This window comes from Cysteiniphilum litorale, from assembly GCF_003428165.1.
GTDB classification, from domain to species: Bacteria; Pseudomonadota; Gammaproteobacteria; order Francisellales; family Francisellaceae; genus Caedibacter; species Caedibacter litoralis.
This window is the reverse complement of the sequence record NZ_QLIQ01000004.1, coordinates 57,672-115,342: the sequence shown is the minus strand read 5'-3', so window position 1 is coordinate 115,342 and position 57,671 is coordinate 57,672. Positions and strand designations below refer to the sequence as shown.

General features: G+C 33.0%; 59 protein-coding genes (2 of these 59 cut by a window edge). 29 read left to right on the top strand and 30 right to left on the bottom strand.

Features of this window, described 5'->3' with window-relative positions; all coding sequences use genetic code 11:
• The 4 genes from DNJ75_RS03370 to ltrA form a co-directional block, all read right to left on the bottom strand.
• Positions 1–557: the 5' end (the start) of an RHS repeat domain-containing protein gene (locus tag DNJ75_RS03370; RefSeq protein WP_170137184.1), read on the bottom strand. Its footprint begins 2,644 nt before the window's first position; 557 of the gene's 3,201 nt are visible here — the first part of the coding sequence; its start codon is at positions 555–557; the stop codon falls past the left edge of the window.
• Positions 558–1,226: 669 nt separating this feature from the next.
• Complete coding sequence (gene cas12c / locus DNJ75_RS03365; RefSeq protein WP_117001771.1) at positions 1,227–4,931, bottom strand: type V CRISPR-associated protein Cas12c; 3,705 nt, start codon at positions 4,929–4,931, stop codon at positions 1,227–1,229.
• A 9-nt stretch (positions 4,932–4,940) separates the two neighbouring features.
• Positions 4,941–5,951: a CRISPR-associated endonuclease Cas1 gene (locus DNJ75_RS03360; RefSeq protein WP_117001770.1), complete on the bottom strand. Its 1,011-nt coding sequence runs from the start codon at positions 5,949–5,951 to the stop codon at positions 4,941–4,943.
• A gap of 418 nt (positions 5,952–6,369) precedes the next feature.
• On the bottom strand, positions 6,370–7,614 hold the full coding sequence (gene ltrA, locus DNJ75_RS03355) for a group II intron reverse transcriptase/maturase (protein WP_117001774.1): 1,245 nt from the start codon (positions 7,612–7,614) through the stop codon (positions 6,370–6,372).
• 760 nt (positions 7,615–8,374) lie between these two features.
• On the opposite strand from ltrA, the gene DNJ75_RS03350 reads away from it, so the two are divergent.
• Together DNJ75_RS03350 and DNJ75_RS03345 are read left to right on the top strand one after the other, a co-directional pair.
• Positions 8,375–8,695 (top strand): addiction module toxin RelE, encoded by a 321-nt coding sequence (locus DNJ75_RS03350; RefSeq protein WP_206609086.1) that lies wholly within the window; start codon positions 8,375–8,377, stop codon positions 8,693–8,695.
• On the top strand, positions 8,695–8,985 hold the full coding sequence (locus tag DNJ75_RS03345; RefSeq protein WP_117001769.1) for a helix-turn-helix domain-containing protein: 291 nt from the start codon (positions 8,695–8,697) through the stop codon (positions 8,983–8,985). The genes DNJ75_RS03350 and DNJ75_RS03345 overlap by 1 nt, the downstream gene beginning before the upstream one ends.
• 287 nt (positions 8,986–9,272) lie before the next feature.
• On the opposite strand, the gene DNJ75_RS03340 is transcribed toward DNJ75_RS03345, so the two are convergent.
• A complete protein-coding gene (locus DNJ75_RS03340; protein WP_117001768.1) occupies positions 9,273–9,995 on the bottom strand; it encodes an RES family NAD+ phosphorylase in 723 nt (240 codons plus the stop codon).
• A complete protein-coding gene (locus tag DNJ75_RS03335) occupies positions 9,992–10,420 on the bottom strand; it encodes an MbcA/ParS/Xre antitoxin family protein (protein ID WP_224742231.1) in 429 nt (142 codons plus the stop codon). The genes DNJ75_RS03340 and DNJ75_RS03335 overlap by 4 nt, the downstream gene beginning before the upstream one ends.
• Positions 10,421–10,528: 108 nt before the next feature.
• Between DNJ75_RS03335 and DNJ75_RS03330 the strand changes: the two genes are divergently transcribed.
• Positions 10,529–10,837, top strand: a complete 309-nt coding sequence (locus DNJ75_RS03330; RefSeq protein WP_117001766.1) for a hypothetical protein — start codon at positions 10,529–10,531, stop codon at positions 10,835–10,837.
• A 5-nt stretch (positions 10,838–10,842) separates the two neighbouring features.
• Here DNJ75_RS03330 and DNJ75_RS03325 read toward each other — a convergent pair whose 3' ends face one another.
• The 3 genes from DNJ75_RS03325 to DNJ75_RS03315 form a co-directional block, all read right to left on the bottom strand.
• On the bottom strand, positions 10,843–15,045 hold the full coding sequence (locus DNJ75_RS03325; protein ID WP_117001765.1) for a DUF7146 domain-containing protein: 4,203 nt from the start codon (positions 15,043–15,045) through the stop codon (positions 10,843–10,845).
• Positions 15,046–15,060: 15 nt separating this feature from the next.
• Positions 15,061–16,431 carry a hypothetical protein gene (locus DNJ75_RS03320; RefSeq protein ID WP_117001764.1) on the bottom strand — a complete coding sequence of 457 codons (1,371 nt, stop codon included), beginning with the start codon at positions 16,429–16,431 and terminating at the stop codon, positions 15,061–15,063.
• A gap of 505 nt (positions 16,432–16,936) precedes the next feature.
• Complete coding sequence (locus DNJ75_RS03315) at positions 16,937–18,727, bottom strand: ATP-dependent DNA helicase (RefSeq protein ID WP_170137183.1); 1,791 nt, start codon at positions 18,725–18,727, stop codon at positions 16,937–16,939.
• Between the two features lie 131 nt (positions 18,728–18,858).
• On the opposite strand from DNJ75_RS03315, the gene DNJ75_RS03310 reads away from it, so the two are divergent.
• From DNJ75_RS03310 to DNJ75_RS03295, 4 genes are all read left to right on the top strand, one after another.
• Positions 18,859–19,545, top strand: coding sequence for an outer membrane protein (locus DNJ75_RS03310; RefSeq protein ID WP_117001762.1), 687 nt, complete (start codon positions 18,859–18,861; stop codon positions 19,543–19,545).
• A 38-nt stretch (positions 19,546–19,583) separates the two neighbouring features.
• Positions 19,584–20,057 (top strand): type II toxin-antitoxin system HicB family antitoxin, encoded by a 474-nt coding sequence (locus tag DNJ75_RS03305; RefSeq protein WP_117001761.1) that lies wholly within the window; start codon positions 19,584–19,586, stop codon positions 20,055–20,057.
• A gap of 450 nt (positions 20,058–20,507) precedes the next feature.
• Positions 20,508–20,753, top strand: coding sequence for a hypothetical protein (locus DNJ75_RS03300; protein WP_117001760.1), 246 nt, complete (start codon positions 20,508–20,510; stop codon positions 20,751–20,753).
• Complete coding sequence (locus DNJ75_RS03295; protein WP_117001759.1) at positions 20,746–21,090, top strand: hypothetical protein; 345 nt, start codon at positions 20,746–20,748, stop codon at positions 21,088–21,090. The genes DNJ75_RS03300 and DNJ75_RS03295 overlap by 8 nt, the downstream gene beginning before the upstream one ends.
• On the opposite strand, the gene DNJ75_RS03290 is transcribed toward DNJ75_RS03295, so the two are convergent.
• Positions 21,091–21,429 carry a hypothetical protein gene (locus DNJ75_RS03290; protein WP_150468862.1) on the bottom strand — a complete coding sequence of 113 codons (339 nt, stop codon included), beginning with the start codon at positions 21,427–21,429 and terminating at the stop codon, positions 21,091–21,093.
• 390 nt (positions 21,430–21,819) lie between these two features.
• Between DNJ75_RS03290 and DNJ75_RS03280 the strand changes: the two genes are divergently transcribed.
• From DNJ75_RS03280 to DNJ75_RS03250, 6 genes are all read left to right on the top strand, one after another.
• On the top strand, positions 21,820–22,395 hold the full coding sequence (locus DNJ75_RS03280) for a helix-turn-helix domain-containing protein (protein ID WP_117001756.1): 576 nt from the start codon (positions 21,820–21,822) through the stop codon (positions 22,393–22,395).
• 492 nt (positions 22,396–22,887) lie between these two features.
• Positions 22,888–23,568 carry a VUT family protein gene (locus DNJ75_RS03270; protein WP_117001754.1) on the top strand — a complete coding sequence of 227 codons (681 nt, stop codon included), beginning with the start codon at positions 22,888–22,890 and terminating at the stop codon, positions 23,566–23,568.
• Positions 23,569–23,584: 16 nt separating this feature from the next.
• Positions 23,585–24,403, top strand: a complete 819-nt coding sequence (locus tag DNJ75_RS03265; protein ID WP_117001753.1) for an amidohydrolase family protein — start codon at positions 23,585–23,587, stop codon at positions 24,401–24,403.
• Positions 24,404–24,845: 442 nt separating this feature from the next.
• Positions 24,846–25,136 (top strand): hypothetical protein, encoded by a 291-nt coding sequence (locus DNJ75_RS03260; protein ID WP_117001752.1) that lies wholly within the window; start codon positions 24,846–24,848, stop codon positions 25,134–25,136.
• On the top strand, positions 25,133–25,375 hold the full coding sequence (locus DNJ75_RS03255; protein WP_117001751.1) for a hypothetical protein: 243 nt from the start codon (positions 25,133–25,135) through the stop codon (positions 25,373–25,375). The genes DNJ75_RS03260 and DNJ75_RS03255 overlap by 4 nt, the downstream gene beginning before the upstream one ends.
• A 63-nt stretch (positions 25,376–25,438) precedes the next feature.
• Positions 25,439–27,103, top strand: coding sequence for a DUF4942 domain-containing protein (locus tag DNJ75_RS03250; protein ID WP_117001750.1), 1,665 nt, complete (start codon positions 25,439–25,441; stop codon positions 27,101–27,103).
• A gap of 7 nt (positions 27,104–27,110) precedes the next feature.
• On the opposite strand, the gene DNJ75_RS03245 is transcribed toward DNJ75_RS03250, so the two are convergent.
• The gene (locus DNJ75_RS03245; protein WP_117001749.1) at positions 27,111–27,419 is read right to left on the bottom strand and encodes an XRE family transcriptional regulator; all 309 of its coding nucleotides are present in this window, start codon (positions 27,417–27,419) and stop codon (positions 27,111–27,113) included.
• 2 nt (positions 27,420–27,421) lie between these two features.
• The gene (locus tag DNJ75_RS03240; RefSeq protein WP_224742232.1) at positions 27,422–27,724 is read right to left on the bottom strand and encodes a type II toxin-antitoxin system RelE/ParE family toxin; all 303 of its coding nucleotides are present in this window, start codon (positions 27,722–27,724) and stop codon (positions 27,422–27,424) included.
• A gap of 414 nt (positions 27,725–28,138) precedes the next feature.
• Here DNJ75_RS03240 and DNJ75_RS03235 point away from each other — a divergent pair, with 414 nt between their 5' ends.
• From DNJ75_RS03235 to DNJ75_RS03170, 12 genes are all read left to right on the top strand, one after another.
• The gene (locus tag DNJ75_RS03235; protein ID WP_117001748.1) at positions 28,139–29,080 is read left to right on the top strand and encodes an ArdC family protein; all 942 of its coding nucleotides are present in this window, start codon (positions 28,139–28,141) and stop codon (positions 29,078–29,080) included.
• 412 nt (positions 29,081–29,492) lie between these two features.
• On the top strand, positions 29,493–30,134 hold the full coding sequence (locus DNJ75_RS03230) for a hypothetical protein (RefSeq protein WP_117001747.1): 642 nt from the start codon (positions 29,493–29,495) through the stop codon (positions 30,132–30,134).
• A gap of 228 nt (positions 30,135–30,362) precedes the next feature.
• Positions 30,363–30,815, top strand: coding sequence for a hypothetical protein (locus tag DNJ75_RS03225; protein ID WP_117001746.1), 453 nt, complete (start codon positions 30,363–30,365; stop codon positions 30,813–30,815).
• Positions 30,816–31,135: 320 nt separating this feature from the next.
• The gene (locus DNJ75_RS03220) at positions 31,136–31,402 is read left to right on the top strand and encodes a hypothetical protein (RefSeq protein WP_117001745.1); all 267 of its coding nucleotides are present in this window, start codon (positions 31,136–31,138) and stop codon (positions 31,400–31,402) included.
• A gap of 318 nt (positions 31,403–31,720) precedes the next feature.
• Positions 31,721–32,467: a DUF4942 domain-containing protein gene (locus DNJ75_RS03215; protein WP_157968180.1), complete on the top strand. Its 747-nt coding sequence runs from the start codon at positions 31,721–31,723 to the stop codon at positions 32,465–32,467.
• Positions 32,464–33,036, top strand: a complete 573-nt coding sequence (locus tag DNJ75_RS03210; protein ID WP_117001743.1) for a hypothetical protein — start codon at positions 32,464–32,466, stop codon at positions 33,034–33,036. The genes DNJ75_RS03215 and DNJ75_RS03210 overlap by 4 nt, the downstream gene beginning before the upstream one ends.
• A gap of 537 nt (positions 33,037–33,573) precedes the next feature.
• Positions 33,574–33,795 carry a hypothetical protein gene (locus tag DNJ75_RS03200; protein WP_117001741.1) on the top strand — a complete coding sequence of 74 codons (222 nt, stop codon included), beginning with the start codon at positions 33,574–33,576 and terminating at the stop codon, positions 33,793–33,795.
• Complete coding sequence (locus tag DNJ75_RS03195) at positions 33,792–34,679, top strand: DUF3560 domain-containing protein (protein WP_117001740.1); 888 nt, start codon at positions 33,792–33,794, stop codon at positions 34,677–34,679. Before DNJ75_RS03200 ends, DNJ75_RS03195 begins: the two co-directional genes overlap by 4 nt.
• 681 nt (positions 34,680–35,360) lie before the next feature.
• A complete protein-coding gene (locus tag DNJ75_RS03185; protein WP_117001738.1) occupies positions 35,361–35,942 on the top strand; it encodes a hypothetical protein in 582 nt (193 codons plus the stop codon).
• A gap of 189 nt (positions 35,943–36,131) precedes the next feature.
• The gene (locus DNJ75_RS03180) at positions 36,132–36,380 is read left to right on the top strand and encodes a hypothetical protein (RefSeq protein ID WP_117001737.1); all 249 of its coding nucleotides are present in this window, start codon (positions 36,132–36,134) and stop codon (positions 36,378–36,380) included.
• A gap of 130 nt (positions 36,381–36,510) precedes the next feature.
• Entirely contained in the window at positions 36,511–36,933 is a 423-nt protein-coding gene (locus DNJ75_RS03175; protein ID WP_117001736.1) for a DUF7659 family protein, read from the top strand.
• Between the two features lie 159 nt (positions 36,934–37,092).
• The gene (locus DNJ75_RS03170; RefSeq protein ID WP_117001735.1) at positions 37,093–38,409 is read left to right on the top strand and encodes a relaxase/mobilization nuclease domain-containing protein; all 1,317 of its coding nucleotides are present in this window, start codon (positions 37,093–37,095) and stop codon (positions 38,407–38,409) included.
• On the opposite strand, the gene DNJ75_RS03165 is transcribed toward DNJ75_RS03170, so the two are convergent.
• Positions 38,395–39,318: a hypothetical protein gene (locus DNJ75_RS03165; protein ID WP_117001734.1), complete on the bottom strand. Its 924-nt coding sequence runs from the start codon at positions 39,316–39,318 to the stop codon at positions 38,395–38,397. The two genes, DNJ75_RS03170 and DNJ75_RS03165, sit on opposite strands and share 15 nt — an antisense overlap.
• A gap of 603 nt (positions 39,319–39,921) precedes the next feature.
• Here DNJ75_RS03165 and DNJ75_RS03155 point away from each other — a divergent pair.
• The 3 genes from DNJ75_RS03155 to DNJ75_RS03145 are packed head-to-tail and all read left to right on the top strand — an operon-like array spanning position 39,922 to position 41,171.
• Positions 39,922–40,596 (top strand): hypothetical protein, encoded by a 675-nt coding sequence (locus DNJ75_RS03155; RefSeq protein WP_117001732.1) that lies wholly within the window; start codon positions 39,922–39,924, stop codon positions 40,594–40,596.
• Positions 40,571–40,816: a hypothetical protein gene (locus DNJ75_RS03150; protein WP_117001731.1), complete on the top strand. Its 246-nt coding sequence runs from the start codon at positions 40,571–40,573 to the stop codon at positions 40,814–40,816. Before DNJ75_RS03155 ends, DNJ75_RS03150 begins: the two co-directional genes overlap by 26 nt.
• Before the next feature lie 31 nt (positions 40,817–40,847).
• Positions 40,848–41,171 carry a hypothetical protein gene (locus DNJ75_RS03145; protein ID WP_117001730.1) on the top strand — a complete coding sequence of 108 codons (324 nt, stop codon included), beginning with the start codon at positions 40,848–40,850 and terminating at the stop codon, positions 41,169–41,171.
• 117 nt (positions 41,172–41,288) lie between these two features.
• Here the strand turns inward: DNJ75_RS03145 and DNJ75_RS03140 are convergent, their stop codons facing one another.
• The 8 genes from DNJ75_RS03140 to DNJ75_RS03100 all read right to left on the bottom strand — a co-directional run bounded on the left by DNJ75_RS03140 (position 41,289) and on the right by DNJ75_RS03100 (position 49,716).
• Positions 41,289–44,474 carry a hypothetical protein gene (locus tag DNJ75_RS03140; protein ID WP_117001729.1) on the bottom strand — a complete coding sequence of 1,062 codons (3,186 nt, stop codon included), beginning with the start codon at positions 44,472–44,474 and terminating at the stop codon, positions 41,289–41,291.
• A gap of 449 nt (positions 44,475–44,923) precedes the next feature.
• Positions 44,924–45,304 (bottom strand): hypothetical protein, encoded by a 381-nt coding sequence (locus DNJ75_RS03130; RefSeq protein ID WP_117001727.1) that lies wholly within the window; start codon positions 45,302–45,304, stop codon positions 44,924–44,926.
• Positions 45,304–46,071 carry a hypothetical protein gene (locus DNJ75_RS03125; protein WP_117001726.1) on the bottom strand — a complete coding sequence of 256 codons (768 nt, stop codon included), beginning with the start codon at positions 46,069–46,071 and terminating at the stop codon, positions 45,304–45,306. The genes DNJ75_RS03130 and DNJ75_RS03125 overlap by 1 nt, the downstream gene beginning before the upstream one ends.
• Positions 46,068–46,619, bottom strand: a complete 552-nt coding sequence (locus DNJ75_RS15295; RefSeq protein ID WP_150468863.1) for a hypothetical protein — start codon at positions 46,617–46,619, stop codon at positions 46,068–46,070. Before DNJ75_RS15295 ends, DNJ75_RS03125 begins: the two co-directional genes overlap by 4 nt.
• Positions 46,620–46,624: 5 nt before the next feature.
• Positions 46,625–47,827 (bottom strand): ATPase, T2SS/T4P/T4SS family, encoded by a 1,203-nt coding sequence (locus tag DNJ75_RS03115; RefSeq protein WP_157968179.1) that lies wholly within the window; start codon positions 47,825–47,827, stop codon positions 46,625–46,627.
• Positions 47,820–48,635, bottom strand: coding sequence for a type IV secretory system conjugative DNA transfer family protein (locus tag DNJ75_RS03110; RefSeq protein ID WP_157968178.1), 816 nt, complete (start codon positions 48,633–48,635; stop codon positions 47,820–47,822). Before DNJ75_RS03110 ends, DNJ75_RS03115 begins: the two co-directional genes overlap by 8 nt.
• Before the next feature lie 45 nt (positions 48,636–48,680).
• Entirely contained in the window at positions 48,681–49,148 is a 468-nt protein-coding gene (locus DNJ75_RS03105) for a DotD/TraH family lipoprotein (RefSeq protein WP_117001722.1), read from the bottom strand.
• Complete coding sequence (locus DNJ75_RS03100) at positions 49,132–49,716, bottom strand: hypothetical protein (RefSeq protein ID WP_117001721.1); 585 nt, start codon at positions 49,714–49,716, stop codon at positions 49,132–49,134. Before DNJ75_RS03100 ends, DNJ75_RS03105 begins: the two co-directional genes overlap by 17 nt.
• A gap of 164 nt (positions 49,717–49,880) precedes the next feature.
• Between DNJ75_RS03100 and DNJ75_RS03095 the strand changes: the two genes are divergently transcribed.
• Positions 49,881–50,828 (top strand): hypothetical protein, encoded by a 948-nt coding sequence (locus tag DNJ75_RS03095; RefSeq protein WP_117001720.1) that lies wholly within the window; start codon positions 49,881–49,883, stop codon positions 50,826–50,828.
• Between the two features lie 125 nt (positions 50,829–50,953).
• Here DNJ75_RS03095 and DNJ75_RS03090 read toward each other — a convergent pair whose 3' ends face one another.
• From DNJ75_RS03090 to DNJ75_RS03045, 9 genes are all read right to left on the bottom strand, one after another.
• Positions 50,954–51,226 carry a hypothetical protein gene (locus DNJ75_RS03090; RefSeq protein ID WP_117001719.1) on the bottom strand — a complete coding sequence of 91 codons (273 nt, stop codon included), beginning with the start codon at positions 51,224–51,226 and terminating at the stop codon, positions 50,954–50,956.
• A gap of 18 nt (positions 51,227–51,244) precedes the next feature.
• Positions 51,245–51,910: a hypothetical protein gene (locus tag DNJ75_RS03085; RefSeq protein ID WP_170137181.1), complete on the bottom strand. Its 666-nt coding sequence runs from the start codon at positions 51,908–51,910 to the stop codon at positions 51,245–51,247.
• Between the two features lie 28 nt (positions 51,911–51,938).
• The gene (locus DNJ75_RS03080; protein ID WP_117001717.1) at positions 51,939–52,241 is read right to left on the bottom strand and encodes an HU family DNA-binding protein; all 303 of its coding nucleotides are present in this window, start codon (positions 52,239–52,241) and stop codon (positions 51,939–51,941) included.
• Between the two features lie 83 nt (positions 52,242–52,324).
• Positions 52,325–52,987 carry a hypothetical protein gene (locus DNJ75_RS03075; protein WP_117001716.1) on the bottom strand — a complete coding sequence of 221 codons (663 nt, stop codon included), beginning with the start codon at positions 52,985–52,987 and terminating at the stop codon, positions 52,325–52,327.
• Between the two features lie 10 nt (positions 52,988–52,997).
• Entirely contained in the window at positions 52,998–53,471 is a 474-nt protein-coding gene (locus tag DNJ75_RS03070; RefSeq protein WP_157968177.1) for a hypothetical protein, read from the bottom strand.
• A gap of 163 nt (positions 53,472–53,634) precedes the next feature.
• A complete protein-coding gene (locus DNJ75_RS03065) occupies positions 53,635–54,795 on the bottom strand; it encodes an SPASM domain-containing protein (RefSeq protein WP_117001714.1) in 1,161 nt (386 codons plus the stop codon).
• Positions 54,788–55,645 carry a hypothetical protein gene (locus DNJ75_RS03060; RefSeq protein WP_150468865.1) on the bottom strand — a complete coding sequence of 286 codons (858 nt, stop codon included), beginning with the start codon at positions 55,643–55,645 and terminating at the stop codon, positions 54,788–54,790. The genes DNJ75_RS03065 and DNJ75_RS03060 overlap by 8 nt, the downstream gene beginning before the upstream one ends.
• A complete protein-coding gene (locus DNJ75_RS03055; protein WP_117001712.1) occupies positions 55,618–56,742 on the bottom strand; it encodes a radical SAM/SPASM domain-containing protein in 1,125 nt (374 codons plus the stop codon). Before DNJ75_RS03055 ends, DNJ75_RS03060 begins: the two co-directional genes overlap by 28 nt.
• A 920-nt stretch (positions 56,743–57,662) precedes the next feature.
• Positions 57,663–57,671 carry the end of a hypothetical protein gene (locus DNJ75_RS03045; protein WP_117001710.1) on the bottom strand. It continues 222 nt past the right edge of the window, so only the last 9 of its 231 coding nucleotides appear in the window; its start codon lies beyond the right edge, outside the window; it ends in the stop codon at positions 57,663–57,665.

The window sequence follows — 57,671 nt, the reverse complement described above, 5'->3', positions numbered from 1 at the left end:
TCACTAAAGGGAGATTGTGCCGTTAGGACAAGCGCATGATCATCATAAGTATATTGCCATACTTGTCGTATATGCCCATCAGTTGTTGTAATCGTTAACGGTCGTTGGCGTGTGTTATAACTAAACACCGTGTCTAAACCATTACTGCTACTGATGGTAAGCGGTAATCGACGGTCACTCCAGGTGTAGTGTGTTGTCAGGCTTAATGGGGTATGTGCAAAGGCGGTTTTGGCTGCCAGTAGGCCATCTGCTGAGTAGTTGGTTTCAGTTATGCTGCCATTGGCAAAGATCACTTTTTGCGGATAACCCGCTGCATCATATACATACTGTGTTGTTTTCTTATGTTTACCATCTGGCGTACTTTGTTCTACCTTATCAATCAGTTTCCTACCATGAAACGAATGATAGTAAACGGTCTTTTGTTCACCCAGTGGTAGTGTGATGTTGGTATGGTCTGTAGCGTAAGAGAAGTCATAACTTGAGGTGGTTGCATTGGCACAGGAAAGAAAGAAACCTAGGCAAGCCATCAAACCTAAGATGCTTTTGTTATAATACATTGGAATCATCTAAATTATGAAGTTAGCGCATGTTAGCAACTTTAATTTATAAACAAAAGTCATATGAATATCATCTCATTAATTTGTATCATAATTGAATGTGTTTGATCATTGGACAAAGACAAGGTTTATAGATAGCACAAATTCTAAAGCAAATCGCCCAATACATCTGTTTTGGATAGCATAAATTCTAAAGTATAAAGGCATGTTCATCGTTTTGGATAGCATAAATTCTAAAGGGCGTATTTATGAGCTGGGTTTTGGATAGCATAAATTCTAAAGGGATGGTAGCGTGTATTAAGCTATATATCAAGTATTTGATTGACCATTATGTCATTCGTTTATATATTATATCTCCCTGAATTAAGCCACCATTTTTAAATAATCTTTATTTTATGGAAATAGAAAAGAAAAACCAAGAGGACTCTATATGGAATTGGAAGAATGCAACCTTAGGTAAAGCTAAAAAAATGAAAATTTTCATATCTCGTAAAGATTGAAAACTCTAAAACTGTGTGCGAGCATTCACATTGAAATTACCACTAATTATTGCTCTAGCCAGTGGTCAACTAGGTGACTAGGTAAACTGGACGATTGTGTTAACAAACATCAAACCATAATCACATCCAGCTGAGATTATATTTTAACTTTTGCATTATCACAAGATGTTTACTCATTGAATTCATCAATTTTTATTAAAAATTTTCTTCCTTGATTAATGGCTGCATTTTCTTCGCTATGAATTTCAAAACCACAATTCTCATATGCACAATAATAGCGCGATTTAGAGCTATCTTTTATTTGCACACTATCATTAGCTCTAGATATTTGCTTTTTAATATAATCTATCACTTGTGTCTGGGAATACTCACCGTCTTTTACAAAATAATTAAACGGTAAGCGTCTATTTTTTTGAGCATGTAAGCGTGCTTGTTGCGAAATTTGCTTGTCATTCCATAATGAATTGATATTAGTAACAAGCTTTAACTTAGTCCCATTCGGCAGCATAACAAATCCATTTTCTACTTTCACTTTATCTCCTTTATTAAAATGATCATATATATCAGATACTGGATTCCTTTCGCATGAAGAGCAAATTTGAGAAGTTGCATAATTAGAGGATTGGCGTGCGGGATATAAAACCAAGTCTTTTCCTTCCACAGTATAACCTTCAATTCTCCATTCATTAGCACCATAAAAATGATTCTTCTTTTTATTTTTATGTGCTTCTATAGGAGAAAAACCATACATATCGCCTAATTGTGAAATAATTTTTGAGATCTCTCCATTTGAGCCTGCCATTTCAGACTCAATAATTGGAAACGCTTTATATTTAGATGATAAAGAGTCGATAATACTAGCAACTGTCTTAACCGCATTATTACGCGCATTTTCAACAATATTCTGTGTTTTCTGACTGTATTTTTGTTTTGGCTGTATATAACCTCTATATTTATCCGCCTTATGGACCGCTATATTTCCAACACTTGTAGGAACTCTTCCCGATTCAAGCAAGCTTTTATCTCTAATATTAAATACCGCATAACCTAAATTGTACTCACCGATATCAAATGCAATAATTTTATCCTCATAGGGAACAGGTAATTTTGACTTCTCATAATATTGTTTATAAGGAATAGCCAACTCAAGCCACGAATCAATATGTTCATAGCTAGCTTTTAGCTGACCATTTTTAAGTACGCTATTCATTTTGTATTTAGAAACATAATGCATGCCGTACGAACCTAATTCGTAAGTTTTATCAATAGCTCCAAGAAGAATGTCTTTATATGCTCTTGGTATAACAAGATCATTTAGAACTTCTTTCGATATTTTCACAAAGCTCTTTTCTTTTGAAACATTGTAAACTGGAACACCATCATATTCTTTGTTTTTGTCTATATCTGATTGAGACAGACAAAATTTATGTGGAATACACTCTATTATCTTTTTAAGGTGTGGTGACTGCAAATAAGCTTTTGGCGTGTTTTTTAACATATTAATTGCATCGGAGCATTGATATGTTTTAACGTCATCAAAACCAATAATCTGAAATAATGAAAATGCTTCTTTATTTTGATCTCCAGACAAAAAACCTTTTTTAAATTTGAACGTCCCAGTTTTACCTCTGATTACTAGATGATTTCTTCCATCTTCAGAAAATGGATATCTTTTCGTAAACTCCTTCCTAAATAGAGTATTAGAAACACCTCTCATATAAGCACTATAATATCCAAACATAGAAATAATAGTGGCGCCATCAACATAAGGTAAACTTGTGGCTTTTTTTATCCTGTAATCCACAGATATATATTCTAAAACTTTATCGTCTAACCAACATAACTCGGGAGGAACCTGGTCACAATTTTTTATAGGCTCAATTTTTAACATATAAATCATTGATATAAGCATAAGCTTTGCATACTCATCTATCTGCTGGCAGGGTTGGTAATCATGTAATTTGCTTTCAAGCAAATCAACAAAATCGAAAACATTATGCTTTGAGCTGACCAAATATTCAGTGCCTGACTTCCCTTTATCATAACCATATTTGAATATAGGTTTAGAAATGCGACTTAGAAAAATCTTATTTGCTTTCCGTTTATGGAAAAAACCACATTGTACAGATGCTTCAGATATTATTTTGCAAACATCATTGCTTTGCGTTCTTTTAGCATAACGCATAAATTTTTCCAGAACATACCGTGCTACAAGCTCTTTCTTATCAAATTTTTCTAATGATGGATGTTTTAATGGCTTTAGTTTATAAAACTCATGATATAAATCTTTTTTGCCTATCTCTGATAAGAAATTTGTAATTTTCAAGTAATGTGCCTTCTGACGTTCCAGGGCAAAGTTAAATCCATCTGCAAGCTGATTAATATCCTTATCAAAATCAACACACCCTGACGAAAAGCGATTCAACTTATCAAATTTTAACCATGATGGCTCCTTAATTGATAAGTTTTCAAACTTCCTAATTTCCGCTGGATCTTTAATGTTTTCAATAACTTGCTTTACCTTATGGTTAATCTCAGAGATCATCCCAGATAATCGACCTAATCCTACTTGCATATTGTTGAAATTAATCAGATCTTGACGTGTCGGCAATTCGTTTGCAAGACCTGATAATCTATTAATAGATTCATGAGCAGCTTTAACGTCACTAATAACAAAAGACTGCAGATCATTTAACTGCATTGCATTCGTTTTACAAAAAGACAGTATTTTAGATGCGTATATATTGTTTTCATCAAAGTAGTCATCAGGAAACTCAATGACATCAATGGTTGATATTGTAGATTCTATCTCTAACAACCGTTTAACATATTGAGTTACCCAGCTATTAATCACCATCCCTATACTTGTTCTATACTTATTATAACTAGGGATATCAAACATTTCTGACGACTTTATTGATCGCGCTGCATCACGAATCTTATTTGCAATAACTTCACCACATTCCAAATCTTCTGCAATTGTACTAACTTTTTCTGATTGGAAATATTTAAGCCCTGTCCCCAATACCCAGCTAATTGCATTTGAGTTTTGAGTTGTAATTAAGTCTTCTATGGTATTAGCAGTTGGCTTTTCTCCAGATAACCTTATTTTTCGCATTTTTTGAGATACAACCTGATAAATAGCTACATCTTCATCATATCCATCAATAATAGAGAGCATATCAGTATCATATACAATGCTTGAGCTAATTGGCTTAACTACCTTCATTTTATCGCGAACATTTTTCAGCGATGGAACGCCTGCCTTTACGAAAATCTTATCAAATAACTCCACGCCTTCATCAGAGCAAAAGTTATTCCAATTATCGTATATATCTACAGCTTCTTTAGAGAATTGCACTATTAAATCATAAATTCTACCTGAATCTATGGCAATCTTTTTCCCAGAGTTAAGAAATTGACACGTCCTATTAATAATATTATCTGTCGTGAAATTTGTATTACGAGGTGATGAAGAAAATAAGGCTAATAATTTAGACAGATCAAACGTGAACAACTCAAAGCTTTGCGCATCAATATTATTAAACCTATCAATAAAATCACTTTCAGATTCCCGTATGTGTTTCAGATTTCTAGCAATGTTTGATTGCTCATACGATGAATAAAAATTAAATCCAAGCAAATGCAAATTGATTACATAATATAAAAGCCCACCTTCTTTCATTGAGAAGATACGATTATGCTCATTATGTACAAGTTTATGGTCAATGTTAGTTGTTTTTACTGGCAGTTTTATTGACTTCATATATTTCCCATCAGATTTAGATGCACTTTCTGCCAGTGCTTTTCTATATTTCGATGGGCTGTGTTGCGCTTTCAATTCATGATGTTTTAAGATTTGGTTTTGCTGCATGATAATTCCTTATTTTATACTTGGTAATTTGTAAGCTAACTTTAATGGACGACCACCACTTTTGACGCCTTGTGTTGGTGGAACAAATTTCTTACTATCCCCCACGAGATGACTTCTTAAGGCTAGAACAACACCATGTAAAAATGCTTTGTTTTTTACATATTGGTTAGTCGTAGAGCAATATACTTTTTCCTCAAGCTTTCTTTTTAAATTTTCTATTGACCTCCCTGTTAGTGAATCTTCCTTGCCAGAGATATAAGATTCTTTTACAGATTCATCAATAAAATACCTATAAGGTTCAATCAGATCATATACAAGTGACGCATAGTTTATCCCTTCATGTAAAAAGCCATGAAAAATACTCAATTTATGGTAAATACACCAACGCATAATAATTGAAGAAAGGAAAAAACAACATGCATTAATAGCATCATTAATAACGTGATCATCTCTTCTATTAATCTCTGGTTGTCCAATAGATAAAAAATAAGCGCTCCAGTATCTTCTTGAGTAATCAGCCTCGATTGCTCTTAAATCTGAAAGTTTATTGCATTTAGGCAATGAGGCATATGTTTCCTTGCTAATAAAAATATACGACTCTATATATTTAAACTTATATCTAATAAGTGTTCTTGCATAGAGCAATCGTTTCTTATCATAGCTACGTGCTATGATTTGTTTTGATAGATTATCAGTATTAGTTATCTTTGTATTACCACCTGTCATTATGTAAGGAAGCTTTAAGTTTCTACGATAGAACATAAGTGTTATATCGTTACTTAAGCATAAATTAATGACGTCGAATGGCAAGTCTGCATCTGTCTTACCGTAAAACATAATCATATCTACTTTGCTAAAATCAAGATGGACACTTCCACCATTAAAGTGAATCCACCATTTACTTTTAGAATATTCAAACTTTATAAGATATGGAATCCACAAACTTGTCTTTGCTTTACCTGAGGTTGTTTTCTTCCAAGTCCATATAGAGTCCTCTTGGTTTTTCTTTTCTATTTCCATAAAATAAAGATTATTTAAAAATGGTGGCTTAATTCAGAAATATAATATATAAACGAATAACATAATAGTCAATCAAATACTTGATATATGGCTTAATACACGCTACTATCCTTTAGAGTTTATGCTATCCAAAACCTGTAAGGAAAACTTTGGCTTTAGAGTTTATGCTATCCAAAACAAAATGGTATGAACGCAACTTTAGAATTTATGCTATCCAAAACCACCATGATGTATTGCTTGCTTTAGAATTTATGCTATCCATAACAACTCACATTTTATTTTATAGCGACATTGTATTTGGGAGTCACTCTCACTTCGCCCATACTGGAAGCGCTCCATAATTGGTCGAGTAAGCCAGAGGAACTTCCCCTCTAGCTTCTCACGGAACCGTACGTGACAGTCTCCTGTCATACGGCTCTTATTGTACAACCTTTTGTTGGCTCAATTGCCAGTGTGTATAAAGATTGGGCTGCCTCGCTCTTACTCCTGCCAACCACTCTCTGGCTTTAGCCTGACTTGTTTTGAGCTTTTTAAATTTCCTTTTTGCCCATCTAACTAAAGCATAATCAAGTTGATTAGCTATTTTATACGTTGAGGATTTTTGATACTTTCCATAGTAGTTTATCCACCCTCTCGTTTTAGGATTGATAAGTTCAGCAATACTTTCCAGAGATTGATTTGTCCAAAGCTGCATTTTCCAGCCCTTTATCTGATCACTGATTTTTCCTTGAGCTTTCTTGCTCATTGCTGGATTAAAACCAACAAAGAAATTCCCTCTCTTTGCTTTGACCAATCGAGGTCGGAAAGTATATCCCAGAAAATCAAACTGCTGATTCACATAGCTTCCGCTACGTTTACCATCTTTGCAGTATACAATTTTTGATTTTTCAGGATGCAGTTTCAGCTTACATTCTTCAAGTCTGGCTTCAAGCGCCTTCTTAAGCTGCTCCGCTTCTAATTGATATCTACAGTGGTAGATAACATCATCTGCATATCGCTCAAATTTGACCATTGGAAAGCTCTTTTTCACCCATCTGTCTAGAGCATAATGAAGAAATAGATTGGCAAGTATTGGACTAATCACACCACCTTGCGGTGTTCCTGACAAGTTCTGTACACATTTACCATCAATTTCAACAGGCGCTTTAAGCCAACGCTGTATATAGAGAATAATCCACTTACACTTGATATGCTTACATACTGCCTTCATTAACAAATCATGATCAATGTTGTCAAAAAATCCTTGGATGTCTATATCAACAACCCAATTATATTGCCAACATCGTTGTCTTGCCAATCCAACTGCATCAAGCGCTGATTTCCCAGGTCTATAACCATAAGAATCATTATCAAAGTGAACCTCAAACTCAGGTTCAATCATGATTTTAACAACCATCTGAGCTATTCTGTCTGATACAGTAGGAATTCCTAGAGGTCTGGTTTTTCCATCACCCTTGGGAATTTCTACACGTTTGACCGCAGGCGGAAAGTAGCTTCCAGAAGACATCCTATTCCAAATTTTGAATAGATTACCTGCTAGATTCTTATCAAACTCGCTCAGAAATTGACCATCCACTCCTGCTGCACCTTTGTTTGCTTTGACTTTCTTATACGCTTCCCAAACAGTATGTTTGGGAATGTCAAAAGGTTTTGTTGCTGTCAAATTCATTCCTCCCATGTTATGGTTGATTCATTTTCACAACGGTACAATGTAACCCCTTCGCTCCATTCCCATTACACGAACTTCAACACTACTACGAGTTACTCCGCCCCTGTGCTCTGCTTTGGTACTTTCACCTTGATGGGGCTACCACTTCAAGTTTTTCCCTTGTCATCAGAACGACAGGTTACCAAGTTCCTGCTAAAAGCCTAAGATAAGCTCATGCCACCTCAATACCGGATGCCGCCCAGTCAGTAAACAGCTAACTTCTGAGCTTATCCCAATGCGCCGCTACCCATTGGTTTTGACATCATCATAAAAGCTTACGATACGTCATAAGTGGTTCACTTTCGTTCATCTTCTTATCTCATACCTGACATATATTTATGCCTTTTCCTCAACGCTCACTACCATAATTCTTTATTACAGCAGCTTGAGGTGGTTTGAAGCCCGTAGCTATATACCGACTTCGGGAGACCTACTCCCATCTTTTAACAAGCATGGTGTTCACACACCTTCTTGGCACACTAGCGGCTCGCTTTTATAATTACCCCGACCCGCTTTTATCGCTCAAAGTGGAACCACATTAATTGACTCTATAAATATTTTTCGACCCACATTAAATGACTTTATAAATTTATCGACCCACATTATTTGCATCTGGGACCACATTAAATGATTTTATATGATAAATATTTAGTGCGCCATTGACTTACTCTTAAGCGTGATATAAACTCAATAACAAGTGGATAATGCTAGGTGTATGAAGTTGATCTTTATTGAAACGGATATTTTTACTGAAGATGTAAAGGCATTACTTAGTGATGATGAATATGCGGAATTTCAGTCCTATTTGGCTGAAAACCCTTTGATTGGTGATGTGATACAACAAACTGGTGGATTAAGAAAAATCAGGTGGTCAGCAAAAGGCAAAGGTAAACGAGGTGGTGTGAGAGTTATATACTATTACGTATTACCTGATTCACAGATAAGACTTTTATTGATTTATCAAAAAGGCAAACAAGATGACTTGACACCAGAACAAAAGAAAATATTAAGGCAGTTAAACGAAAGGTGGCAGTGATGGAAAATAAACTTTTTAATCGCTTGGTTGAAAGCATGCAACAAATGAATGAAATCATAGATGGGGAGCGTTCCCCATCGCGTGAATTCACAATAAATGCTATGAAAGTAAAAGAGATTCGCAATAAAACTGGGTTATCTCAGGCAAAATTCTCCAAACTGATTGATGTAAAGTTACCAACCCTAAGAAATTGGGAGCAAGGGCGTAGAGAGCCTACTGGACCTGCTAAAGCTTTGCTAAAAGCAATATCAAAAGATCCAAAGCATGTTTTGCTTGCGCTATCCAAATAAGAAAAGATATTAAGATATAAACAACCTTATGTAGATTTTCTCAATGAGTAATCTCGCATTGAATGATTAGGTTTTATGAATTTATTGAGTCACAAGAAAAACGAGGGTTTTTCTGACACTTTAGGCGCATTGGATAAAATCATTTAATGTGGTCCCAGATGCAAATAATGTGGGTCGAGGAATTTATAAAGTCATTTAATGTGGGTCGAAAAATATTTATAGAGTCAATTAATGTGGTCCCACTTTGAGCGATAAAAGCGGGTCGGAGTGATTATGAAAGCGAGCCGCTACACATAATCGTCAAAAAAATCTTTAATATGAAACTCGTAACTTTCTTTTGTTCTTATATTTTTGAACTGAACTACCTCTTTTGATACTTCTGAATACCACTCATGTGTGCTTATTGGCTTATCTTCTTTCAAAGGTGATGGATTGTACAAAGCAATATTCAGTCCATGAGAAGGGTCTCTTGCAGACGTATATATCACACAATCAAACCCTTTATTTCTCAAATCACTACCTAATCGTTGAGTAAATGAATAATCAGATTTATGTATTAGCTTTCCAGTATACTTTGAAAACACTTGATCTGTTAGATCGATGGCCTTAGATGTTTGGAAGCTTGCCGTAAAAAGTGTATGCTGACTTTTAAGGGTCTTTGGCGGCTGCTTGGTCATGCTATAGTAGAAATTCAATCTGTAAAAGGCACATTCTGCAATACAGGTTGATTCTTTTATTGATGCATACAATAAACTTGGTTCATGCACCGCTCCAAATCTGCTCCCATAATTCAGAGGAGGGTATCGAAATGGCGTCGAAAGCAAATAATGGTAGCTATCCATTTTATAAGGATTGGTAGGTTTAGATGACTCAATCATATTTTCTAATAACTCATGCTCATCCAGTGTATCAACGAGCTGCCGTGTTGCATTGATTTCTTGAGCCTCAACTATACGATAAAAAATTCCATCTATATTAATAGGCAGATATTCATTCAGTTCATCTATCATGCTCGACCACGTATTGCATCAAGAAACTGAACAAGACACACCAACCCGCCAATTGTATATATTTGTTCCTGAGGCACTCCTTTTGTCACTTGATTTCTTGTTCGCATGAAATGTTTAATATTAGCATCATCTCCACCCATTAACGCATGCAGTGAACGATAACAGCGAATTAATAGCAAACTAAGCTCACCCTCTTTGCTTTTAGGGTTTATTCCTGATCTATTGATTGATGATCTGTTTCTCCCAATGATACTCTCGAGTTGCTGCTGAGATATACCAAGTTTTGCTGAAGCACTTAAAGTTGCCTTTCCTAGCACTTCATTTTCATTTACTTCTGGAATTTTTTCAGCACTCATTTCATATCCTTCAATAATACCTATGTTGCATATACTAATTATAAACAGCAATTGTTGTATTTGCAACATTTGGTGACTTATTGGCTTATTTTAAATAGATTAAGTCGCTTACACTGTTGATTTATATATATTTTATATGTTATAAACAATTAAATTGGTATTTACCAATAGATTAACATGAAGTATAAAAAAAATACCAGCTTTGCTAGCTGTTTCGAAAAGGAAAGCGGTTACCCGCTCTCGGAATATTTAGCCCAGGAACTGCCGCATGCAACTTATGAAGAAATTGGCATAAAATTAGGTATTTCAAAGCATACCGTAAGAAAAAGAGCTCAAGAATATGGGCTTACAAAAAATCCTAACAAATCAAATGATAACGAAATCAATTCTTTCGAACCTGATATACTATCTAAAGAATGGTTAGCAAGAGAATTTCTAATTGAATTGCTTGATGAACTTGCTGCATTACGAGAAGGTGAAAAATAAATATTTCATATTATTTTAATTGCCTGATCAACATTTTTTTTACTTACGTGATCATTCTCAATATCAACTCCACCAGGATAATCGTTAAATTTAAATCCGCCTGCCTCAAGATTATTAACACTATCAGAGTTATTTGGTGATGATTGCATTGATTTATATAATTTATCCAACTCATTAAACAATGCATTATAATTGATAGAGTGTATCTCTATACCACAAATGTCTTTAGTATCGACAAAGGACTTCATCACATCATAATACTTCCTATCAAATTGCTTGTTTGCATATTTCTCAAAAAAGTCATCCATCCTTATAAAGTTAACTAACTGATTAATTTCCGTATTTACAATCATGTCGGAATTTGACTTTAATTTTGAAGACAGGGCGGAAGCAATATTTTCTGCGCTATTACTAGTGTCGATATTATTTAATATATCAATATTTTTCACTTGGAAACTAAGCTCTTTAAGCAGTTTTATTTGCTGATCTATGTCAGGCAGCTTGTCGCTTGAAACACTATTGTCACTTGCCATATGTCGCGCGTAGTGCTTGAAGCAATTTAGTTTACTTGCCAACTGGCTTTTTAAATACTTTGGGTTTTCACTTCTGTCTATCGCCCCCATCACAACTTCGCATTCTTTTACTATTTCAAAATATCTAGCAGAAATCCGATTACTTAAAAACAAACTGTCTTGATTTTTCTCTTCATCTTTAGATGCTAAAACATACTGATACCATAGTTCATTTGCTGTTTCAGATATTATTGCCTCAATATTCTCATAATTATCATCATCCTTGGTGCCAACAATATTTATTTGTGGCCTTTTATTAACTCCATTTTCATCGTAACTAACATTGATAGTACAATTGTCTAATTTCTTATTTAATGCAATATCAAGCTCCTTTAGATAAAGGTGATATTTTGCATCTGAAGCATTAAAGTTATGCTTTTGCACTTCAATGTAGTTAACTTTGACATTATTTAGATTTTCGTCTTTCAAATTTACTGATAAAAACCTCATGTCACTTTGAATAGCTTCAATAATTGAATTTGAATTGTTGGACCACAGGCTTTGCGCTGGATCAATCTCACTTAAGACCTCTGACATTTTTTCTTCCATTTCATTGATAAATTTTACAAATTCAATATCAACCGACTTATCATTAGAAAAACTGCTCATAATGTCATTGATAGAAGATAGCTTTAGGCTTTGGTCATCCAATGACTCAAATAAATCATACATTGTATTCCAATAATAGTTGCTATCTAAAGACTGTACTAGACTCAATTGACGCTCAGATATATCACTATGATTTTTATGTTTATCTATAGCATCACCGATCAAATATACTCCAGTTTGATAAATTTGATTTGATGCTGCAAAAAGCATAATATTTAATTTAGATGATGAGTTATAGCTTTTATTTGGACTATATCTACTATATAAGCGATCTATAAATGTACTTAACCTATATTCATCATCGTTAACAATAGTATTTTTATTATTCTGAGTCTTATCAACGTTTTGATCATTGTTTTGGTTATTACTTTCCATTGCTGTTTGAGAATTGCCACCTTGATCAGTCATCAACTTATTTATAATTTTCCTGAGCTCTGCTGCTGCCTTATTCAATGTCATTGATTGTTGATTCGCGCCAAATTCATTATCTTTCTGAACAGAATTATTACTTTGACCATCCTCGAGCTTATTTTTAACAATCCAGTTCATTAATGTTTCTTGGTTTACAGCTAAAGGTTCATCTACATCCAAAAATGACTGAATATTTAAATTACATTTCTCATCAGCTAATGCATTTTTTAGTCCATCAAGCCCAAATTCTTGATGCACATCATTCCAATCTGTTTTTGGCTTTTTGGCTTTTTCCCCTTCAAGCAAATGTTGATTATGCTCATCTACTTTTTTAATGATACTTTCTAGCATTAATGGTTCAAGAATTTCTATGTTATAACCAGCCTGATGGTATGTATTAACAGCATTAGAAAATGCATTTGGTTTTTTTAAATCCTCACCATCATTGTCTTTTGCGAAAATGACATGATTGATAGTAGGTATGTTTTTAATAACATTAAGTAAATTCGACATATTATTAATACCCATACTCACCAACACGGTATCATTTGGAAAAGCATTAGCGAGTGAACCAGCAGTTTCATATCCCTCCCCTATAATAACTCTTTTTGATTCACCTTTTTGAAGTATATGAGCCGATCCATTCAAAACACCATCTGTTCTCTTCACAAGATATAAATTATTATTCTTTTTTCCATCTTTAGTTAAAAATGTTCTTTGTACAGCTGTGATATCGCCATTTTCATTTTTTGCAACTAGCATTAACGCCGGACCACGATTCGTTTGCTCTACCGCTTTAAAGCTCCCATCTTCCTGTTCTTCATAGTCATACCATTTTGCCCCTACATCTATAAATCTAACGTCATTATAACCAGCTGGATTTAACCCTCTATTATTGCTGTAGACATAGGCTAAGTTTTCTTTAGTCATATCAGTTGAGGCATTATACAAACTTTGAGCCTTCAGCATTAAATATTTTTTTTGCTCAAGATCTTCTTGCCTTCGTTTTTCTTCACGCTCTTTTCGCAATTTTTCTCTATGTTCCATATCCTTATTACTCATATCTGAGGATATAAACGCATCCTTTGACATGCCTAATATTTCAATTGCCCGCTCAATAGTCTCTTTATAACTCTTACTTCCTTCTTCATACTCTATTGCTTGTAATGGGCCCCCTCCTCGCTGCTCAGTATGACTAAACCAAGACCCTCTGTTTTTTCCATGCAAAGTCACAATAAGACCGCCATCATATCGAAGCTCCCTATTTAAACTAGCACCTTTATTTTTAGGCTCGCCTCGGTTGAAGAAAATTTCTCTGTATGTATCTTCAGAATTGTCAATTAGAGCTTTAACGATGCTATCTACATCATATTTTTCATTTTGGACAAGAGATGATGGCTCATAAGGTAAATCTTGTTTATAAAAATCAATTATTTGATCTAGGCTTTTTTCCTGCTCAGCAAACCTCTTTTTAAAATCTTGTTGTTTATAACTATATACATCATTCCAATCATTCCCATATCTTCTTAAGACGTTGTATCTTGGGTGTTGTTCTTCTAAATATGCAAAAAGGTTGGGTTGATGTATTTTTGTTTTTTTGATAATTTCATCTGGAAGTTGAGCTTTAAATTGCGCCAGTATATCTAACATTGTTTTAGGAATGCTGACTTTATCCTCTTGCTTAGATGGAAAACTCTGTCGTAATAAAATGATGGGCTCTACATCATAGCCTCTATCTGATAATGCTATAATGTGATCTATTGCATTCTTTAAGTTTGCTCTACCAAAACTACTTGTCACATATGGGTTTTCATAGTCGATCGATGTATGTACAGCTAATGCCGTTTTTAAATCTTCAGAACATATAAATTGGACTTTTTTATTATCATGATCAAAATCTTTTATAATTCCTAATGTATTATCTGATATAAAATCGCCATGCGTTTGTTTGTACAACCCTCTATCACTAGCTTTTCTTTTGTACGCAACACTCTGACCATCATCATCAAGATAATATGTATGAGTACCCAATAATTTATACTCAGTATTGTAGCAAGGAATAACGACTCCACCAGGTTTATTCTTAGTTTTACCGTCATTCTGGTATGAAGGTAAATCTCTCACTAATAACCCACTACTTTTATAATTGCCTTTATTTAGAAATTTAACAGTTTTTGATTCATGGTGATCATAATCAGACGTATAACTCCATATTCTATTGGCAATTTCCACCTTTTGTTTTACAGATAATCCTATATTTTCTAATGATAGTTCTTTAGCTGTTTTAATACGATCTTTAATTTGTTTATTGATCGGAACCTCATCACCAAGACCAGCATGATTCCATGCAACATCAAGGGCATCTTTATATCCTAACTTAGGGCCCCTGATATTTTTTGTCAAAAAGTGAACCGGATCAAATCCTTTCTCATTGTTTGCAAGATCTGCTGCCCTACCTTTATCTTTACCTGCAATATATACAGAAAAAGAACCCTTATCTCCCCACCTTGCTGTATTTCCATCTATATAGTACTTATCACCTAGATACTTTTTATAAAAGTCTATTGGGTTTTTACTTATTTCCAGGCATATTAACTTTCTATCTTTATATGACATGGTTTACCTCGTAACTTAAAGTGATTTTTCATTTAATTGAGATTGATTTCTATCTCTATCTACATAACTCGTTTTGGCTTTATTTTTATTATATTGATCATCCTGCTCAACGATTAACCTTATATCTTCTTTGATTGTTTCAGAGTTCTTTAATTTCAACTCTGCATGAATATCTGTTTTCCCTGATTTATCTATATTATCTAGTTTATACTCCTTCACAGAAAAAGGGATGTTGGCATTGCTCATAGCATAGTTACCATCAATTCCAATTTTTTGGAATCTATTATGGTCTTGCGTTAGCTCCGCGAATGATTTTTCCAAAGAATCTAATAACCTCACCCCCTCAGGAATATTTTTTCCAAAAGCAATCTGTTTAGTTTTATCTATGAATCCAGGAGCATTCTCTTTTATAACCTCTGATATTTTTGCAAAACCACCCCTGCTTTTTTCAATAGCCTTATTGAAAGTATTTTCTATAAACTTGAATGCTTTCTTTAATACATCAAGTAATATTTTAATAACATCAGATACAACTCTAGCGGCTTGGCTCATCGCTGAATTAGCAAACGCTGATTCTGATGTGTTCTGTGATTTTTCTACGTTCTCTAAAAGACTATTTTCCTCACCAGTGTCACTTAGACCTTGATCCATTTTTGAATCATTTGCGCTAAATTCTTCTTGAGCGTTTTCTAACATTTGACCCATTCCTCCAGATAACTCCTGATTTAATGTGTCAGAACCCAATACGTTTTTCTCAAACTCGGCAATTTTATCAAGTTTATCTTGGTTGTTTTCTATAAAGGTTTTTTTGATATCCTCTGTGATCGTATCATCATTTAAAATCCTCATTAAACCAGTAATTGAGTTATTATCATCACGCACAATACTCATTATTTCATTTGCTAATACCGCATGAGCCCTTGGATCTTCGCTTGACATAACCTCGTCAATATTTTTAACATTTAGTTTCTGCATTAATTTATCAAACGTACTTACAGTGTTATCTAAATTTTTTTGTGCCTCCGTATACCACGAGAGCTTCCCCATTTCCTGCATTTCTATAGCTTGATAGTTATGAGTTAAATTCTCATAATAACTTGCATCCTTAGCGGCTTCTTTAATATGTTTTAATGCACTAACTGGATCACTGTGGTTTAAAATAGTTACTTGATTGTTATTGTCAAAACTAAATGCCAAAGGCTGTCCATTTACATTCATGACTGCAATGTTGTCTTCTAGTAAGATAGGTGACATTATGACCTTCAACTCGGCAGCATTTAAAGCATCTACCACATTATTAAAATATTCGCTAACACTCTCATATGATGCTTCTCTTATATCTTCTGCATTAACTTTCTCATAAACTTTTTTAATTTCATCCGACATTTTATAATCTCCTTACTTAAAATAAACAATATCAATTATAACAAGTTGAAGTTGCAAACGAATGCGATATGAAATATTAAGTTAATGTAGAGCATTTAAAATAAAGATTATTGAATAATGATGTCGAAATTGGTTAATATAAGGTGTTTACGCAACACAACATAGCCAACTAAACACTTGATATATAGTCTAATATACACTACCATCTCTTTAGAATTTATGCTATCCAAAACAAAATATCAAATCATTTACTTTAGAATTTATGCTATCCAAAACGAATACTGGTTCACCTGGTCTTTAGAATTCATGCTATCCAAAACGTGGTCACAAATAAATAGCTTTAGAATTCATGCTATCCAAAACCTTAATGATGATCCTTCAGCTTTAGAATTTACGCTGTCCAAAACTTGTATTTAACGTCTTCCACTTTAGAATTTACGCTATCCAAAACAATGAACAATTTCATCAACTTTAGAATTTATGCTATCCAGAACTTACGTCTACACTAAAATTGTGAAAGCACATATTCAGGTATGGAAGCCAATAAATAGCTTGAATATTTTGCATTGATTAAACGATTATCTAATATAATCAGCCTACCATAATCCTTATCGCTTCTTAAAAGTCGACCGCACATTTGTTTTAATCTTATTGCGGCTTCAGGAAGTATCTTATCTGCAAACAAGTTTCGATTATTGTATTTTAATAATGCCCTGTTGATTGGGCTTTCATTACTCTCAAATGGTAATTTGTAAATTAAAACTTCATTTAAATATTTACCTGGAAGATCAACACCTTCAAAGAAGGTCTGTAAACCAAAAATAACTGACCTATTCCCTGAATCAATATTGTCTTTATGTTTTTGTATCATAAACTCCTTTGACTCTACGCCATCTTGAATGATGATATTTTTTTTATTGATATCATCAATATAGCTATACGCCTCTAACATATCTTTACGACTTGTGAATAAATATAATTTTGCATTATATTCTTCATCAAGAAGAAAATTATGAAGGCTATCGAATATTAATGCATTTGGACCACTGGATATCTTAGGTATTAATAACTTAACTGTTGAATAATCAAAGCTTGATTTATATCGTTTAGTATTTGATAGTGAAAAATTAGAAACCTGATGTTTAAAGTAGTTAAAGCTATTATTAACAGTTAATGTCGCTGAACACCATACTGATTTTCCTTTTAATATCGGACTAACATAAGTTGACATTATCCTTGTAGCAGTTAACTCCTGCGTGACAATATAATCTTTATCATGCCATATGCATTTTATTTCATTATTTAGCATTACATCTAGTGTCTCCAAGCTATCTTCTAACTTCTTCATCTGGCTAAGTACTAGATAATTAGTGCTTTCTACTGCTTTAATATAAAGTTGACTACTCTTCATTTCTTTAAGCTTGTTAGCTAACAACAAATGAATTTTATTCAGATTTGACTTTAGTGCAGTGTTTTCATCAATTGTAGTAATGTCTTTTAAAAGTATACTCATATTACTTCTTGTGTGAGTTATCACATCCTTTAACGCACACATTTTGTCTACGCCATTTATACTCTCCAGTCTTATAAGATTTCTAAGCAGTGCCTCTAGAGAAAGTTTGCATTGTGTCTTAGCTATTGCTTTTGAGCTAAAGGTATGAGCTTCATCAATAACATAAATATAATCATTGCTATTGCGAACAATAAATGATTTATCATTCATAAGTTCACACAGCAAAAGATCATGGTTAATAACAATTATATCTGCATTTTCCCCTAACTGATTTTTGCTTATTGCAGGACAATAGTCAGCATATTGACAAAAAGATCCTATGCAACACCCAAATGAATAGAATACATCATTTATGAATTTTTTGCTAAAGACCCCTTTTAAGTTATTACGTTCGAGATTCCATCCACTGTCTAATTCAGTATTTATTTTCTCTAGGTCTGTTTGATGCAAACTTGCGTTATGACTAAATTTTTGTAGGCACATATAGTGCTGCTTACCTTTTAATAAGGCAATGTTTACTCTACATTTACACAGTTGTTCTAATTTTGGAATGTCTTTTATTATTTGATCCTGGAGTAAATTTGTTGACGTGGAAACAATTAACTTCCTTTTTTGTTCTTTAGCTAAGATGAATCCAGCATACAAATAAGCAATTGTTTTTCCAGTACCCGTTGGAGCCTCAAAAGCAATATCTTCATTATTTCTTAAACTTTGATGGATGTCATCAATAATACTTAGTTGAGACGATCTTAGCTTTATCTCTTTATGTTGTGTTAAATTCATTGCAATCCTTATTGGTTTAACCATATTGTAAAAAAATCGAATGTCATGTTGACTTCTTCAAATATTATAATATACTATCAATCGTTGCTGGTCAACATTGAATAACTAGGTTAAACCAATAAGGAAAAATCATGAAAAAACTAATTACTACATTACTTGTATTTATAGGGGCATTCGCATTTACTAATTTATATGCCATGCAATTTGGTCAAGCGCGAACAGGTCTCAACTTTTCAATTCAAGGTGGGGCAGGAAAAATAAGTGCACCTGATAATAATCATGGCTATACCAACACGGTAGAAAGCAGTCAACGTAACTATTCTGTCGTTGGGGGTGCAACACTTGGTTTTGATTACGCCATTAAATCCTGGTGGTCTTTAGGTATTGAGTCTGGGTTCTTCTATTCACCTAAAAATGCAGACTATACCGCTAAATTCCCTGATAACACACCTGTTGAGTTATATACTGATTATTATAACATTCCCGTACTTTTGACTTCTAAATTTGTCACCCCCATTGGCTTTACATTCTTTGTTAAAGGCGGTATGACATACATGAATCAAAATATTAAATTCAGTAGCGCAACCATTACTGGTCAAGAGTTTGAGGAAAGTGTCTCAACTTCTAAATGGCTTCCTATGGCTGGAGTTGGGGTGGGGTATCAGATTTATGCCGCTGAAATCACGCTTCAATACAATCACATCTTTGGCAAAGGTTCTAACTATGATGCCTATCAAATGGCTACTAATAGTGAAAAACCTTCTCCTTGGGCTGCTGATCAAATCATGCTGGGCATTAACTTTACGATTCCTATGTAATTGTGCGCCGCATATAGATATATTATTAAGGAGAGAGCATGCTTTACACCAAATACCCTGCACAAATAACAAATATTAAGGGTGAGTATTATATCTCATTTAGAGATATACCTGACCTGCAGACTCTGCCAAAATCTTCCTATGAAGAATGTTTATTACACGCCAAAGACTCTCTATCAGATTACCTCAACAAGAATATTACTGAAAATACTGATGCATACAAAGGTCCAACTAAACAATTTTTTATTCCAATTCCATCCAAAGTGAGAGTTGGTGAGGTTCTAATCTCTCCTGACCTTAAAACCTCCATTTCTACCTTATTAAAACTGGTCAGAAAAGAGGAAAATATATCAGCTTTTGAAGCATCAAAATTGATAGGTGTAAAGCCTCATAATTACAGAAAAATTGAAAATGCTTTATCCAATAATATGCGCATTGAAAATGTTGAAAAATATTTTAATGCATTAGGCTATGAGATCGCATTCGAACTTAAACGCTTAACAGATGATTGACATACTTCTCACCGCTAACTGATCCTGTTTAGAGGGCATTTTCCGACAGGCACTATTGTTCATTCAGATAAGGGCAGCCAATATTGTTTTGAAGATAGTATGAAATCCGAAAACCAAAAGTGTCCCAAATTGACGGGGTAGATCATTATTATTATCATTAAGTTAAAATGACAAAATGGCAAATAACATGACAGAAGCACAAAAAAACAAGAAAACGAAAAACGGTTGCTAACTTAGAGCAAGATTTAGAAAAATTAATTGAAAATCGCAAAAAGATTAATCAAGAAATCAACGAGCTTAAACACAAGATCAGTGATAAAAAACGCGCTCAAATTGATAAAATGCTTGGAAATCTTAACGAAGAACAAATGCAGTTTTTAGTTGAATTAGCTGAAAAAGCTGATGCTGAGAAGATAAAGACGGTTAGGAAATTATTGGATTGAAATAAAAATGATTAATAAAATATTAAAGATACCTATACTTTTAGTTCTGGTGTATTTTTCAATAGATGGCTTACTATACACACCACTTTTTTTTATAGCTATGATAGGCAATGATTTTCTATCCTATTTAAAAATTTCTATAAAAACAGAGCCTTTAATATTTATATATCTTATTTTTGGTATTTTTTTATATAGTAAATTAATAATTTTTATAGTGAAGAAAGTTAAAAAAATGGTGGCAAAAAATGGCTAAAAAATATTTTATTTTAAGTTCTATTTTGATGATGTTCAGCACATCATTATTTGCAAGAGATTATATTGTAGCAGACGTTGTAACTATGAATGAGCAACATTTGAGAGATGCTCAGGAAGCTATGATAGTATTTGAGAATATTAACAAGGAAATGCTAAGGTTATCCAAAATGCCAAAACAAACACCAGTACAGCGACTAGAAGCTGAAATTGCGCAATTAGAAGAAAAGCGCAAAATGATCAACGCAAAAATCAAAGAAAAGAAAGAGTTACTTGCAAATAAGAAACGTGCTGTTTTAGATAAAACGCTTGGAAATCTTAACGAAGAACAAATATAGTTAACCCCATTTTTTTGATAATATATCGGGTTTAAAATAGGTAGGCTCATCGTTTTTCTTACCCCTGGTCGAGTTAGTTAAGTTATTTTTTTGAGCATATTTTCTGACTGTGTGCTGAGATGAATTATATGCCATACCTATTTCTTTGTAGGATTCCCCTCTGCCCAATCTTCTTTTTAAATCATCAACTAATTTTTCTTTATATTTTCGTTCATAGGCTAGTTCAAGACTATTATTTTTTTTAAGCTTCTCATCACCTACAGGACTATTATTTTTATTTTTATCCTTATCATCATCTTCAAGATTATTGTTTTTTTTATGCTTCTCATCATCAGACATAATGAATAATTCCTCTATTTTATACATCTAAGTAACACACCTAAGTATGGCTAAATTAAAATTAGCCATACAGGTGCCCCTCGCAGCAACAAAATATCTATGTGCCTTTGTTATATCATCTATTAATCTATTAAAGCCTTCGGGAAAGATTGCCAATGTCACTCCATTTACTTTTTTATCAAAAGTCAAAATCATTTTAGCTAATCCCTGCTTAAGTAGGCGATTCTCACAACAAAAGAATATTTTTATCATTATATATTGATATATTATCAACATTCAATTGATTTATTGAATTTTATTGACTTAATACTCTACTTCAGTAAATTTATTTGGTATTGCTAGTTATTTATGCTAATGAGATAATAAGGCAAAATAACTTCGCAAAAAAATATGAATACTTCACTAAAGTCATCTCTAGATCAAATACATGAAACGAGGATTCGCAAGCTTTCTGAGTTAATGCATGACAGAAATATCCCATCAATAAGGCAAATGTGCTCTTTAACGGGAATTCAGCCAGCTGCAATATCGCGCATGTTAGCAGATGGGAAGCTTGCCGAAAAACACGCTCGAGCAATAGAAGAATATTTTAATTTACCTCGATTGTGGCTAGATATAGATAATGATGATATAGAACGCGATACTTCAGTATATTTTTTTAATAATTTCAATGGCATAGACACCTCAATTCCAGATTTCACAATTAAAAAAGCTATTCCTGAAGACCAGTTCTACATCAAACTAAACAATAAAATTGGAGTGATCTCACAGGAATATTTTCTAAGATTTTCTCCAATAAGCAATATTCAGTCTGTCAAGTATGATGATATCTGCATAGTGCAAGTACGCATTTCGGAAATCTTCCGTATCACTCAATTTAAAGGAGATTGTTTTTATGTCGATGGAGTATCACATAGAATCTCTGATGTGAAAGTTATTGCAAAATGTATAGCCATTGAAATTTAATAAAGGATTTGAGGTATTCATGAGATCAAAAGTGTTTAATTTGTACAGTCACCTTATCAAGGTAGCTGCCTTCAAACTATCTAGAGAAAAAATAAAACCTAAACTCAATTTTAATATTGAAATCAAACAATATAAGGATTGCATACTATATATTATAAATTCTCCCATTGGGAATGAACACTTCACCCCCATTGAATTTATTAATTCTTACTATTACAATTATCTTGATGCGCATGCTCAAAAGCATTTCATAGAACAGTCTTTACGTGTTTATGACTCGATACCAAAAAGACAATTTCACGCAGAATGCGTTAAACCTAATATTTTCAGAATTGTGTGTTTACAAACTGAAGAGATCATTGCGATAGATAATGCTAGCGATCTCTTAAAAGATTTCGACATCATTCGCAATCTTGATCATGAAAGTTACCAAACACTTCTCGTCTCAACAAAAAAATCAAGACTTACACTCATTAGCTGAAGGAAGCCAACATGAAATTTAAAGAGAATAATTTACTAAAAAAAGACTTACACATAGCTTCACTTGCCTTAATCATGTTATACATGTCTGTTAAATTGACCTGTAATATTATATTTTTTAATCATATAGAATTTAATTTTATGGGGTTTAATTTTAATATGACGTATGCAGCTTTCTTATATCCTCTTGTATACGTTCTAATGGATAGAATGGTGGTATGTTTTGGCGCATTATGGACTGTATTTATTGTATTATTTGGCGTTCTTCTAGATGCTGCTTCATCTGGCATGATTGCATCTACTAGTTTTTTACCCATCCCAAGTAATCTATCATCTAGTGATTTAATCCACACCACAAGTATTCACAATATTTCATTAGGCGTTTGGAGTCTGTTTTGGCATGGCCTACTTGGTTCTATAGTGGCATATTTGGGTGAATTATTGTTGTTCAATGCGTTATATCAAAAAATATTTAAGAAAAATTTTTGGTTATCATCAATTGCATCTATTTGTACAACTATGGCTATACACAATGCGATATGTGATTATCAGATGTTCGCAGACTCAGTCAATAGGTGGCATTTAATAATCTCAAATTACTCTGTTAATTTGGTTGTCATTATTATATATACAACAATTCTTACCTTTATTGGTTGGGACAAACAAACGTTAGCAAATAAAATAAAACAATAAAATAAGGATATAAAACATGCAATTAATCGATTCTCATGTTCATTTTTGGGATTTATCTAAAAATATGAATAAATGGGTATTCAACGCGAGAGATGAGCTTAAAAATAATTTCTCACCAATGACATTACCAAACGCCAAATTTGTACATATAGAAGCTCACGACTCTGATATAGACACAGAGCATGAATCCACATGGCTTGATGAAAGCTTTCCTAATCATGATATGCGATATATTTCATGTATAGATTTTTTCTTGGGCTTGAAAGATTTTAATAGCATTGTATTAAGACTCAAATCAAATAAAAAAGTAGTAGGATTTAGACATATATTAGCTTACCACCCAACTGCAGAGTACTCACCTATGAAAAATGATTCTCTACCTGCAGACTTTCAAGATAAGTTAACCATCCTATATAAAAACAATATGGTTTTTGAATGTCAAATGTACCCAAGTCAAATTCTTCATTGTATAGATAGTATCACTGAGTCCAAGGTCACAACAGTTATTGAGCATATGGGATTACCATTATGTAACTCAGAGCAAGACTTCTTAGTTTGGAAACAAATGATAGAGAAAATAGGTCAGTGTGAGAATATAACTCTAAAATTATCAGGTTTTTTTATGCTCAACAATAATTTAGACCAACTTGAGGTTGCTATGGATTGGATACAGCAACATATTCCAACCGTCAGGCTATGCTATGGGTCTAATCATCCAGTATGTAATACTAATGATTATATGAAATGGCATAATACTTTATCAAAGTATATTCCTAATGAACATTATCATCAGGTTTTTGCTGAAACTGCAAATAAAGTATATTGGAGACTATAAAGCACAATTTTAATAACTTCATTTTAGTTACGTGCTTTCCTTCTTGAGCAGCAGCATTTTATTCTGTTGACATAGAAGTTATCAAATATTCAAAAATCCATTTGCAGAATAATTCTGGTTCTAAAATTCTATTTGCAAAATAATGTTGGTTGGTTTGCAAAATAATTCTGGCTGAGCCTAAAGTTTATGCTGTCGCTAACATATATCACCCAACTAAAGGAAAAAAGTTTTACAGCGAAGTTTTATAAAACGTGTAATACATTATTATCTATATTGAAAAATTAAATACTACGCCCCCAAAATATTGTTGATATGCACCTTATGTTTTGCCTAAATTATATAGGAATTTTTTAGTCACATCCTTGATTTTATGGTATATTATGATATACTATAAAGCAGTCGGAAAGACTACTAAAGGTTAAACCAATAAGGAGTAATAAATATGAGCACCCCACAATTCTTTACCGTTGAAAAAGCTATTGAGCTTTTAAATAAAATGCACAATCCTAGTGATAAAATAATCATTGACTGGATCACAGCTGAAGATATACGTGATGAGATTACCGACTATGGCGACAATGACAAAGTGATTAGTGATGAGCAAGCTTACAAGATTATGGAAATTTTAGATGATAATTTCGACTTTGGCATAGGCAATGTACATGCCAACAGCGATGCTTTGCATTATATGTTGCCAGAAATTGAGGACGAAATAGCAGAGATTTTAGCATGAGCAAATACACCTATGAAATCACCTTGCACTACAAAATTTTAAATCATGAAGCAAGAACCTACCTGATCACCACTAAAGAGCCACTTCAAGAAATCAGAAAGCGTTACAGCGATATGCAGAGCTTAGTGGAAGATTTGCATCAAGGCTGTTGTGATAACGATAGTTATAAACGCTATGACGAAGAATACCAAGGCGATGAATGTGCGAAAATTATTGAGCATAAGGAAATCAGCTTATAAGCACTCAATCTAATAACAACTTGCCATTTTTTAAAATTAACGGTTAAACCAATAAGGAAAAATATGATAAATAAAGACTTCTACCCAACACCGCTAGAATTAGCGCACAGAATGCTTGATAAAGTAAAGTTTAGTACTGTTACAACAATTCTCGAGCCTAGTGCTGGCAAAGGTGATTTAATTTCATCTATAGATAGCCATGAAATCAAAACTAGATTTGGACGTAATAATCTATTACGCACCAGCAATAACTCAACCAATCAATACAATATACATGCAATAGAAATAGAGCCTGAATTACAAGCGATACTAAAAGATAAAGATATTTCCGTTATTGACTCTGATTTTTTAAGTTACAGCGGAACATGGCACTATGATTTAATTATGGCAAACTTTCCATTCTCAGATGGAGATAGACACCTACACAAAGCAATTGATATTGTGTTTTGTGGTCAAATTGTTTGTTTATTAAATGCAGAAACAATTAAAAATCCATATACCAACAGCCGCAAAGACCTTATAAATAAGCTCAACAGATTAAATGCTAATATAGAATATATAGAAAATGCTTTCATTGATGCGGAGCGCAAGACTAACGTAGAAGTAGCATTGATTTATATCAATATTCAGCGAGATGTTGAGACTGAAATATTTGGCGACTTGACTGAAGAAGAACCGACAGATGTAGTAATCAACGTAGACCATGAATGCAATGAAGTTACTACCAAAAATAGATATGCGGGTTTAGTAGCGTCATTTAATGCAACTAAAGACTGTGTAACTACTCACCTGATTGATTTCTATCGCAATTATAGATATGTTTCCCATTATCTTACATTAGAAATTAATGACGATTATAATAGTAGTAGTAACAGCATAAATCCGTCCAACTCCACACATGGAAACTTAACAACTTTAATGAGATCCCAGCAGAATCTATTCATTAATAACCTTAAGATAGAATATTGGGAGAGGGTAACCAGATTACCAGAGGTGAAAAAATATTTAACGAGTGAACAACTTAAGCGTATGAATGCAAATATCAGAACTTTTTATTGCAAAGAGTTTACTGAAGGAAACATAAGGCAATTTGTTTTAAACATTGTTTGTAATTTTCCAAAACACATTAATAATGCTATTGAATCGCTTTTTGATAAAATGACCGATTACGCGTTGCGTGATGATCGATGGCGTGATTATTCAGAGTATAAAGACAATATCCATTATTTTAATGCGTGGAAGTCTAACAGCGGTTACAAGATTAATAAAAAAGTAATATTACCATTTTATTATGATTCATTTCTTGGGAGTTATTCAATAGATGAATTCAAGGGGAATTTCCTAAGAGATATGGAAAAAGTGATGAATTACTTTAAGCCAAATCAAAATGAAAACCCAGAGGATATTGTTGAAGTATGTAAAAGCGCAGTTAATAACGGGAAAAACCGTAAAATTGACACCGAATATTTTTATATCTCAATCTTTAAGAAAGGCACTATTCACCTTGAGTTTAAGGATATGGATTTGCTCAGACGTTTTAACATTGAAGCGTGTAAGCTTAAAAACTTTTTACCTATGGAGTATGCTAATAAACCATATAATGAACTAGATGAGACTAACAAACAATTAGTTAACGAGTTTGAAAGCAAAGAGGACTACCAACCAGTAGTTAATAATGTCCGTGTGCTACACAATCAAAATATAATGATGCTACAAAAATTAGCCTGAAACAAAGTTATATGTTCTGGAATTGATTTATTTTGACTTTACCCTCTGGAAAAATAGCATTAATCTCTAATGTCCCCCCCATCGCTTCAATATAATGCTTGATGGTGGATATATACATATCTGTATTTTTTTCTAGTCTAGAAATATTAGCTTGTTTCTTATTAAGAATTCTGGCTATAGTTTCCTGACTAAGTTGCTTTGCTGCCCTGAGCTCATTTAAGGGCATTTCAGCCATTAATTTTTGTGCCTGATCGGTTGCTTTTTTTTGTGCATCATCAGACATTTTATTTCTTAAGTTGTTGAATGTTTTCGCCATTTTTATTCCTCCAGTTTAATTTCTTGCAAATGCTCATCATACAGTCGGTCAGCAATTGGAATATGTTTTTCATACCAATCATTATCACCTGTTTTATCCCCACCAATTAAAAGAATGGCGTGTCTTTTAGGATCAAAAGCATATAAGATGCGGATTGGCTTACCTTTACTTTGCACTCTTAACTCACGCATATGTGAATGCTTTGACTCGTTTATTTTTGATGAGTGTGGAAACGAAAGATAAATTCCCATTTTTTCCAAGAGCTGGACACTTGCATCAATGTCAATCTGCATGGCTTCATTCAATGTATTCCACCAAAATTCAAACTCGTCTGTATATTCAACTTACCACATATTAAGCCTAACGCATCGCCAATATCATTAAGTATATATATCTTTTTAGATATGTCAATTTTGTTATTATATCAGTTGGTGTTGCCATCAATAAAGCTGATGAATATTCAGACATCCATCTGCTAAATGAGTCACTGAAAATAATGGCACAATATCAGCATCACCTCAGTTAAAAAACGTGTATTTATCGAATTTAAATCTGAATATATTATTCTAAACCATGTGAATTATTGCTATCTATTTACAGGTTATACTTACAGAGATTTTTATCTGTTTTCTTATAATTAGCTATTGATTTTATAGTATATTACAATATACTTTCAGCTAGTCGAAAGGCTTACGGTTTAACCAATAAGGAAAGATAAGATGGCAACTAAAGCAGCAAACAATAAAGAAAGCACCAAACAAACCTATAACGATTTAGTAAACGACATCGCCCAAAGCATTAAAGAGATTATTAAAAATGGCGGTGCGGCTTGGAAAGATGTTTTTAATCGTGAGGGTTGCGCTAAATTGCCAGTGAATGCAAAAGGCAATTTATACAGTGGCGTTAATGTGATAAATCTTTACATGGCGCAACTAAAAAATAACTTTAAATCTAATCAATGGTTGACGTTCAAACAAATCAAAGCGTTAAATGGCAGCGTAAACAAAGGCGAAAAATCAAGCCGTGTTTTTTTCTTTACAACTTACGATAAAGAAAAAATAGCACAAGATGATTTTAAAACTGGCGACAGCGTTATCAAAAAAGGCGACACTTACGAGGTAAGCATACTATGCCCGAAATATTATGCCGTTTTTAATTTATCACAAACGAGTTTAGTCGAAACAGAAAACACTATTGTTTTTAATGATGACTTACAGGCTGTTATTGATACTCAAAATATCGAGATCATTACACATGACCAAGGACAAGCTTGTTATAATCAAAATTTGGATATTATTAAAATGCCATCCTCAAAATATTTTGATAATGATGAGAATTACAAAGCTGTTTTACTGCATGAGTTAGCCCATAGCACCATGCACGCAAAAAGATTAAACCGCAGTGTAGATTTAAATTGCAAATTAAGCTATGCCAAAGAGGAATTAGTCGCAGAACTATCCAGCGCTATGTTAAGCGCACATTTTGGTATCAAAACCGATTTACAACACCATGCCTGCTATATTGATGCTTGGCTCACAAATTTGACTGATGAGGATTTTAACGAAGCAGTAAGGCAAAGCACCAAAGTTTTAAATTATTTGCTTGGTGCTAGTTTAAAAGCGGTTTATGAAGAGGATAGCGAAAGGACAAAAGCGGCTTAATATTGTTTTTTATCTTGACAAGCATCAGGGGGGGCAAAGTCGAATGTTAAAGCAAAGTGCGCCTTTGTCCGTCATAGCGCGGACGCTTCAAATTAAAATAACTGATATAATGCACCTAGACAATTCAAAAGCACTAGGTAAATAATGGAATACCACCACGATAGACCAATAAAGCACCTACTCAATAACCTCAATTTTAATTATCGTTATTTATCTTAAAAAACGTGTATTTATCAAATTTAAATCTGAATATATTATTCTAAACCATGTGAATTATTGCTATCTATTTACAGGTTATACTTACAGAGATTTTTATCTGTTTCTTATAATTAGCTATTGACTTTATAGTATACTATGATATACTTTTAATCAGTCGAAAGGCTAATGGTTTAACCAAAAAGGAACTTATTAAATGCTACAATACTTAAATTATAAAATTGAAATCACACTTTGTGATGATTATGACAATCCTAGAGACTGGTGTAACTTATCACAAATGATATGTTTTCATCGGAAATACAGCCTAGGTGATGAACATGAGTATAATCACAATGATTATCTTTCATGGGAGGAACTTAAAAATGCACTAATAAAGCAACATGATATCGCTATCATCAAGCCTATATACCTTTACGATCACTCAGGGATTACAATTGATACAACCCCATTCCATTGTCAGTTAGATTCAGGGCAAATTGGGTTTGTTTTTGTAACAAAGGACAATCTCAGGAGTTGGTTTTCAAAAAAGCGGCTATCTGCTCAAGATTTAAACTATGCACAAGAATTACTTAATAAAGAAATAAGCATATATAATGCATACCTATCCGGCTCTGTTTACGGATATATGGTTTACAATAACAAAAACGAATTACTGGATTCATGTTCTGGATATTATGATGATAATCACAATAAGTCTGGATTAATGTCAGATGCTAAAGCATTTATAGATACGCATATAGTTTCTGTGCGTAACCAAAAAGCACGCAAGTTAAAGCAGCTAATAAGAAATTCCGTCCCGTTAGACTATCGTAAATCCATTATGTTAGCTAGTTAACTTAACAACCACACTGTCAAAACGAAGGTATATGGGTTAACCTGAAGAAAGTGGATAAATCGGTGATGCACTAGGTGAAAAGCCCATCGATGTATTCGAGGATCGCGATATGTTGAACTCTATTGATCCAGTCTTCATCGCTAATTATTTAGAATACGATAAAGGCTATACAGTAGTCGAACCAAAAGCTTAAGCTTTGACAGTATCAATCAACCCATGGTGAATAATATGTCTAGAGAAGTTACAAACGCACAAAAAGAAAGAATCTTATACGATTGGAAATTAATTGCTGAAGAAGATATTAAACTAAACATAGTTAGCAGTAATAACCTTACAGCTATAGGAAGCGAATTAGCCATGCTAAGGCTATACAGACATTATCATCGCACTGAGAATGAAAAATATTCCTTTGGCAAAAACCAAATTGACAATAGCTATTATTTTAACTTGAGTACAACTAAAGACACTTCTTTAAGTATTGCTCAAGAGTTGCTCTTTCAATTTCAGGAAACCTACATAAAAATATGCAAAGCCAAAAACATCGAGCCAAAAGCCGAATATACAGGAAAAAACGCAGATATAATAAATAGTATGCTCGATAACGAACCTATAGCCAAAAATCTACGAAAAGAAATCCAACATATACTATTTGAGTCTAAAGATGGGTTAACAAAAAAATAATAGATAAAAAGCTCAAATAATGTGTTCACGATCATGCGAATACACAACTAATCCTAACATTTCAGATCAGCCCCTTGCATAACCGTACGTGACAATCATCCTCATTAAGCATGGCTTGCCATCATTTTTAAAAAACGTGTATTTATCAATTCTAAATCTGAATAGATTATTCTAGACCATATTATTGCTATCTATTTGTTGGCTATACTCACAATATTTTTTATCTATTTTCTTATAATTATCTATTGATTCAATAGTATATTATGATATACTTTAACTTAGTCAAAAGGCTAACGGTTTAACCAATAAGGAAAGATACTATGACAACTAAATATAACTATATCCCAGACGCCCCCAATACTCCCCAAGAACTTCTAAAGTTTATAAGCGAATGTATTGACATCGATATCAATGACCTGCCAACCTCTAGCGAAGAATTATTGGAATATCTAGCAACTCACTTGGAAAATATTGAAACTGACGTAAAAGATATACAGAGCGAACTTACAGAAAAAGAAGAAGAATGGGAATTGACTAGCCAACTATATGATAAAACAGTGACTGTATTCAATAATAAGAACTCTTAGGCTTATCGCTTTAAATCCACCTTCCTAAAATATTTATTTTTTACTGGAGAAACTATAATGATAAAACTATTTAAACATCACTTTTTAAACAGCTGTCAAACACCCACTAGGAATCGCTTAAACGATGTTTTTGATCGTGATAAGGTATATTAAAAACGCAGTTAACCCAACGCAAGCAGCCGTTATCAACGTGCAAAGCAACATAATACCGATAACACCATTTTTGAAACGTGACGTTAGCAACTTGGGAGGTTTTATAGCATGAACGATTTAATTTTAAGCTGTGATCTTGATGAGCTTTTAGCAAAGCGTCAACGTATGATTGAAATGTGTTTAGAAACGCGTAAATACATTAGAAAGCAAAACGAATCCTATGCAGCGTTAAATATGGGCAGCCTAAAAGACCATATTAAAAACTATGGACGCGATAGGGATTCGTTAGACTATCAAGAAAAAAATGACAGCGATGCCATAAAAAATATTGATCGTACAATTTGGATGCATCTAGCAGAAAAAACTAACCTTTTTTCGCTTATGAGCGCACAATCGCAAAGTGACTGGCGCAGCAGAGTAAATTACGGTAATGACTTTCCAGAAGCCACTAGAGAAAACATTATTTCAACTTTTGAAGAGTTGCACGCAAACAAAGGAAGCATATTCCAACAGTCGGTTTTAGACGTTGCAAAATCATTAAATGTTTACTGCTATAAGACAAATAAGCCTTTAAAGTTTGGCAAAAAAATTATCAAATCAATGGCTTGTGATTCACGCTTTGGCTTTCTCAGTGTTGGCTATAATTTTACGAATGAATTAAACGACTTGGAGCGGTGCTTAGATGTAATTACAGGTAAGCAAGCAAAAAACCATCGTGGTGAAATGGTGAGCGCCAAACTTTCAGATCATAAAGGCTTTGATCAACTTTTTGAAAGTCTGTACTTTAACATAAAGTTTTGCAAAAACGGCAACGCGCACATTATTTTCAATGATCAGCTATACGTTGACGGCTTAAACAAAGTTATTTCCTTGGGAAATTCTAGCAAAGTAGCAAGGGAGGTGAGCGCATGAGCAACCAAACAATACCAAAAAAATATTATCTTTATGAAATGGATACAGCTGTAGTTACCGTTATGCATGATAATGCCAAAATAAATTTTACTGTATTTGATAATTTAATCGAAGCTGATAATTACTATAGCCGAATGAAATCAGAACATAATGAATTGTTTGTTAATCTAGATACATTTGATATAAAACTTAGGGAAGATGCTTATTTCCAACTTCAGAAGCATGGTGGATTCACTGGCAGAAAAGTCCTAGGCTGTGACGATCCTCGAGTATATATGCCCCCGGAATCGACTTACACAGAAATAGTCAGCGTTATTCAAGATACAGGCAAAATTGATTTGACTATATTTGACAGTATGTATGAAGCGAAGGAATACGCTAAAGAACTTGAGTCAGAACTTGGCTTAATGGTACGCAATGATCTTTTTATTAATAGACATACCTGCTATGTAAGGCTTAATAGTTATCAATATCATAAATATATGAAATATATAAGAGAAGGCAAAGGAATCTATGATAAGTCTGTTAAAGAACCATTTCACACTTGGAAAATATTGAAACTGACGTAAAAGATATTCAGAGTGAACTTACAGAAAAAGAAGAAGAATGGGAATTGACTAGCCAACTATATGATAAAACTATTTAAACATAACTTTTTAAAAAGCTGTCAAACACACATTAGGAATCGCTTAAACGATGTTTTTGATCGTGATAAGGTAATAGCTCAAGCAGAAGCTAAAAACGCAGTGAAGCCAACGCAAGCAGCCGTTAGCAACGTGCAAAGCAACATCATATCGATAACGTGCAAAGCAACATCATATCGATAACGCCATTTTTGAAACGTGACGTTAGCAACTTAGGAGGATTTACAGCATGAACGATTTAATTTTAAGCATGGTTTGCTATCATTTTTAAAAAACGTGTATTTATCAAATCTAAATCTGAATATATTATCCTAGGTCATGTAAATTATTGCTATCTATTTGCAGGTTATACGTACAGAGATTTTTAACTGTTTTCTTGTAATTAGCCATTGATTTTATAGTATATTTTGATATACTTTTAATTAGTCGAAAGGCTAACGGTTTAACCAATAAGGAATATATATGATAGCACTATTTAAAAAAAACGTTTTAAGAAATAATTACATAACCCTTAAAGATCGATTAGACGATGTTTTTGCTTATGATAAGGTATATGCTCAAGCAGAAGCTAAAAACGCAGTGAAGCCAACGCAAACAGCCATTATCAACACACAAAGCAACATAGTATCAATAACGCCATTTTTAAAGCGTGACGTTAGCAACTTAGGAGGGTTTACAGCATGAACAGCTACGAAGAAAGACAAGAAGCCAGAAAACAGCGTTACAAAGAAAAAGCTCAAGAATTAGCTCACCTATCTAATGAACTAGCAGAAGAATCAAGCAAAATGGCGCGTGCGATTCCTTTCGGTCAGCCTATTCTAGTAGGTCACCATTCAGAAAAGAGCGACCGCAGCTATAGGGCGAAAATAGGCGCAAAGATGGATAAAGCTGTTGCAGCGCAAGACAAGGCAGAATACTACGCACAAAAGGCGGAATCTGTCGGCAAAGGCGGGATATCAAACTACGACCCAGAGGCAGCCGAGAAGATTAAGGAAAAAATCGAAAGCTTAAAATCAGAAAATGAGCGCATGAAAGATATTAATAAGCAGTGGCGCAAAATATTCAATAAAATAGCCAAGCCAAGAAAAACCATAAGTAAATATGGTGAATATTCATATTTGCAAGAGGAAGAAAGAAAAGCTTGCCATTATGCAATTAAAGATTTTAAGCAAGTGGACGAAGTAGCAGCAAAAAAGCTATACAGAGTATTGATATCATCTAGTCATTGGGTGCCGTACTATTTGATGAAACAACCATACAAGACAGACACCGCAGAAATTAGACGCTTAGAACAGCGGCTAGAGCTTTTAGAGAAGTACGCAGACAAAAGCACGCAAGAAGTCGAAAAAAACGGCTACAAATGCACGCAAGACCCCGAAGAAATGCGTGTTATGTTTGAGTTTGACGGCAAGCCAAGCGAAGAAGTACGCGACATTTTAAAGCGCAACGGCTTTAAGTGGTCACGTTATGCTTGCGCTTGGGTACGGAAGCTTACACCTAATGCATCTTATCAGGCTAGGCTTGTTATGCAAAGCTTAGATAAATTAGCAGGTGATGGGGGTGAATAAGTACAGAAAACAATTTATTTAAATAAGCTATATAATAATTTTTCAAACAGAAGATATAAAGCTGTTATATGCAAAATTAGCAGCCTAATCATTGAAGGTCAGAAATAATTTCATTAAAGAATATCAGTCAGGAACATATTATGCTAATCAATTGCAATCAGATAACGGACGCCACAAATACGCCTAGCAAGCTTCTAGAATATATAAGCGAACTTATTGCCGCCCCCACTTTAAACGACGGACTATTAGAATATTTATTAAATCATCTAGAAAACAACTTATTGAGCCACTTAGAATATCTTGCGATTTATATAGATGAGTTACAAGAGGATCTGAAAAACAGAAAGAAGGAAAAGGTTTTATACATGCAACTATATGGCAAGGTAAAGAAAGTATTCAACAATGCTAAATGCGCCTAGGTTTTATAGCAATATCGCAACATCAGAGGATAATCTTCAAGGTAATCTAATCATCGTTTCCACAATTTAAAAAACGTGTATTTATCAAATTTAAATCTGAATATATTATTCTAGACCATGTGAATTATTGCTATCTATTTGTTGGCTATACTCACAGTATTTTTTATCTATTTTCATATAATTACTCATTGATTTAATAGTATATCATGATATACTTTAGCTTAGTCAAAAGGCTAACGGTTTAACCAATAAGGAGATTCGTATGTATACGTTTAATGATTTAATATTTTATGACGTTGGGATATCTGAAACAAGATTGCAAGCAAAACTTTCATTCAGTAATGGCTATATGCTGAGCGTTGTCCCAGAGTATTCTGATCCTCATAAATATGAAGCTGCTATCTTTATAATAAATCCAAAAACATTAGATTATAAAATGCTTGGCGATCTCAATGGCGATGTGTTTCGTAATAAAAATAAAGATGAAATTACCAAACTACTAAATGAAGTATCATTATTTGATAATAATGCTTTCAGCACATGCGAAAATTTAACAGGGTTAGTTTTTTATCATAATTGGGGCTATGAACAAACTAATGTGGATTTCTATCAAGTGCTAAGGGCAACAGAAAAAAGTGTTTGGTTAAGAGAGCTTGAAACCAATAAAATATATGAAGGTCAAAAAAGTATGGTCGGTAAAATCACACCTCGAAAAGATCATATTAAAAGTAATCCACCAATTAGAATGCTATATCGTTCAAATAATGAATTGGGTTCATATAAGAAAGGTTTATGGTTAAGCTTATGGGATGGAAGTCCCAAACGATTTTCTGATTACGCCTAATTAATCTGTATTATTTGTTTTAATGCCCTTTTAACAAGAGTTATTAAAACAAATATACCAGCAATTGCACCAGCTATTTAAATAGCATGAACAGCCTTAGAAAAGGCAATAAGCACCACAATATCACTAACCTCTGTTCAGTAGATTTTAAATGCAAAAATAATAAAGTTATTACTAGGAATTTATGAAATGAAGAATGAAAACATATACAAACTAAAAAATGGTAAAACAGCCAAAATAATAGGCTTTGATGACTGGGATAGAATCCTAATTAAAATTTATGGATTTGAGCAATTATTTTGCATTGTGAGCGGAAAAATCTACAGTAGAACAAAAGACTATGGGGAGCCATGCTCTCCACTAAATGATGACCATCAACCTCTACCTAGAGAGATGGAGAAAATAAGATCATCATACTATGATAGCTGTTCTTTTTAACCCATCATTTAAGGTTTCATCGAAGTTAATCCAAGTGATTTTTTTTGCAATTTAACCTCTCCTTTATAGTATATTGTGATATACTTTAATTTAATCGAAAGGCTAACGGTTTAACCAACAAGGAATAATTATGAACTATCAAGACCTTATGCAAAAACACAGAAATGAATTAGATTCCATACCTATGGCGTATGCATTTAGTAAAAGTCAACTCAATGTAGCACTTGACGCGTTAGACGCAAAACTAAATGAAGTTGTTTCCTTTGGATTTGGCGGCATAGTTAAAAAGACTGATCAAAAGGCTTTAGCAGGTCTTTTTAAAAGACATGAGCATGAAAAAAATGAAAATATGAAGGAGTATGAATTCGCTTTAAGCGCGTTTATTTATGAGCTAGATAATCATGAATATGTATATTCTCAGGAAGTTGGTGACACCTTAAGCTCTTTAAACTTAAGCCTTGATGACATTGATAAGTCTCCTATATTAAAAAAGGCACTTAATGATGCAATCATACACGTAAAGGCAACAGCTTGGTTGAATTCATGCGATTAATAAGTCAATAATCTTTTAATAAAATAAAATGATATTATAGTCTATATATTTGTTCAGGGCATTATAAAACGTGTATTTTTAATTTAATCCCATAAAGATATTGTTAGATATATAATTAAGGTCTATATTATAACCTATTAGAGACCCTATTATCATTTTATGGAACGTGTTTTTTTTACTGCCATAGCTCAAAGAAAAATTTCTGCCACTGTTTATCATGATGTTTCAAGACTTATTGGATCACACTATAATCATGAAAAAGGAATTCTATTACATCATACTAAAAGCAATTCTACTTATGATTTAGTCAGAGGATATTCAGCAAAAAACCTTGAAATATATACTTCACTAAAAAGTGATATTAAAGCGACACTATCTGAATGCTATCATAAATATGAAAGTACTTATAAACAGAGAGTTCAAAAAAAAGCAAACAATGTAATATCTGGAGTTATTTATTTTAATGACGAGGCAACTCCTCATACACGAAATGAAATTCAATTGATGAATGCAGCAAGAGACTTTGTTGATAAATTTACAAAGGAAACCAATTCAGTTAATTTTTATATTGTATTGCACAAAGATGAGCATAAATGGCATTTTCATTTTCTAAACTCAAACTTTGATAATCAAACCTATAAATCTATTTCTGGTAATATTTTAAAAAAGAAGTTTCTATCTGATATGCAAAGTAATGTGGGTGATTCATTTTCAGGACTCGGATTTCATAAACGCCAAGAAGGAATGAGACAACTCACCGGAAATAGAAAGAAAAAGACCGTATCTGAACTACTTTCATCACTTGAAAATGATAAGCAAGATATAAAGCAGATAAGAGATGGTCTTTTAAATATTATAAATGGAATTGACAATGTCAAACCTGAGTCATATAAAGACTTTTTGCAAACATTTAATTCTATACAAACTTATAAAAATGAGCTTGTTTATGATGCGTATGAAGCCGTTAAAAAATATGCTTATGAATTTATAAAGATTAAAGAGTCTATCCATGAGAATGAGGATTATTTAGCAAATAAACTAACGAATGAAGTCAATAACAATGTAGCACATTTAAATGATTTAAAATCTCAAGTAAATAATGCGGCTAGTGAGCTAAGTTCTTTAATGAGTGAAAAAACTATGATTAGTGAGTTTTTAAAATTAATTAATAGATCAACTAGGAAGGCATCTCCGCGTACATATAACTCTTTGAAACTTAATAATGAAGAAGTTATATCTACTGAACTAATCCCTGACAATCTCAAAATAATTGAAAAAAATGATTTATATGATTTGACTGCAATTGCCATGAAAAATACATTTAATGATCTGAAAAACGAGTCATACTCTAGATTAATTAGAGATAATGAAAATCTAAAAGTATTAGTTCTTAATCTAGAGAAAAAATGTGAACAATATGAAAAAATATTAAATAACACTCCTGGTCATAATATTGAAAACTCAAGAGAAAATTAAATCAATTTTCTCCTTAACATTATTCATGAATGATAAAATACCATCATTGATATAACTTGAGACATTAGCTGCGTAGATTATCTCACTCAAATCAATACCACTTAAATTTTGCTCTTTTATTCTCTGGTGTATTGAATTGATAATATATGTTGTTTTTGAATTAGAGCAGATTGTAAAACTATCATCTATAATATTGGAATTCTCCATATTAAATATGGATACTTTATTATGTATTTCATGATATATCTTTATAAAATGGTTCCAATCATTTTTAACAAAGAAAGCTGAAAATAACATCACCATAAAGTGCCCTTCAAAATCTCTTAGGTGATATGCTTCTTTTGACAGAAATGGATAGTCATACTTAGCCTCAAATGCTATGACGTATAGTAATAATAGTGCTTTTATATATCCATCTATGATATCCTTTAAATCAGGGAATATATCTATTAATTCAATATACTTTAGAACTATATTAATATATACCTTACTATCAAGGATAGACTCTCTTTTTATTAAAATTATTGGCACGAGCTTAACTATAAATTCTATACTTTTAAACCCAACCTTATATTTGTTGAAAATTTCATACGCATTACTGTTATTCAATAATAGTGACGTGATTAGCATCATTTTTAAACTATTATGATGTGAGTCATTATTTGGCAAGTTATCTAAAATACTTATAATATCCGAGGACTTTCCAGATGTAACTAACTGTTGAACTTCGTTAAATATAGCATTCCCCTCAAATGATACTAAAAAACCATTCCCCTGAAATAGCCCAGCTTTATCCATCTGCTTTGTCATCTGTACTTTATCTGCACTCAGAAGATCATAAATATGACTCCCAATTTTTTCATACCCAAGATGAACGTTAGTTATTTCTCTGTCATTACCTTGTTTCATATCACTACTATGTTTCCCATTAATTGGTTACCATTATAAAACGTTAATAATTATTACGAAGTGATATGATTAATTTTTCTTACCCGCAAAGTGATGACATTATTAAGGCTATCATCGACTCAGGCCTATATAAAGATGAGATACATATAGATCATACTGACTCAATCAATGCCAAAAATTTGATTAAAGTAATCTTCAATGACAGGATTAATCCCTTAAAGTCTGAAGGCGTTGGATTGCTCGAAATATTAAAAAATATATCGTACCTATATACTTATGATTATAACAATGCGCTCGAGATGTATCAAAAAATAACAAATGAAAAACTCTTTGCTTTGATACTAACTGCACTATCAGACATTGGTCTTATTGATTTTTATAGATTTACGCATGAATTTCTTATGTCTTATCGCTCTATGTTTGAATCAATAACTATAATTAATAAATCACACGATGCTATATCAAGATTCAATTACCTGAATAGTTTATTTTTGTACTCTGCCAAAAAATCTGAAAGTTCATCTCCAATTAATGCCTCAATAGAGTGGCTTTATGTTAAACGAATAATGTTTATAACTGACAGCATACATGAGGGCTATACTTATGAAAATTGATGAAATTATAGCTGTAATAGAATCATACATAGATGACTCATATAGATATGTTTTTCTATATGAAGATCAATATTATAATGTTAAGAATGTTAAGTATTTTTTGCTACATAATATCATTAGTGCTTATGCTAACATTACAGGTGTAATCCCATTTTTTAATGATAAAAATACTCGTGAATTTATTTCTTTTAACCTATCGGAAAAATGCATATCATTCAATTTAAATAAGTTTGATACATTAAATCTTTATAATACTGTACTAAATAATTTCGATGTTCATATGAATGAATCACTCTATGATACAAACCTCTCCAATAATGAAGTCAACTTGTCTTTGATCAGACACTTATATGGTTTAATATTTAAAACCTATTTAATAGATAAAATTGACTCACCATTATTTTTAAATTATCTAAATATTAAAGAGCTTAACTTTACTGAATTATGCCTTTTTAATATTAAAATTGATGGGGCTAATGAATATCTTCTTCCTATCAAAAAGAAATCTCTATTCTATGCAGATAAACTATCTTTAATTACAAGTTCTTATCCACTCGATCATAATAAATTAACAACAGTTAAACAACCTAAAGCTAATGATTCACAATTAATAATTAATAACAAAATGGAGAAAATATATGAAACGATTTGCAATTCGATCTGAAGTTAATTCAAGTGAATTATCTAAAGTAATGATGTTTGGATTAAAAGATGCTTTCAGGACAACATTGTTCTGGATTCCCACTATATTTGCTTTGATTTTTATACTAATTGCAACCTCAAGCTTCTTAGCCTCATTACTGTATTTCATATTTACAGCTATCTTTGTTGCTAGCAGTATTTTTTTTAGATATATGTTGTTTTCTGATGAAAAAAATATGTAACTCCACCAAAAACAATAAGAAGGTATATTAAATGCAAGTTGAAAATAATATTCAAATAACAATTGAAGATTTAGTCGCTGAATTTGCTCAATTCGAGGTCGACGTAAAAGAAAAAAAGGAACCGTATGAAGAGTTTCTTGAGCAAGTTAGACCATCTATACTTAACTTATCAGACAAAGGGTATACGACCAAAGAGATTGAAAGTTACCTTCACAACTTTTTAAAAAATAAAAATCAATCTGACTTAATCAACAATATAACCTATCAAAAAATATCTAGACTAATCAAATCATCTAGCGGAACTCTCAACAAAAGAAAATCAAAGAAGAAAAATATAAGCAACAACGAGACATAGTACATATCTGGTCATGCCCAGATATATGTTTTTTTAGGTGTATAAGTTTAGACCTGACCTGACAGTTGCCTATTTTTCAAACGCGATTTTTGTCAGATATGGTTGAGCGTAAAATGATTACTGGCTTGCACAACTTTCTATAGTTAACCTATTTGCAATCTCTATTAATTCCTGTAGCGTAGCATCTATGGCATCTTCGCGTGTCATTTTCCCCCTGCTTACTCTTACTTTTTGATCTATATGATTTTTTATACCCATGTAAGGGAACATTGTTGCTAACGCATTCCTAGTTAATCGATGACTACCCAAGACGTTCCTTAATCGGATAAATATTGACGCTTCAAGATTATTGGTTGTTAAAGGCCATAACTCTTGAGATGATAACTTGAATCTAAGAGCCTGAGCTACTGGATATTTAGCAGTTTTAGCTAACATGAATATCGTTGATCCTTTTGAAGAAGTGGGCTCATGTATTCGATTTTCTAAGTAATTTTTAGTGTAATCATTTAACTCAAAAGAAACAGCATCTTCTAATAATTGTATGCTTCTCTTACTTTGTTTTGACAAAATACTGATAGTTGATGCAGCCTGCAAAATTTTACTTGGAAAATGGTCTACATATTGTGATATTAAGATCATATATATATTATCTTTTCTTCCTTCGACCTGCCTTGAATGGATGTATTCAGTAGCATAGCTGTTGTAAGTAGCTCGTGCAAACTCATCCATGCCAAATAAATTTATACTGCCTTGTAATTTTGACAGTTGTTTTTTATGATGCAAATGGTACATATCTTTGATTTTTCTCTCTCCAAAGTAATAGTTACTTTCTATATATGCATCAATTGTTCCCCCGCTATTATCACCATAGAATTTCATTGTAACTAGGTTGGTAAACACCATATAGGCTAATGTTGTCTGTTTTACTAGTTCACTATTTCCTGATGCAGCTGCTTCTTTAGGAATGATTTCGGCCAAATCTATACAAAGAACCCTTGCTTCATCAAAATCTGATGTGCTTACTGTGGACATCCATGGGTAATTTTTGGGAATAGTCTCCAATTTTCTTGTAAAATAATCCCAATAGCTATCTGTCTTTAATGTTTTGATGCTATCGTACTTATCTTTAAAGCTTCTGTTTTTGACCAGAATTTTAGAAAATGACATAAAATTTGGCACTGCTCTTTTTTGCGCTCTAGCAGCTAAAGCATAATTTTTTGCTAAAAATAATGTATCTACCACATCCCACCATGTTAACTCAAGCTCGCCATCTAAATTACCATCTGTTAAAAATAGCTTACCAGCTTGATATTCATTTTTACTGGTGATGCTTATTGCTCCTATTTTAGATAGAAACTCATCAATTTCTTTATCAACTCCAATTGAGTATTTCTCTGCATGCTCTGCAATCATTGATGTATCATATACTTTGACAATCGCATCATCTATAATACTTTTAATTGTTTCATCCAAATCACCATCACTTCCAGAAAACAGTACATACATCAGCGATTTTAAAAAACTTAACTGTTTGTTTGTTGGTCTTCTCGATCCTAATATTGTGTCAAAGGGATTGCAGCAAAAGAAATCTTCAACGTTCTCTATATCGTTGATTGAAAATATTGACGCAGGAACCTTAAAACTTTGAACTTCACTCCGCTTATCTGTTGGTAGAGCATCTTTCAGCATATCTATTACAAGGCCGAATGATTTTTTTACATCAATAAACCCAATCATAGGTATTTCATTTGAGTTACAATTCAAAATAAACCTTATAATTTTAGATGCAACAGACACAGATTTGCCATATCCAGATTCTGCAATGACAATTTCTACCCAGTAAGTTAGCAATGATGTTCCAAACTCCCATTGGAACGGTGTGTTTTGAGCTGTTATTAAACTATAATGCCCATGCTCTATAGGAGATGACAGCCTTGTGATTGGTGCCATCATTATAATTCTGTATAAGGTCATTGGTATTAATTCACAAGTATGTTTTAACGACAAGCTTGGAATACTCTCAAACAACGCATATCTCGCGTCACCAGTTTCCTTATATATTCCAGGATCGCCCCAACCTTGTATGTGGCTTTTTAATATCTCTGATCGATCTTTTGCCTCCGAAATGGTTCTTCCCCAAGTAGCAAAGTGACAGCTCATTTGATTAACTGCACCATCAGCTTCTATTATTTGGCTCAACCCCAATATAGATTGCTCTATTCTCCTGTTGTACGCTCCTGATTGAGCAAAAAATGCCATATATGATTTTTTTATTGGTAGCACAGTTTCCATTAACTCTTTTACACCAGTTATAATTGTCATCGTATATCTAAATGGCAAATCAGAAGGAATATCCCTTAAAAGGTCATCAAATTTTTTCATCATGCTTTGAGGGCGGCTCAAACTAAACATAGAGTAATACCGATCACCAACATTTACTAAGTCTTGAGCATCTTTTGGTATAAAAATACTTTTAGTCTCAAAGTATTGCAATCCTAATGATAATGGTGCGAGCCCATCCATCTGAGAAATTTTAGATATATTGCGATCAGAATACCTTGGTTCATAATTATCATATGTAGAAATTTTTTTATTCTCCACACCTTTTCCATAGGAGTTAAGCATCAAATAAAACTCAAGTGCCGCTTCCTTAGCTGATAAAGGGGATGTGTTGATCGTTTCTGATATAATCGCTAGATATTGATGTATAAAGGTAACATGCATGCTTTCTATACTCTCAAGCACATTGTTATCTATCATTGCATATTTATTACCATAAAGCTGCTTACTAAAAGAAGTATCATTTTTCCGAATATTTTCTCTTTTTTCATATTCTTCTTGGTAAGTTTTTGCAGATACAGAGTTTCGATTGGTCTCAATGACCATGAGAAGGCTGTGATAAGTAGTTTCTGATTCGGCAGTATCTATAATAGAATCAGCAATATCTATCAGATCCAAAGACATTCTCTGGCACGACTTTCTCTGTGATTCTCTATTTAAATCAAATACCTCCTTTTTTCTTTCAGGATTCTGCTCAAACGCGAAATGAATTTTATGTCCCTCATTTCTATGGAGAGCAGTTAGCGATTTAGTTAGTTTTTCAGCATGCTTTTCCCAATCTGATGCCACATGAGTTGATACCCCAAAAACTTTAAATGCTGTAATCAAAGTGTCACCAAAGTGATTAGTAATAGATTCGAGTCCACAGCTATGCTTTATCATTCCATTATGTTCAATATAATTTTCAATCTCAATATTTTTAAAGTTTATCAATACTTCAATCAATGTATCAATTAATGCCATTACGTTTACCCACTCAAAAAGATTGCCTCAATTTAGGTCATACAACATATTGTATGAACCACCGCATTTACACCAATGTATAAACACAATTAATAAAAAATAACTAACCTTGACGTCTTCGATGTATGCTGCTCCTAACTTTTCTAGTATAAAGCACGTCTCCTGTTTTAATATATCTAATATACTTCCTTATTAGTGACCTGTATGTCTTGTTACTTCTATAGATATAAAAATCATAGCCAATCATCAATAAGAACAATAACGACCACAATTTAGAGATTGATAGCCATATGCTAGCAATGAAAAACAACACTAAGATTACAATTAAAATTACCGTTTTTGGCGGCATAAAATTAATCCATAATGCCTTTCTTGTTACATATGAAGCATCTATTTCTTCCGGCTCTACGTAAATATCTTTAGACCTGTTAATTTCATATCTCATAACATTAACCAAATCCTTTAATTGCAGATAAAGCATCACTTAGCTTTTTCCCAGTAATATTATTTAACACCTGACATGCATCACCGCCAGAAAATATAGTATCGAGGTTGCCATTTAAAGTCCCTAGTCCAGGCAAGGATAAATCAGCACCACAGCCTTGCTTTAACCCATCAAAGAAGCTGTTATCAAGACTTATTCCTTGATGAAGCTGCTTACATATATTAGTGTCATACGCCTTTCCACCACTATATATTGGGCAGGAGCCTCCCCCTGAAACACTCATTCCTCCCGAGTTATAGTCAAAGCCATATGACAAAGAAAATAGAAAATTCAAACAGATGACGTTTAATATAATATTTGTTTTTGTTAGAAATCCACACTTCATTATAATCTCCCACTATTAAAAGGTTTACACACGCTATTGTTGTTTGAATAACTGCAAAAATATTGTTTCTTTAAGTAGCTTTGATATTCCTGCGTACACCAGCTAATCACCTGTTCAGGCTTAATTTCTTTCATTTTTTTATATTTTTCTTTTAATGAATCAATTTGTTTTTTTAACCCATCTATAGATCCTGCAACTTCTTCATTCTTAGTATTTAAAACTAAATCTATCCACGTCTGCATACTATTAACAAACAATTTAGCAATACCAATAGTGTCTTTCTGTGGAATGTAGCACATACCACAATATGCTTTCCTCCATGATTGTGTGTATGGAATATAGAAATACTTAAAATTTGTTGGAACTGAATAATCAAATGTTTTTTCTGGTGAATATGTTAGTGTATCTGGAACATAATAGTTACTATGCTCATGACTAATAACTTTATTCGTTAGAATATAATTATAATAATCTTGCGTAAGATATCCAAGCCAAGCACAAAACTCTACACCTTTTTGCTGTAACGCAATGTTTATACCACTAACCTCGTAGCCAATTTCATGTAATTTGTCAGCCAAATTAGGATTTGCTTTAATACCATTTGCCTTCTGTATAATTCCACCATTAATCATAGCATGAGCGTCAGACTGTGAAGATGGGACTGAGGTACAAAATGGATCCCATGGTTCATATGGAAGTCTACAAAAACCATGCGAAATTGAGATTGAATATATAATAAAAAGTAACAGTACAGCATATTTTTTCATACACTCACCTGAAATGCCTGTTGAAACCAAGTATACAAAGAATGGGATACAGGTTGAATTGCTATTAAAACAAATCCTAGAAACCAATATTTTATAGAGACCATAAAATTAAATGGCTGCCCAGTAAAGTACGATTTCATTGGTCTTGTACAGCCCCTTATTATAAGATAAAAACCAAAAAGTTTTATTGCTAACAACATCACCATTATAATAAACGGTTGATTACCATGCACCATACCCAGTTGTTGCGCCAATAGCTGTGCATCCATAGGTGATTGTGAAAACTCACCAATTGTGACTCCTCCCGTTCCGGGGAAAAATGTCTCTCTAGAGTTAATAAAGATCCCTGATGCACAGAAGGATAAACCGCCTAATATAAATAAAGAAATTGATAAAGAGTAGCTGAATCGACTTGGATTAGTTCTTCTATAAATTAGTGTTAACCCAGCCATGATAATTGAAATCAACCCCATGACAACGGAGACACTTACCAAAATTAAGTATATTGAATTATATGTATCTAATATTAATTGAACATTGTCACTCACAGAAATTACTCCACATCATCATAAACATAAATACCTTTTCTCTTTAAATTTAAAATGCAATCTTTATGTGTCGACTTACTATGATCAATGTGATCGCCTATATTTTGAGATACTTTGTGAATATTATCTCCGACCTCTGATAGAGACTTTCTGAATTTGTCATTAAATAAACAATATTCTCTTGATGGAATTCGTTTTAATTCATTTTTTATTTTAAGCAGCTTTTGATTGACTAAAACATGTGTAGACTCAATCAAGTCATTTAAGTATGAAGATCTTAGGTCATTTGGACACAAATAAAGCATTCTTGAGAATATATTTCTTACTGATTTAGCGTGCACAGTTGCAAAAACAAGATGTCCAGTTTGCGCTGCTGCGAGAGATGCTTTTAGGGTTGCAAAATCATTGATTTCACCAACAAATATTATTGTTGGCGATCTTCTCATAGCTCCCTTAACGGCAATATCAAAAGTTTTCAAATTAAAGGGAATTTCTGATTGTTTAACTCGTGAAGTATTGAAATTCAGTTTATCAAATCTTATTTCAACAGGTTCTTCGAATGTTAGGATGTTGTGATTTCCATCATTATCTTCTGCTAATTCTCTTAGCATCGAAGTAATTAAAGTGCTCTTGCCAGATCCAGTTGCTCCTGAAACAATTACGAACCCATCATTAAGAGTGCGTATCTTGCTCCATACATCTTGCTCAAGACCTAGATCCGATAGTTTTACTGGTTTATCCATTAGTTGCCTAAACGAGATATCATAACCATCAACAGTCCCTTCAATAGCATATCTTAAACGTTTGCTTCCATGCTCTTCCTCATTAATAGCGTAAGCTCCCCATAAATTCTCACCTCTTGTAAATACATTTATAGAAGCAGGGTCTTTTGTTATAATTTGTATAATATTCTCTAACTCAGAAACTGATATTTTCCTATCAGTTATTTGGATATTGCGTCCAGCAACTCTAGCCATGACTTTAAGGTTTGAACTTATAAAAATATCATCAGCGCCTTTCGCACAGCAATGTTCTAGAATATCATCTAAATGAATTCTTCTATTGATAGTTCCTGGTAGATTTTGAAAAACCCAAGATGCACCCCTATTTTTATCACGGTTAAACTGATACATATCATCTGCTTGCTCTTGATATGTTGATGAAATATTAATATATTTTTTAAAGCTATCACTGCTAATCTCAACCATGCTTATCCCCCACTGTATCGACATCGTTCAGAGTTTTAACTTTCCATTTTGATAGATCAGCTTCAAAATTTACATTTCTATCTATTGTGTAAATCATATTGCCAACACTCATCTCTGAACCATAACTACTAACGGGAATATATGAAGAACTTATATCAGGTTTATTAACAATACCCTTTCTCTCTGCAATTAAGTATGTCATCATTCCATTAAATGTTGAATAAAGCTGCGCCATTTTATAGTTGAAAAAACGATTTGCAGCTTTTTGACCTTCAACCCAACCCTGACGGTAAGAGTTATCCCACGCATTCCACTCAAGTGATGTGGATGGTTTTTTGATCACATCAAAATTTGGTTTATTGACAACAACAAGAAGATACTGTCTCCAATTAGGTGGGTTCCCAACTATCTGTGCTGGAGTCGTTATTTTGTACACCTTATTGTTTATAACTAATTTTTGCCCAGAATGCTCAATAGAAACCTGTTTATCAATCGCCTGTATAACTGGCGGCAGAAGATTACTGATCGACGTTCCATATGACGCCCACTTCATTAATATTTGAAAGTTAAATACCACATCCAATTGTGAAGCATAGCTTAAGACGTTTTCTTGCAAATAGTTCATTTGATAATAAAGTCCTGACTGAGCACCTATACGTAATGCATTTTGTTGGATGGCTTCAATAGATCCTTTTTCATTAGCATCAATACTGCTTGTATTTAGAGGGTAGTTTAAACCCTCATTGTATAACGCCTTCTCATCAATTGCATATGATATGCCAATAGTGACAAATGTTAAAACTAACATAAATAATTTTTTGTGGATTCTTACAAGCATACAAATTTCTACCAATTAAAATAATTTCACCAATATCATTTGGTCATTATTATTTACACCAATGGTCCCTTTATCTCCTAGCTGATTTTGAACTTCAATCAAATATTCAAACACCGATTTCTCAGAATACGTTGGGGCGATAACAATTAAAGGGGGTATTTCAGCGTTATTTTTTATTTCATAGTCATAATTAATGGCATTACAGATAAGTTTCATCATATTGTCTAAACTACCTGAGAAGCCTTCTGGAAGAGCTATCTTATGATTAAATATCTCGGGTAAGGCTATATTTCTGGCTGAAACATCAGAATCAAAATAATGCAACTTAGTTATTTCGTTAGCTTTTTTATCAGCTTCTGTAACCTTCCACTGCGAAGCTTTAGGTATTATTTCTGATGATTCGGGCTCTATCGGTTTTGTTGCGCAGGATGTTAAAGATACAACCAGCAAAGATATTATCATTATTCTAGCTTTTCTTCTCATCGCTTTCCTCTCTATCCTGCTTATGCGTATTAACATTATTCAAATTATTTTTGTATTTGACAAAAATCTGCTTTGTATCTCCATCAATTGATATTGTGACCGCATCCCCAACATAACTATTTATCTGGTTTATCAGATCTTTTAGACTAACTCCTTCTTTTCCTGTTGAAACAACTGCTAATACTGGTAAATCTGCCCTGTTTAAAAATACGTACTTATATCCAGCTAGTAGTGCAATCTTTTTAATAAGTGCATATACAGAGTATGTCTGGACTCCATCGAATTGAATTATCTTATCAAACCCAACAGGAACCGCTGTTAAATTAAATTGTTGTCGCTTCCACTCTGTATAAGTAGTGTTTTGGGCAACTTCAGCACTACTAATATTCGCATATTCTTTTTGAGATTCAGCGGCCTGCTTTGAATATTCCAATAATAATGATAAAGGCTCATTTTTAGCTTTAAATTCAGGTGGCGATGAATTTTGCTCTCCACGAAACGAGGCGCACCCTGACAATCCAAATATAATCAAGCACGCTAATCCCAGTTTACTATAAATTTGCTTCATTAATGTTTCTACAAAAAGTAAGTATGAAGCTTATTCTATAAAATAAACCAACCTAAAATAAGTGATATGAAAATATGATTACACATTCAATATTCATAGCACTTTAAACCAAGCCTACCGAACTGTAAAATGAGTTCTTATTTTTACTAGGTAAGAGTTTGTATATGTCAAATGAGCAATATAAAAATGAAGATATTAGCTTTACAATATTAGTTTCGGCTTTATTTATAATAGTGGTAGCTGTTTCTGCATGCTTCTTATATGCATCTATATCAAACCATATAGATAATTTTTTATTTTCATTTAAGTTTATACGTGACAATGCCATTTATTTGTCGATTATATGCAAAGTTATTCTTGTTGCATTTATGCTTTACCTTGTTTTTCGGTTTATCAACAGACACTACCATCATAACTACCCTGTTAATAGCTTAAACTTAGATAAATTGATTTGTCTTAATCTTCAAAAATCCTTTTTCACAGACAGGAGAAGCGAAATCATAAACCCAAAAGAGTGGCTATTAAAAAAAGAAATAGTAAAATACGCAGATGCCAATTCTAATGAATATCAAATCGATTACACTCGGTTAATAGATGAACTTCAAGCCCAACTACTTCTTATAGGACGGCTATTGATAGTTGACAATAATATCACAATTGCTAATGAACATAAGATGTGTGAATCAGATAAATCATTAGTTTTAGGAGTTGTAAATACATTAGAAAGCTTTGCAACACGCAGAGACCGCCATGGAAACAGTTTATTATCAGAAGATCAAATATATAAGATAAGAACCAAACACGCATATCTTTACACCTACATAATACGTCTATTTGAAGAGATAAATAAGCTTCATTTCATATACGCTAGAGACATGTTTTTTCACCTCTCACTAGAGTCCAATCAAAATCATCTGGCATATCACATTTTCTTAGTTCTAAATTCCGTTGGCAAAGACAGCAAACCCGTTGAGACTATGGGGGTATTCTGGCACTATACTTTAGAAAAGGAAGTCGGGGAAGCTATCAAAATAATAGATATGGATTACCTCATAAAATTTTTTGAGAATTATATTAATGAAAATGAACGAAAGAAAAAAGTTCGTCTATAAGTTGTTGCAATATTGTAGGTATGATTTATTGTCAAATTTAAGTTGTAGAAATTCCCAACGGAAAAAACCGTGGTTCTCTGTCTACGACTGCATAGATTTAAATTACGCTTCATCGCAATTATTGGCTAGCAAGGATCAAACATATTCTTAACGCTAAAATACCCACCAATAAGCGCAATGGGGGACAGAATGTATAAACCTGTTTCTCCAAATTGATAATAAATTAACACAACAGCAAGTATTGCAGCAATAGAAACGGCAACGCCTATAAGTAAATTTATTGCTTCAGTGACTTTGTTCTCAAGCCAGCAATAAAAACTCATAAACAACAAAACTAAAATGCCAACGACAATAACACTAGCGCAAGCATAGTTGAAAATCGCAAAACCATCGCTCATAAAATCTCCCACAAAAATTTAATTGTTATCCTGGTACCTTAAATACCATCCATTTTTTAGAGATGAAAAAACACCCCAAAAAAATACTATTGTTGTTAGTGTAGCCGTAAATATAGCTCCAGATAAAGTGAGCCCAAAAGTGTAGAAAACCTGCACAGGCACAAAGAATAACATCGCTGCTAAGAATGATACGGCTGCCCCTCTAACAAGCGAGTTCATCACAATGTTGTCATCAATAAGCATTACATGATTCAATGAGAGTATTTTAATTATATCATATGGGTACTTGAAAATTATATATAATGCAGCGCAAAGTATTGATGCTAAAGCTATATAAGCCATAAACACGTACGTATGGTCAATATATCCATACAAATCAAGCGCCAATGTTGATATCAAATATGTTGCGACAATAATACTCATTGCAAAGTCAATAAAATCAAGGAAAAATCCTTTAGTTCCCTCATAAGCGCTACCATCCATTGAATACGCCTTGCCTTTTAGTAAAAATAAAACCATATAAGGCACCATCATATTAAACAATGATGATGTATGCCAAAATATTTTATACATACTCGTTGTGACTTCATAAGCTCCAAAGTATGTTTGATAACCGGATATAGCAACTATTGAACAGGAAATTGCTATCAATATTACCTTTATATAATCAAATTTTTCCATCATTAATCCCCTATCACATAATTCTTATAAATCACTTCCCGTTGACCGCATCTTTCAACAGCTTGCCCGCTGAAAATTTGGGCGATTTAGACGCTGCGATTTTCATTGGCTCGCCAGTCTTAGGATTACGCCCCTCACGCGCGGCGCGATATCCAACTTCAAATTTACCAAAACCAGTAAAACTGACTGAATCACCTTTTTTGACAATATCCGTTACGGACGCAATGAAAGCATCAACAGCTTGTTTAGCTGCTACTTTAGTCAGTCCTGCTTTCTCAGCAAATATGGCTTCAAACTCCGTTTTTGTGTGGTTTTTTACTTCTTTTTTACCCATTGGTTTCTCCTCTACTGTTGATGAGTATTTTTTTAAGTTTAAGCTTTTTTACTTTAAATCCAAAATTTATCCCTAAAATTCAATTACAGCACCTGTATTTGCAATAAATATCGCTCTATATTTTGACTAAGTAACTCTGTGGTTGAATGAAGAATATCAGGAGTGTAATCTATCAGCAAGACACTGCTGCCACTATTAATCTCAAACTCGTCAATTTTATCATATACAATATCCCCAACAGTATTGATACTCTTTCTATGTAAAATCAAATTCCCCTCTGAATTAATTTCCTTGCTTTTAACATAATAAAAACCGAATTGAATGCTCGGGGTATCGTACCTTGAATCATAGTGCGGATAAGCTGTGTAGCCCTTTTTCATTTTCAATAAAACACATCTATAACTTGATGGATCTTTGATGTATGTGACACTTTTTTCATTAATCTTCAATATCTCATGGAATGCCATACTATTGAAAAGACTTGGTATAAATAGTTTATTTAGCTCATCTCTAAGACATCCAACATCATATATGTACTCTAAGCAATATTCATTGTTACTATTTTGATATTTAAAATTATCTCTATCCTCTGACCTCGATGTTCCTGGTGTTCGATAATAATCAGACAATTCATCAAGCTGGATAATTCTTTCAAGTTCTAACAGTAAATTTTTATCTAAATTAAGCCTCAAATATTTTTTAGCGTATAATTTGTTAATATCACCAAATTTAAAATCATTAAACATTTGATCATCCTCAATATAGCTTTATTTGTAGTAGTTGCAACGGATCTGTAATTAATAACTCTGTTGCCTTAGTTGGGAAATGAGTCATATTAAAAAAAGCCATATAAGGCATAACTTTTAATTCGCAAATTTGTTTTTCTAGGTCACCATTTATATTTAAACTCTTTCTCAAAAGAGAAATTTTATAGGAATTGCTGTTTTCAGTGACCAATATATTAAGAACAAGGCTAGACTTATCTTTATATATATTCTCTAGAATATATTTATTTGGCTTAAGATCTTCAACTTTTAACAAAATGTTGTCATAGCTTTCAGCTTTACTATGTGTTTCGTTTAACTGCCTATGAAAATTTTGAAGTTTACAAAAGAACTCATCTTTCAAAAGAGATTCAATAATTTGCTCTTTTAACCTAACAAGATCTTCTATATTAAATGGTCTTTTTCGTAGAGATATTTTTATAAGACGCATAGCTTTTTCTAGCAATTGTATCCTGCAATAGCCAAATGAGTACAAATTATTTATTAGTTCATAATTATGATTGTGATTAAAAAACATTATTTATTTTGTGCATACTAGCACCCTCTATTTTAGTACTAAAAAATTTTCATCACCTAAGAAAGTAAAGTAAACCATCAAAACTTTGACATTAAAAAGGTCTAGAATATTTCACATTGAGATCAAGTGCTTTTTTGTTATTCAACACATGCCCGCAAAATCGTTTTGCACCAAAACATTCGTCATCTTTACGATTAGTCTTCCAATATTCCATTAAACATCCATTTGAATATTCACAGTCGACACACTCTACGTTGCCTGCTTTTCTTACCTGTTTTCTTAACCATGATTTTCGCTTATCTGAAGTTAAGATAGCCTGGAAGTCATCTTCAACAATATTACCAAAGACCTGAAAAAACTCTTTATCGTCTTTATCATAATCCGTTAGTGTCATATCACCATTTGGCATCAAATAAAGAACTAATGCTCCAATGTTATATAGGGAGCTATAATTGCTCGCTTGAAGAACTTTATGGATTTCGCCAATTTCCACAACTTTTGTACCATTTCTTTTCCTCTTCATGTATACATCAAACACATCAATTAGAAAATCGTTATACACCTCCATGCTTGTTGCATGTAAATCAAATTTCCCTTTGTTTGAGTTATGATCTGTTTTCATCATTGGTAAAAACCCTGTCTGAGTTACCCCCAAATCGACCAAGTAATCTATATAATTTTCCGCACCCATACTTACGAGCTGTCTATTAACTACTGTTGTGGTTGACACATTTAAGCCACAGCTAACAGCTTCCCTTACTTTACTCTCCCACTTTTTTATATATTTAACTCCACGCATATCACCATCATAACTAGTCTCAATTTCTCCTTTTGTAACATCTTTTATCAGAGAGAACCAAGATTTGTCAGTTGCTACTAATGATGATAATACGCCATGCGTGACTTTGAAATTCTTGAACTCATTGTTAATTAACTGCACAGCAGACATAAAATACTCTTGAGGCATAGATGTTGGCTCCCCTCCATACCAATAACAAAATATTTCTACGCAATCTAAATTTCTTCTTTCATAATAGTTTCTAATTTTACGACAGGCTATTTGAATACTTTCCAAACTCAACCTAGATTTATCCCTTCTTTGCGATAATGATAGATAGCAATGTGGGCAGTTTAATGGGCAATACAATGATGGCCACATTGTCATAATGAATTTACCACTCTCAATAGATGTTCCTGGCCAATCGTCACAATACCTTTTCAAGGCAACTAATATATTGTCATGATTACTCATTTTTCTCCCCTATATCTGTGTTACAATAAATTTTGTATGCTTTATGATCCTTTATAAATTCATACAACGACATGCCGCCAATTATGTCGTATAATCGCTCATGAGCGCCAAGAACCCCATTATTAATATCAAATTTTCCTTGCGCCTCACCTATTAGATACACACCCTTTGTCTCTGCCACATCAGCCAAGCTCACATTATCGACAATAGATGTGTAAATAATATTTTTTGCAAAAATGAATTGATTTTTACTAGACTGATCATGTTTTTTCTTAGGGAAAAACCTCCCTATACTTATGCAAAACAGGGATGCCCAATTAGTACTATCAGAAGTAATTTCCTCATGAGTTGGCCATAGCGTAAAATAATTCTTTCTTCCCCTGATAAAACCATAGTCCAACTGTAATCCAGTTGATATCAAACGATGTATCACTATTTCATTATTTAACACTTTACCATTAATTAAATTGACAAGAGTTGACAATAATGTCGTTAGGCTGCCTACTGATTTATTCTTAACTCCAAGTTTATTGAATATATAGCTACTCAACTCATGAGTTATGTTATTAACTCTAATTGCATGCATATCTCGAACTTTTTCGCTTATGGTATTGCTTTGAATGCAAATAACAAACTTTCTGAACACATCTGATTGCATTAAAGAAAAAATACCTAACAGCGTTACTAATGGATCGTCACCTATTATACAAACGTCATATTCTTCATAATAGTTATACAAACTAAAATTCTTAATATCAATAACTTGCTCTGTCTTTTTCCATAGCATTGTTTGTGGTGAGAACAATATTTTTTGAATTGGTTTTATTTTGTTTCTAAATTGTCTAGCCATTCAATAACCTCTTCTGGATTTCGTGATAATAAAAAGCTATCAATTCTTCGAAATATTGCTTTCCAAACAATACATTCATTAGGTTTGCCATACACTCCATTTCCTGATTGTATTGAGTTAACCATGCATCCACCTTGACACTCTTTTAAATATGGACAGGATAAACAATCCTTGTGTAGCAAGCGTGTTCTTGCTTGTAGTATATTCCAAACAGGCTGATCCAATCCTCTTCTATCTTTCACATTACCGAGTTTAAATAGATTAGCATCGGCCATTTCTTGGCATAAATAGATATCACCACTAGGATCAATGTTCAGGCTTTTAATTGCACAATCGCATTGAAAATTGCAATGCGTAATTGCTTTTACGCTTTTCCCCAAAAAAGTATTTATCCTCTTTTTCAAGAATAAATAAAATGGGTCAATAATAATATTACTATTCATTACCCATTTATCAAACACTCCACACATCAGTTCTGCGATTCTGTCAAGATCAGCATAATTGACATCTTTCCCACCATTAAATGGCAACCTTATATTAAGATTTCGTGATAAATGATTCGCTCTTTTGACCTCTCTTTCTAAATTATCCAATCCATCGCTATCTAATACATAGACAGCGGGAAGTCTATGATAGTTTTTAGCTAGGTAATCATCATTTTTTTTAAAGATTGCTCTATATTTCAAGTCACAACCATTCACAGTTCTCAGTGATGAGAAACTATCAATTGAAGTGCTTACTTTGTCCTTACCAAAAAGCTTAATCAAGTTTTCCACTTTCTGTTGTGATCCGATAAGATTAGTTTGGCAACCTGTATCAAATTTATAAAATTTTCCAAAATATTCTCTGGCATACTTAACAATTTCACATAGATCATTATAGGGATATGTTAAGATTTCCCCCCCTAAGAACTCCAGATAGAAATGTGTAATATTCAGCTTCATTTCATCCAGAAATTTTTTTATTTCATGAAATGAAGTTATCGCATCATTCAATCCCATTCTACTCGCATCTGTTGTATATGATGAGCAATAACTGCAGTCTGCATTACATTGTTTAGTCAGTCTAAAATGAACTGTATAAGGTGCGATTTCCATATTTTTTTATTTTGATGATACATGATTTCACAAACAAAGTAAGTGATATGAAATACATACATTCCATATCACTTTATTGATACTACATGCCTGCTATAATTGATTTATTGTTGATTTACTTCAAATACATCTAATGTTACTACTGAAATCAAAGAAAAAAGCAGATAAAAAAGAGTACCAACAAAAATCCATCTTGAAATCTCTATGGTATATTCTATGGCCAGTCAGGAAAAAACATTTATCTGACATTGCAAAAATGTCAAAAAACATTCTTTATGATTGGCCACTTATCAAAATGACTATTAGCCTATTAAAAACAAACTCAAAAGCAAAAAAGGTAAAGTTTCGCACTTTTGAAGAATATTGTTTAAAGACGGGAATCAAGAATGATCAAGATTTAAAAATAAGGGCTTTGAGAGCAAAGTTTGTATTTTACGGCTATATCTTAATTTCACTCATCTTGATCCCAACTTCCATTTATGTCATCTTATCTAGTGCATTTCCTCAAATATTATCCAAGATGTTCTCATTTGTATTTCTAGTGTATTTTCTCATATCCACCATTTCTCAATGGAAAACCTATAAAATTTTCAAATTGAAGAAAATCTGATTTTTTGAAGATGTAACTGAAAGGTGGTTTGTTAGGTTAATTAGTTTCATCCGCAACATAAATTTTGATACAAGCCTGACTCATGTGAGCGACAGCAATAAAATGATCCTCAGCCAGAATTATTTTGCTGGTTCTAACATGTATTCCCGAAATAAGCAGATAAAAAATGCTGTATTAAGTTGCTGTTAAGCTTTTACCGTCTATACTGTGTGTCATTAGTCAAGGTGTCTTACATCTCCCTCCCCTCGATAACTAGCACCTTGACTAAATCAGATTTATTGCCCTTGTGATGTACCCACCCTCAGTTAGATTAATTAGA

Coding starts and splice junctions, on each gene's coding strand:
- cas12c (WP_117001771.1), bottom strand. CDS start 4,931: ATGCAGCAAAACCAAATCTTAAAACATCATGAATTGAAAGCGCAACAC.
- DNJ75_RS03360 (WP_117001770.1), bottom strand. CDS start 5,951: ATGGAAATAGAAAAGAAAAACCAAGAGGACTCTATATGGACTTGGAAG.
- DNJ75_RS03350 (WP_206609086.1), top strand. CDS start 8,375: ATGAAGTTGATCTTTATTGAAACGGATATTTTTACTGAAGATGTAAAG.
- DNJ75_RS03345 (WP_117001769.1), top strand. CDS start 8,695: ATGGAAAATAAACTTTTTAATCGCTTGGTTGAAAGCATGCAACAAATG.
- DNJ75_RS03340 (WP_117001768.1), bottom strand. CDS start 9,995: ATGATAGATGAACTGAATGAATATCTGCCTATTAATATAGATGGAATT.
- DNJ75_RS03335 (WP_224742231.1), bottom strand. CDS start 10,420: ATGTTGCAAATACAACAATTGCTGTTTATAATTAGTATATGCAACATA.
- DNJ75_RS03330 (WP_117001766.1), top strand. CDS start 10,529: ATGAAGTATAAAAAAAATACCAGCTTTGCTAGCTGTTTCGAAAAGGAA.
- DNJ75_RS03325 (WP_117001765.1), bottom strand. CDS start 15,045: ATGTCATATAAAGATAGAAAGTTAATATGCCTGGAAATAAGTAAAAAC.
- DNJ75_RS03320 (WP_117001764.1), bottom strand. CDS start 16,431: ATGTCGGATGAAATTAAAAAAGTTTATGAGAAAGTTAATGCAGAAGAT.
- DNJ75_RS03315 (WP_170137183.1), bottom strand. CDS start 18,727: ATGAATTTAACACAACATAAAGAGATAAAGCTAAGATCGTCTCAACTA.
- DNJ75_RS03310 (WP_117001762.1), top strand. CDS start 18,859: ATGAAAAAACTAATTACTACATTACTTGTATTTATAGGGGCATTCGCA.
- DNJ75_RS03305 (WP_117001761.1), top strand. CDS start 19,584: ATGCTTTACACCAAATACCCTGCACAAATAACAAATATTAAGGGTGAG.
- DNJ75_RS03300 (WP_117001760.1), top strand. CDS start 20,508: ATGATTAATAAAATATTAAAGATACCTATACTTTTAGTTCTGGTGTAT.
- DNJ75_RS03295 (WP_117001759.1), top strand. CDS start 20,746: ATGGCTAAAAAATATTTTATTTTAAGTTCTATTTTGATGATGTTCAGC.
- DNJ75_RS03290 (WP_150468862.1), bottom strand. CDS start 21,429: ATGTCTGATGATGAGAAGCATAAAAAAAACAATAATCTTGAAGATGAT.
- DNJ75_RS03280 (WP_117001756.1), top strand. CDS start 21,820: ATGAATACTTCACTAAAGTCATCTCTAGATCAAATACATGAAACGAGG.
- DNJ75_RS03270 (WP_117001754.1), top strand. CDS start 22,888: ATGAAATTTAAAGAGAATAATTTACTAAAAAAAGACTTACACATAGCT.
- DNJ75_RS03265 (WP_117001753.1), top strand. CDS start 23,585: ATGCAATTAATCGATTCTCATGTTCATTTTTGGGATTTATCTAAAAAT.
- DNJ75_RS03260 (WP_117001752.1), top strand. CDS start 24,846: ATGAGCACCCCACAATTCTTTACCGTTGAAAAAGCTATTGAGCTTTTA.
- DNJ75_RS03255 (WP_117001751.1), top strand. CDS start 25,133: ATGAGCAAATACACCTATGAAATCACCTTGCACTACAAAATTTTAAAT.
- DNJ75_RS03250 (WP_117001750.1), top strand. CDS start 25,439: ATGATAAATAAAGACTTCTACCCAACACCGCTAGAATTAGCGCACAGA.
- DNJ75_RS03245 (WP_117001749.1), bottom strand. CDS start 27,419: ATGGCGAAAACATTCAACAACTTAAGAAATAAAATGTCTGATGATGCA.
- DNJ75_RS03235 (WP_117001748.1), top strand. CDS start 28,139: ATGGCAACTAAAGCAGCAAACAATAAAGAAAGCACCAAACAAACCTAT.
- DNJ75_RS03230 (WP_117001747.1), top strand. CDS start 29,493: ATGCTACAATACTTAAATTATAAAATTGAAATCACACTTTGTGATGAT.
- DNJ75_RS03225 (WP_117001746.1), top strand. CDS start 30,363: ATGTCTAGAGAAGTTACAAACGCACAAAAAGAAAGAATCTTATACGAT.
- DNJ75_RS03220 (WP_117001745.1), top strand. CDS start 31,136: ATGACAACTAAATATAACTATATCCCAGACGCCCCCAATACTCCCCAA.
- DNJ75_RS03215 (WP_157968180.1), top strand. CDS start 31,721: ATGATTGAAATGTGTTTAGAAACGCGTAAATACATTAGAAAGCAAAAC.
- DNJ75_RS03210 (WP_117001743.1), top strand. CDS start 32,464: ATGAGCAACCAAACAATACCAAAAAAATATTATCTTTATGAAATGGAT.
- DNJ75_RS03200 (WP_117001741.1), top strand. CDS start 33,574: ATGATAGCACTATTTAAAAAAAACGTTTTAAGAAATAATTACATAACC.
- DNJ75_RS03195 (WP_117001740.1), top strand. CDS start 33,792: ATGAACAGCTACGAAGAAAGACAAGAAGCCAGAAAACAGCGTTACAAA.
- DNJ75_RS03185 (WP_117001738.1), top strand. CDS start 35,361: ATGTATACGTTTAATGATTTAATATTTTATGACGTTGGGATATCTGAA.
- DNJ75_RS03180 (WP_117001737.1), top strand. CDS start 36,132: ATGAAGAATGAAAACATATACAAACTAAAAAATGGTAAAACAGCCAAA.
- DNJ75_RS03175 (WP_117001736.1), top strand. CDS start 36,511: ATGAACTATCAAGACCTTATGCAAAAACACAGAAATGAATTAGATTCC.
- DNJ75_RS03170 (WP_117001735.1), top strand. CDS start 37,093: ATGGAACGTGTTTTTTTTACTGCCATAGCTCAAAGAAAAATTTCTGCC.
- DNJ75_RS03165 (WP_117001734.1), bottom strand. CDS start 39,318: ATGAAACAAGGTAATGACAGAGAAATAACTAACGTTCATCTTGGGTAT.
- DNJ75_RS03155 (WP_117001732.1), top strand. CDS start 39,922: ATGAAAATTGATGAAATTATAGCTGTAATAGAATCATACATAGATGAC.
- DNJ75_RS03150 (WP_117001731.1), top strand. CDS start 40,571: ATGAAACGATTTGCAATTCGATCTGAAGTTAATTCAAGTGAATTATCT.
- DNJ75_RS03145 (WP_117001730.1), top strand. CDS start 40,848: ATGCAAGTTGAAAATAATATTCAAATAACAATTGAAGATTTAGTCGCT.
- DNJ75_RS03140 (WP_117001729.1), bottom strand. CDS start 44,474: ATGGCATTAATTGATACATTGATTGAAGTATTGATAAACTTTAAAAAT.
- DNJ75_RS03130 (WP_117001727.1), bottom strand. CDS start 45,304: ATGAAGTGTGGATTTCTAACAAAAACAAATATTATATTAAACGTCATC.
- DNJ75_RS03125 (WP_117001726.1), bottom strand. CDS start 46,071: ATGAAAAAATATGCTGTACTGTTACTTTTTATTATATATTCAATCTCA.
- DNJ75_RS03115 (WP_157968179.1), bottom strand. CDS start 47,827: ATGGTTGAGATTAGCAGTGATAGCTTTAAAAAATATATTAATATTTCA.
- DNJ75_RS03110 (WP_157968178.1), bottom strand. CDS start 48,635: ATGTTAGTTTTAACATTTGTCACTATTGGCATATCATATGCAATTGAT.
- DNJ75_RS03105 (WP_117001722.1), bottom strand. CDS start 49,148: ATGAGAAGAAAAGCTAGAATAATGATAATATCTTTGCTGGTTGTATCT.
- DNJ75_RS03100 (WP_117001721.1), bottom strand. CDS start 49,716: ATGAAGCAAATTTATAGTAAACTGGGATTAGCGTGCTTGATTATATTT.
- DNJ75_RS03095 (WP_117001720.1), top strand. CDS start 49,881: ATGTCAAATGAGCAATATAAAAATGAAGATATTAGCTTTACAATATTA.
- DNJ75_RS03090 (WP_117001719.1), bottom strand. CDS start 51,226: ATGAGCGATGGTTTTGCGATTTTCAACTATGCTTGCGCTAGTGTTATT.
- DNJ75_RS03085 (WP_170137181.1), bottom strand. CDS start 51,910: ATGATGGAAAAATTTGATTATATAAAGGTAATATTGATAGCAATTTCC.
- DNJ75_RS03080 (WP_117001717.1), bottom strand. CDS start 52,241: ATGGGTAAAAAAGAAGTAAAAAACCACACAAAAACGGAGTTTGAAGCC.
- DNJ75_RS03075 (WP_117001716.1), bottom strand. CDS start 52,987: ATGTTTAATGATTTTAAATTTGGTGATATTAACAAATTATACGCTAAA.
- DNJ75_RS03065 (WP_117001714.1), bottom strand. CDS start 54,795: ATGAGTAATCATGACAATATATTAGTTGCCTTGAAAAGGTATTGTGAC.
- DNJ75_RS03060 (WP_150468865.1), bottom strand. CDS start 55,645: ATGGCTAGACAATTTAGAAACAAAATAAAACCAATTCAAAAAATATTG.
- DNJ75_RS03055 (WP_117001712.1), bottom strand. CDS start 56,742: ATGGAAATCGCACCTTATACAGTTCATTTTAGACTGACTAAACAATGT.